Below are 56,883 nucleotides of genomic sequence, written 5' to 3' on the forward strand. Positions count from 1 at the left end.
CCCGCCGCCCCCGTGGCCTCCCCCTGGATCACCGGGGAGGGGCGCCTGATCCGCGACCGGGTGCGAGAACTGATCCCGCTGATCCGCTCCCGGGCCCGGGAGGGCGAACAGATCGGGGCCCTGACCCCCGAGGTGCTCCAGGCGATCGACGACGCCGGTGTGTTCCGTATGTCCATGCCGGTCGAGTGGGGCGGGTACGGGCTCGGGGCGCGGGACCTGGTCGAGGTGATCGCCGCGCTCAGCGAGGGCGACGGTTCCGCGGGATGGGCCGGGTTCGTCGGCGTCGGCGTCAAGAACGTGCTCGCGATGGACGAGCAGGTCGTCGACGAGGTGCGTGCCGAGACCGCGGACCGGGTCGGTCCGGCCGTCGTGGGCGCCTCCGTGTTCGCGACGAAGGTCGGCGCCGCCCGGCCCGTCGAGGGCGGCTGGATGGTCAAGGGCCAGTGGGCCTTCGGCAGTTGCTGCAAGCACGCGAACTGGTCGCTGGTCGGCGTCGAGTACGACCCCGAGGCCGGCGGCGGCAGCGGGCGCGGCATGGCCGCGCTCCGCCGCGAGCAGTACGAGATCCTCGACGACTGGCACGTCATGGGTCTTTCGGGATCGGCCAGCAACAGCCTGCGCGTGCGGGACGAGGTGTTCGTCCCGGCCCACCGCTTCATCGACCTGGGTGAGTTCCCGCCGCGGCTGCAGCGGATACGCGACCGCTACACGGGCTTCGGGTACGGGCAGCACGGTCTGGCGCTGCTGCTCTGCGCGACGCTCGCGAACCTCGCGATCACCCTGGGCATGGCGCGGGGAGCGCTCGACTGCTTCGCCGAACAGGCCACCCGGCGCAAGCCGTTCACGCTGCCCTACCCCACGATCGGCGACATGGCGTCCGCCCAGGTCGCGGCGGGCAAGGCGGTGGCGATGATCAACGTCGCCGCGGCGACCATCGAGGGCGCGGCCGACCAGATCGACGCCCGCACCGCGGAGGGACTCGACTTCACCCCGCAGGAGGAGTCCGAGATCAGCCTCTCCGTCGCGTACGCCGCCAACCTGTGCGAGGACGCGATCAACCTCCTCCAGAAGACGATCGGTTCGTCCACGGTCGCGCTGTCCAACCCGATCCAGCGGTTCGTCCGCGACGCCCGCGTGCTCACCTCGCACGGCGCGATCCGCATCGACCCGCTGGCGGAGCAGAACGGGCGCCGGGTCCTCGGCCTGCCCCCCTTCCCCATGATCGGCGGCGCCGTCCCCGAGCGCCGCGCCACCTCCGACCTTCCCAACGACAAGGAGTCCGTGCGCGCATGAACGACTTCAGCGTCATCGACGGTGTCGCCCGCATCCACGATCCCGAGCTCTACGGGACCTGGCTCGACCGGGAGGACTACAAGGCCGCCGTCGCGCAGGCCGACACCCCCGAACGGACCGCCGTGAAGCGTCTGTTGATCGACTTCGAGGCGGACCTCGCCCGCATGGTGCGCGACGGCACGGTCCAGGAGGACGTCGTCGACGTGCTGAAGCGGTACGTCGTCGAGGACTACGTCCAGCACGACCCGAACACGCCCGGCGACGGCCTGGACAACCTCATCGAACACTTCCGCCATGTCCCGACCGGCAACGGCACCCCGCCCCCGGTGGTGAACGTGACCCTGGACGGCGATCTGGCGTGCGTGATGATGAAGCAGCCGCTGCCGGATCCGGCGGCCCCCGAGGAGACGTACGACTGGTACATCCTCACGGTGTTCCGTGTGCGGGACGGCAAACTCGCCGAGCACTGGAGCGCGTTCCGCAAGATGTCCGCGCCGCTGCCCGGGGAGTGAGGACCATGACAACGCCATCCGTGCGCAGGTTCCCCGAGTCCCCCTATCTCACCGAGGAGGGACGGCGCATGCGGGACGCGGTGCGCGAGGCGGCGCCGGGCCTCGCCGAACGCGCCCGCGAGGGAGAGCTGTTGGGCACCCTCGCGCCCGAGACGGTCAAGGTGCTGCACGAGATCGGGGTGTTCCGCATCACCGTCCCGGTGGAGCTGGGCGGGTTCGCCTTCGGTGCCCGCGACACCATGGAACTGGTGCGTGAGCTCGGACGCGTGGACGGGTCGGCCGGCTGGACGGCCATCGTCTCCAGCGCGTCCCGCAGCGCGCTCGCCCTCGGCGACCGGGTGCGGGACGAGGTCTTCGCCGACGTCGGGACCTGGCAGGGGCCGATCATGTTCGGCGCCACCGTCTTCGCGCCGAAGGTCGGCGACGGACGCCGGGTCGAGGGCGGCTACCTGGTCAAGGGCCGCTGGGCGTTCGGCAGCAGCTGCAGGATCGCGAAGTGGGGCTCGGTCGGTTTCGAGTACGACGACGAAGCGACCGGCGAGCGGCGCCGCGCGATGGCCCTGCTGTCCCGGGACCAGTTCACGATCGTCGACGACTGGCAGGTCATGGGCATGAGCGCCACGTCGAGCAACAGCGTGCGGGCCGACGAGGAGGTGTTCGTCCCCGAGTACCGGGTCATCCACATGCAGGACATGATGATCCGGATGGAGGCCCTCCGAGGGACGTACCAGGGACTCGGATTCATGCACTCGGCGACGGGGACCATGGTCGCCACGACGACCGCCTTCGCGGCGCTCGCGCTGGGCATGACCGAGGGCGCGCTCACCGCCTTCGTCGAACAGGCCGCCAGGCGGCCGCCGTTCAACCTGCCGTATCCGACCATGGCCGACATGGCGTCGATCCAGGTCGTGGCGGGGAAGGCGCGGGCCGTCGTCAACACGGCCGCGGCGGTCGTCGAACGCCAGGCGGACGAGATCGACCGGCGCGCGCTGGCGGGCGAGGACTTCCACCCGTGGGACGAGCCGGAGATCACGATGGACCTCGTCCATCAGATCCACGCCTGCCTCCAGGTGATCGACGGGCTGCAACTGGCGCTCGGTTCCTCGACCGTGGGCCTGCACAACCCGATCCAGCGCTTCGTCCGGGACGTGCATGTGCTGGCGACCCACGGCGCGTTCCGGATCGACCCCATGGCCGAGATCAACGGCCGGGACCTCTTCGGCCGGGAGCCGCTCCCGGTGCTGGCCGCCCTCGGCGCGCCGCCCCCCGGCGGGACACCCCCCGCCGGGACGCCCCCGCCGCCGGCCCGGCCCCCGGCCGGTGCCGGCCTCCCCGTACCGGTGCCGCGACCCGCCTGACGGTCCGTGGTCCCACGCCCCGTCGGCCTCCTTCCCGAGCCGATCCGCCGACGGGGCGCCTCGGCAACACCTCTCGTCGCGCCGAAGGGGTCGCGACGTATCCGCAACGGAGGCTTTTCCATGACCACTTCCGTGCCGGCGGGCGACTTCGTCCCGCCTCCGTCCACGGCCGGCTGGCGGCCGTACCTCGTCGATCTCTGGAAGGCGCCGGCGAGGGCCAGGGCCGCGCTGGCGGGCAGTCTCCTCCTCATGCTGGTGAGCCCGTCCGGGCTCTCCGCCATGACGACGTACATCGTGCCGGCGTTCTCGAGGGACACCGGCACCCGGCCGGCCGACGGCATTCTCGTGTTCGTGACCCTTCCCCTGCTGGTCGGGCCCGTCGTCCTGCCCTTCGCGGGCCGCCTGACGGACCGGCTGGGCGCCCGCAGGGTCGCGGTCCCGGCGGGGGTCGCGTACGCCGCGACGACGGCCCTCGTCCCGCTGTGCGCCCCGAGCGTGCCACTGGTGGCGGTCATGCTGATCCTGGCGGCCGTCTGCGGCTTCATGGCGAGCCTCGGTGTCGTCTTCAAGGTGGTCTCCACCTGGCTGCCGCAGCACAAGGGGGTCGGATTCGCGCTCATCGGCGTCGTGTCCAGCCTCGGCGCCGCGGTGTTCTCGCCGGTGTTCCAGTGGCTGATCAGCGGCGGCGGGGGCCTCGGCTGGAAGGGGACCTACTTCGTCGCCGCCGGGCTGATCGCGGTCGTGGCGCTGCCGACCGCCCTGTTCCTCGTCTCGGAACCGGCGGTGCCGACGGCGGTGCCGACGAAAGCCCCGCCACCGCTTCCCGGAGTGGAGCTGCGCAAGGCGCTGTCGACCCGCGTCTGGATCTCGATCACGGTCGCCCTCGCCCTCGCGGCGGCCGGCACGATGACCATGCGGCAGATAGCGGTCGACTTCTTCGGCGAGCGCGGATTCTCCGAGGCGACGGTCTCCCTCGCGGTGTCCGGGCTGTTCACGGCGTCCGTCGTGGGACTGTTCGTCGGCGGCCTCGCGCTGGACCGGACCGACCGGCCCTGGGTGGTGGTCCCGATGCTCGCGGCGGTGCCGGCCGGACTCCTCGTCGGATTCCTCGACCACGGCTCGACGCCCCTGCTGTACGTCACCATGTTCCTTCTCGGCTTCGCGTACGGCGCCGAGTCGGCGCTGGGCCCGTTCCTGATCGCGCGGTACTTCGGACTCGCCGCGTTCGGGCAGTTGCAGGGCCTGACGCTGGCGATCGCCACCCTGTCGCTCGGCCTGGCGCCGTACCTGGTCAGCGCGGCGGAGGGCTGGACCGGAAGCTACACCGGACCCGTGCTCACCCTGCTCGTGCTGACGCTGGCGGCGGTCGTCCTCACCGCCCTGCTCCCGAAGTTCCCGCCCGCCTGGGACACCGGCCGCACCCCCGACCGGACCACCGAACGGACCACCGATCCGGTGTGACGAGGGCGCGGGGTCCCCGGAAACGACCGAGGGTGTGTGCCGGAATCCTCCGGCACACACCCTGACCTGTGACCTCACAAGTCGGGACGACAGGATTTGAACCTGCGACCCCTTGACCCCCAGTCAAGTGCGCTACCAAGCTGCGCCACGTCCCGGCCCGCTGCCACGCGGGGTTGCCCGCGTGATCGCGCAGGTCAACCCTACCGTACGCGGACCGGGACCTCGGGCGTTCCGGCCGCCACCGGGGTGCCGAGGCGGGTGGGGCGGCCGACCGGGACGAGGAGGGCGGCCAGGGCCGCGCCCGCGCACAGGACGGCGAGCAGGGTGAAGCCGTGGGTGTAGCCGGAGTCGTAGGGCAGGCCCGAGGGCTGGAGGCGGCCCGTGACCAGGACGCTGGTGACCGCGGCGCCGATGGAGCCGCCGATGGTGCGGATGTTGGCGTTCATGCCGGTCGCGGCTCCGGTCTGCTCCGGCGGTACGGCGCCCACGATCAGGTTGGCCATCGAGGCGAAGGCGAGGCCGATACCCAGGCCGAACACGCCCGCGACGGCGGCGATCTGCCACTGCGCGTCGTGCCACAGGGCGAGGAAGCCGAGGGCGACGGCGCCGAGCGCGGCCCCCGTGGTGAGCAGCGTCTTGGCGCCGAGGACCGGCTCCAGGCGGCCGCTCAGGACGCCCGAGAGGAACATCGCGAGCAGCATGGGCAGCATGAGCAGACCCGAGGCGGTGACGCTCGCGCCGAAGCCGTATCCGGCGCTCGACGGCGTCTGGACGAAGCCCGGCAGGAAGGACCAGATCGCGTACATGCCCGCGCCGAACAGCAGCGCGGCCGCGTTGGTGGTCCACACGGCGGGCAGCCGCAGCACGCGCAGGTCGATCAGCGGGGTGCGCGAGCGGGCCTCGCTGCGCAGCCACAGCGCGAACAGCGCGGCCGCGGCGGCGAACAGGCCGATCACCCGGGCCGAGCCCCAGCCCCACTGCCCGGCCTCGCTGAGCGGCAGCAGCAGCGCCACCAGCCAGGCGGAGAGGAGTACGGCGCCGCGCCAACTGACCTTGCCCTGGGCGCGGTTGGGTGACTCGGGGACGTAGCGCAGGGCGATGAGCACGGTGATCGCGACGATCCCGACGGGCAGCCAGAACAGCCAGCGGTAGTCCAGCGCGCTGACGATGGGTCCGGCGGCGACCATGCCGACGCCGCCGCCCGCCGCGATCACGGCGGACAGGTTGCTGATGGAGCCGCTCACCTCGGCGGCGGCGAACTCGTCGCGGATGATGCCGAAGGAGAGTGGGAAGAGGGCGCCGCCGACGCCCTGGACGACCCGGGCGACGATCAGCACGCCGATGTTCGGCGCGAGCGCGGCGACGAGACACCCGACGAGCACGGCCGCCAGTACCGCGACCAGGGTGCGCTTCTTGCCCATGAGGTCGCCGACCCGGCCGAGGATCGGGGTGAAGACCGAGGCGGACAGCAGGTAGGCCGTCATCACCCAGGTCGCGGTGGACTGTGACGTGTGCAGTGCGTGCTGGACGGTCGGCAGGGCCGGCGCTATCAGCGACTGGAGCATGGAGAACACGCCCGCGCCGGTCGCGAGGACCGCGAACGTCAGGCGGGTGGACTTGCGGGGCATGAAAAGGCCTCTCCGAACGGTTCGCGGCCGCGTCGGACGGTCCGACGGTCGCCGCGAGGGGAGGAGTGTGGGAGTGCGTGGGGGTACGAAGGGGGCGCGCGCGGCCCCGCCACTGTTAAAGTGGAGGTACCCCTCCACTGTAGCGGAGGTACCCCTCCGTTTCAACCCGTAGCGCCCCCTGGGAGGCAGCAGTGACGCCCCAGTCGTTCCCGGTCGGCGAGATCGTCGCGTCCCGGCGCCCGCACCGTAAGGACGCGGCCCGCAACTACGACGCCCTGATCGCGGCCGCGCGCGAGGCGTTCGCGCAGCACGGGGCGGAGGCGTCGCTGGAGGACGTCGCCCGGCGCGCTGGCGTCGGCATCGGCACGCTGTACCGGAACTTCCCCACCCGCCGCGACCTCTTCGAGTCCGTCTACGCGGACGAGGTGAACGCGCTGGTCCGGGCGGCCGCCGAGGTGGCGGACCGGGAACCGTGGGAGGCGCTGACGGCCTGGCTGAAGCGGTTCACCGAGTACATGGTGACCAAGCGGGCCGTACGGGAGGCGCTGGACGACGAGTCGGAGATCTTCCAGGCGTGCCGGGACTCGATGTACGCGGCGGGCGGCCCGCTCCTCGACCGGGCGCAGGCGGCGGGCCTGGCCCGCACCGACATGGACTTCTCCGACCTGCTGCGGCTGGTCGCGGGCGTCCTCGGCACCACCTTCGACGACGACGTCCAGCGCGACCGCGTGCTCGCGATCGCGCTGGACGGGGTGCGGACGGGAGGCTGACCTCCGAGAAGCCGGCCGGTCAGTTGGTCAGCGGGTTGTCCGGGGCCAGGGCCTGGGAGATGCGCTCGGCGATCGTGACCGCGGTGTTGTCGCTCGGGGCGTTCGGGCCGGTCGTCGTGGACACCGCGATCGCGAGCCGCTGTTCGGGCAGGTACGCCTGGATCGCCGCGTAGCCGGAGAACGACGGGTTCGACAGCACCCAGCCGTCCTTGTAGATCACGCCGAGCCCGAAGTGGGAGTCCGGCGTCTGCGGCAGGCAGATCGTCGCCGGGCAGTTCGCGGTCGGCTTGCCGAGGCCGACGGTGCCCGGGTCCAGCTGCGTCTTGTAGCCCTGCTCGGACAGCAGCTCGCCGGCGCCGATCCCCTCGGCCGACCGGGCCAGGTCGCAGATGTCCTGGGTCAGGACGGCGCCCGGCGCGGTGGTCCAGGACGGGTCCCAGTACGTGGACTCCTGGTTGATGTCGCCCACCACCTGGTAGGCGTGCAGCACGGGCGCGGGGATGGCGGGGGTGTAGCCGTTGCGGGTCTGGCGCAGATCCAGCGGGTCCATCACCCGCTCCTGGAGCAGGTGGTCGAGGCGGACGCCGGTGATCTTCTCCAGGGCGAGGCCCAGCAGCACGAAGTTGGCGTGCGAGTAGCTCCAGTTGGTGCCCGGCTCGTACCAGAGCGTGTGGCGGAAGGGGAAGGCGAGCAGTTCGCGCGGCGTCCAGTGCTTGAACGGGTGGGCGTTCAGCACCGCCAGGAACGCCGGGTCGGTGACGTAGTCGTGCAGCCCGGACGTGGAGGCGCCGAGCATCCGCAGGGTGATCTTCTTGCCGTGCGGCACCCACGGCAGCCAGCGGGAGACGGGGTCGTCCAGGCTCACCTTGCCCTCGTCGGCCAGCTGCGTCAGCACGGTGCCCATGTAGACGATGCCGACGGAGCCGGTGCGGAAGTGCATCGCCGGGGTGGCGGGCGCGCCGTACATCGACGTCCCGACGGCGTCCGTGACGACGTCCCGTCCGTCGATCGTGACCTTGACCAGGGCGGCCTTCAGGTCGAGGTCGCTCAGGGCGGCGCGGGTGATGCCGCGGACGGTGCGGGCCGCGCCGCCGGCGTGCTGCCCGGTGAGGACGCAGCCGCGCTCGGGGCGGGCGGCCGCGACGGCTCCGGTGGTCTGGAGGGTCACGGAGAGGAGGGCGACGGCGCAGAGCCACGCCGTACGAGTTCGGGCTCGGGTCATGGCCCACTATGGTCAGCGCGCGTCCCGCCCGACGGGCCCGACACTCCCCCGGGCACCCGGACGGCCGATCCACGTCAGGCGGCCGCGCACCGGGCCGCGGACGGGCCCGGGACGCCGCAACCGCGCCCTCCCGACGCTCACTTGATGAGGGCGTTCGCCACCACGACGACGACCCCGAGCAGCGCGTCACCCACGCCGATCGCCACGGCCGCCGGCCACTTGCGTGCCCCCGAGCGGGCGGTGACCAGGCCGAGGAGGAACAGGATGACGATGTTCAGCGCGAAGGCCGGGTACTCGACGTCCTTCGCGGGCCACCAGCCGAGCCCGGCGCCCACCAGCACCAGCACGGTCGGCAGCACCGCCACGACCAGCGGCCACTCCTCGCCGAGGATGCGCAGCACGTCCCAGCGGCGGTGCGGGGTGCGCTCGGCGATGTAGTGGGCGTAGCCGTGCGCGAGCGCCGAGGCGAAGGCGGTGACCAGGAGCCATGCGGCGTCGTAGCGGCGGCTGCTCTGCGTGGTGTGCCCGTAGTGGGTGAGCGCCGCGACCATCGAGCTGGCCAGCACGGAGCCGTAGACACCGCCGAAGAGCACGGCCTCACGGGTGTCGTGCCGGTGCGGCCGGTCCGGCCGCCGCGCGGTCGTCGCGGGGGTCGCCATGCCCTCAACGATCACCCGGGCCGCGCCAGGCCGCCATTCCGGCGGGCGCGGCGGTCCGGGCGACGATCTGTCCGCCCGTCCGCGCCGATACCCCACACAGTGTCGACGGCCGTCCGCCGTACGGCGTGGCTAGGGTCGGCGCATGACCCACAGCTTCGCTCTGCACGTGCCCGACGCCGTACTCGAACCCGAGCCCCTCGAACCGGAACAGATCGTCTCCGGTGAGCCGGTGGTGACCGGCACGGTGGTGTGGGAGTCGGACGACGGCCGCCAGGTGCGCGGGATCTGGCAGATCACCCCCGGGGTGGTCACCGACACGGAGGCGGACGAGGTGTTCGTCGTGCTGAGCGGTTCGGCCACCATCGAGGTCGAGGGCGGGCCCACGCTGCGGGTCGGACCCGGCGACATGGCGGTCCTGCGCGAGGGCGACCGTACGACGTGGACGGTGCACGAGACCCTGCGGAAGGTGTACGCCATCAATCTGTGACCGGGGCCGGCGGCCTCCCCGTCGTCCCCCTGACCCGCAGCGCCGGTGTCGAGAGCAGGACCCGGCCCGCTTCCCCGGGCCGGGCCAGCCGGTCGAGGAGGCAGCGCGCCGCCCGGCGGCCGACCTCGTGGCCCGCGGCGTCGACCGTGGTGAGCCAGACGTGCCGCAGCCGCGCGATGTTCGTGTCGTCGTAGCCCGTGACGGACAGGTCGCGCGGCACTTCGAGGCCCAGTTCGGCGGCGGCGGACAGCGCGCCGACCGCGGTGATGTCGTTGACCGCGCAGAGCGCGGTGGGCCGTTCGGCGCGGCCCAGCAGCCGTACGGTGGCGCGGTAGCCGCCCTCCTCCGTCATGTCGCCGGGCTCGACCAGCGCCGTGCCGTCGAGGCCGTGCGCCCGCATGGTGGCCTCGAAGCTGCGCCGGCGCAGCTCGCCGACGGCGCCGTAGCCCGCGATGTGCGCGATCCGGCGGTGGCCGAGGCCGATGAGGTGCTCGGTGACCAGACGGGCGCCGTGCTCGTCGTCGGCCGCGACCGTGTCGACACCCGGCGGCACCGCCTCGCGGGCGCCCGCGACGACGACCGGGATGCGGGCGGCGACCGGTCCGAGGGCGGCGGGATCGGGCAGCGTGCCGACCACGACCAGGCCGTCGGCCTGGAGGTCCAGGAAGGGTCCCGCGAGGTCGTGTCCGGCCCGGCGGCTGAGCCGGGCGTCGGCGAGCAGCATGTGCAGTCCGCTCGCGTGGAGCAGCGGGTTCAGGCCGTCGAGGAGGTCCACGTACCAGGGGTTGCGCAGGTCGTTCAGGAGCACGCCGACGGTGCGGGTGCGCTGCTCGCTGAGGCTGCGCGCGGCCGCGTTCGGCCGGTAGCCGAGCTCGCGCACGGCCCGCAGCACCGCCTCGCGCTTCTCCGGCCGCACCTGCTCGGAGCCGCGCAGCACGAGCGAGACCAGCGACTTCGACACCCCGGCCCGGTCGGCCACGTCGCGGATGGTCGGCGCTCTCATGGACGGACCGTTTCCTGCGGCATGGGTGGACCGTTCCATGAGGAGTGGCGCCCTGTCAAAGAGCTTGACACGTGCGGGAACCCGTCACAGTGTGGGTCGAAGAGGAAATGGACCGGTCCAAAGAAGTCGTGGGAAGGGCTGTCATGGTGGAGACACTCGGGGTGGCGGTCGTCGGGTTCGGCTGGATGGGCCGGGTGCACACCCGGGCGTACGCCCGCCTCCCGCACCATTTCCCCGGGCTCGGCCTGCGTCCGAAGCTGGTGACGGTGGCCGAGGAGGTCGCGGACCGGGCGGCGGAGGCGGCCGCGCACTACGGCTTCGAGTCGGCCACCCGCGACTGGCGGGAGGTGGCCGCCGATCCGCGGGTGGCGGCGGTGAGCATCACCGCGCCCAACTTCCTGCACCGCGAGATCGGTGTCGCCATGGCCGAGGCGGGCAAGCACATCTGGATCGAGAAGCCGGTGGGCCTGACCGCGGGGGACGCCCGCGCGGTCGCGGACGCGGTGGCGAAGGCGGGCGTGCGGGGCACGGTCGGCTTCAACTACCGCAACGCGCCCGCCGTCGAGGCCGCCCGGTCCTTGATCGCCTCCGGCGGGATCGGCACGGTCACCCATGTCCGCATCCGCCTGTTCAGCGACTACGCCGCCCATCCGGAGTCCGCGCTGACCTGGCGGTACGAGCGGGAACGCGGGGGCAGCGGGGTCCTCGGCGACCTGGCCTCGCACGGCGTGGACCTCGCCCGGTACCTGCTCGGCGACATCGCCGCACTGACCGCCGACACCGCGATCTTCGTGCCGGAGCGGGCCCGGCCGGCCGGCGCCACCGCCGGCCACACCCGGGCCGCGGGCGGCACGCTCGGCCCGGTCGAGAACGAGGACTACGTCGGCTGCCTGCTGCGCTTCGCCTCCGGCGCGCGGGGCGTGCTGGAGGCGAGCCGGATCTCCGTCGGCGAGCAGAACACCTACGGCTTCGAGGTGCACGGCACCACGGGCGCGGTCTTCTGGGACTTCCGCCGCATGGGCGAGCTGCGGGTCGGCACCGGCACGGGCTACCAGGACCAGCCCGTCAGCACGGTCCATGTCGGCCCGGGGGCGGGCGAGTTCGCCGCCTTCCAGCCCGGCGCGGCGAACGCGATGGGCTACGACGACCTCAAGGTGATCGAGGCCCACCGCTTCCTGCGCTCGATCGCCGAGGGCAGGCCGTACGGCGCCACGCCCGAGGACGCGGTGCGGGCCGCGGAGGTGCTGGACGCGATGGCGCGGTCCGCCGCGAGCGGGACCTGGGTGACGTTGGCGTAGGCCATGGGGGGCGGCGGACGAACCGCCGAACGCCAGGGGCTTGATGGGTTTTTGATGGCTTCCTGCCGATTGTCCGCAGGGTTTGTCATGACAAGAATGGCAACGCCGCGGTCGTCCGGACATCGGTCAAGAGACCCATCGATCAAGAGACTGGGGGCGGGACTTCATGGGACTTCTCGACGGCAAGGCCGTCCTCGTCAACGGCGGCACCCAGGGGATCGGCGCCGCCGTCGCGCGGGCCGCGGTCCGCGAGGGGGCCGTCGTCGCCGTCACCGGGCGGCGCCCCGGGCCGGGCGAGGCGCTGGTCGCCGAGCTGACCGAGGCGGGCGGCAAGGCGCGGTTCGTCCGCGCCGACCTCTCCGACGCGGAGCAGGCCAGGGCGTCCGTCCGGGAGACGGTCGAGACCTACGGCCGGATCGACTGCCTGGTGAACTCCGCCGGGCTGACCTCCCGCGGCACCCTGCTCGACACCACGCCCGACCTGTTCGACGCGCACATCGCGGTCAACCTCAAGGGACCGTTCTTCGCCATGCAGGCGGCGGTCGCGGACATGGTGGCCCGCAAGGCACCCGGCACGATCGTCAACATCATCACCTCCTCCGCGCACGGCGGGCAGCCGTTCCTCACGCCGTACGTCACCGCCAAGGCCGGGCTCATGGGCCTCACCCGCAACGCGGCGCACGCGCACCGCTGGGACCGCGTCCGGATCAACGGCCTGAACATCGGCTGGACCGCGACGGAGGGCGAGGACGCCACCCAGCGCGCCTTCCACGGCGCCGGGGACGACTGGCGCGAACAGGCCGCGGAGCGGCTGCCGCTCGGCAGGCTCGGCCGGCCCGACGAGATCGCCGACTTCGTCGTCCTGCTGCTGTCGGAGCGCTCGGGCGTCGTCACCGGATCGGTCATCGACTGGGACCAGAACGTCCTCGGCGGCCTCGACTGACTCTTCTCGCCCACACCCCACCCGCTCGACCTAGGAGCCGCACCCTCATGCGCATCGGAATCCTCGGCCTCGGCCGTATCGGCGCCTTCCACGCCGAGACCCTGTCCGGGCTGGACGCCGTCGAGTCGCTCGTCGTCGCCGATCCGTTCGCCGACGCGGCCAAGGCCGCCGCGGAGCGGTTCGGGGCCGAGGTCGCGGACTCGCCCGAGGCGATGCTGGCCGCCGGGGTGGACGGCATCGTGGTGGCGGCGGCCACCGACGCCCACCCCGGACTGATCCTCGCGGGCGTCGGCGCGGGCGTCCCGGTCTTCTGCGAGAAGCCCGTCGCCCGCACGACGGCGGAGGGCGTCGAGGTGCTGCGGGCCGTCCGGGACGGGGGCGTGCCGATCCAGATCGGCTACAACCGCCGCTTCGACGCCGGGTTCGCCGCCGCGCGGGCCGCGGTGCTCGGCGGGGAGCTGGGACCGCTGCACACCGTCCGCTCGACGACCCTCGACCCGGCCCCGCCGCCGGCCGCGTACATCGCCGCCTCCGGCGGCATCTTCCGCGACTGCTCGGTGCACGACTTCGACATCATCCGCTGGGTGACGGGTCGCGAGGTGCGCGAGGTGTACGCCGTCGGCGGCAACCGCGGCGCCGGGTACATCGCGGAGGCCGGCGACGCCGACACCACCGGCGCGCTCCTGACCCTCGACGACGGCACGATCGCGGTCGTCTCCAACTCCCGTCACAACGGCCTGGGTTACGACGTACGCATGGAGCTGCACGGCTTCCGGGACTCGATCGCGGTGGGCCTGGAGGACAAGCTCCCGCTGCGCTCGGTGGAGCCCGGGGTCGGCTTCCCGGCGGGCACCCCGCACGACTTCTTCATGGACCGCTTCGCCGACGCCTACCGCGCCGAACTCACCGCGTTCACCGAGGTCGTGGCCGGCACCCGGCCGTCCCCTTGCACGATCGAGGACGCGCTGGAGGCCGGCTGGATCGCGGAGGCCGCCACCCTGTCCCTCGCGGAGCACCGGCCGGTGACGGTTGCGGAGGTCCGCGAGGGCGCCTGACGTGCCGTCATGTTCCTTTCGCCGGTCAGGCGACTCCGCCGTTCGTGAACAGGACCTGCCCGTTGATCCAGCGGGCGGGTCCGGCGAGGAACGCCACCGTCTCCGCGATGTCCTCGGGGGTGCCGAGGCGCTCCAGCGGGGCCGCCTTCGCGAGGCCGTCGATCGCGGCCTGGTCCTTGCCGTCGAGGAACAGGGGCGTGGCGGTGGGGCCGGGCGCGACGGCGTTCACCGTGATGTCCCTGCCGCGCAGTTCGCGCGCGAGGACGAGGGTCATGCCCTCCACGGCGGCCTTGCTCGCCGCGTAGGCGCCGTAGGACGGGAACCGGAGGCGGGTGACGGAGGTCGAGAAGTTGACCAGCGCGCCGCCCGGCCGCAGCCGGCGGGCCGCCTGCTGGGACACCACGAACGTGCCGCGGATGTTGGTGCGGTGCATCCGGTCCAGGTCGTCGAGGTCCAGGGTGGCGATCGGCGAAAGGAGCATGATCCCGGCCGTGTTGACGACCACGTCAATGCCGCCGAACTCCCGTTCCACGGCGTCGAACGCCTCGCTCATGGCCCGCTCGTCGGCGACGTCGCCGCCGACGGCGACAGCCCGTCCGCCGGCCTCGGTGACGGCGGCGACCGTCTCGTCCGCGCGCGCCTTGTTGCCGGCGTAGTGGACGGCGACGGCGATGCCGTCCCGGGCCAGCCGCTCGACGACGGCCCGGCCGATGCCGCCGGAACCGCCGGTGACCAGGGCGACGCGGGCGGGCGCCTGCCGCGGGTGGATGTCGGTGTCGGTGTCGCTGCGGACATCCGTTCCGGCGGGGGTGTCGATGTCGGTCATGATGTCGTCCTGTCCTTCAAGTCTTCTGCGGGTGAGGGGCGTTCGGCCGGGTCGGCCGCGGGGATCCGGGTCAGCCACTCGCCGAACAGTGCGGACTCGGCCGCGGTGAAGGGTTCCGGGGTGAGGTCGCCGACCGAGGCGAGCAGGGTCGTCACGGCGGCGGCGCGCGCGTCCCCGGCCGGGTCGGCGGGGGTGGCGGGCCCGGCGAGGATCGCGGCGTGGATCGCGTCCCGGACGAGCGTCGACAGCGACGTGTCCGGGTACAGCCCGGGGCGGGTGATCAGTGAGAGGGACACGCCGGTGTTGGCCGACATGATCATGCGGGCGGCGGTCTCCGGCGCGACGCGCAGTCTGCCCTGGGCGGCGAGCCGGTCGAGGTCCTCGCGCAGGATGCGCATCGCCTCGGCGGCGGCCTCGGGGACGGCGCGCAGGCCGGGCGAGACCATCAGCGTGTAGGCGTGGGGGTGGGCCAGCGCGAACGCGGTGTGGCTGTCCCAGCCGGCGCGGATGTCCCGCAGCGGGTCCTCCGACTTGGCGGCGGCCCGCTTCATGCCGAGGTACTGGTCCCAGACGTGGTCGACGGTGGCCGCGAGCAGGCCGTCCTTGTCGCCGAACAGCCGGTACAGCACGGGTTGCTGCACACCGGCCGCCTCGCAGACGGCCCGGGTGGACACGTCCCCGGCGGGCGATTGCGCCAGCAGGGCGGCCGCGGCTTCGATTAGCGCTGCTCTCGTACTCACGTTATCGACGATAACAGTCGGGTGGAGCAACGACAACACCCCCGCGTTATCGTCGATAACACGGGGGTGTCACGCGGGCGCGTGAACGGCCCGCGGCGGCTTCCGGTCCTTCTCTAGGCGCCGCGCCAGACGTTCGCGAACGCCGCGTCCTCGATGGAGCGGCGGTGGCGGGCGCCGACGAGTTCGGTCACCGCGTCGTCCACCGCGGCGAGCACCGTGACCACGGGCTCGTCGGTGATCTCGCGCAGGTCCGCCGTGGGGCCGCCGCTCACGCCCGCCGCCGCCGCGAGCGCGACGAGCACCGGGTCCTCGGCGGCCCAGCGATGACCGGCCCGGGTCCGCGTCGTCGAGTCGACGAGCGCGATCCGGCCGGTCCAGGAGGGCAGCCAGCGGCGGTGCCGCAGGGCGAGCAGCCCCTCGGCCTCGAAGGCGTCCCGGTACACCCCGGCCAGGCCCCTGCCGCGGCGCCACAGCCAGTCCTCGACCCGCTCGTGGGGCACCTGGGGGCGCAGGGCGGCGGCGGCCAGGCCGAGCAGGGAGTCCTCCGGGGCCGGGCCGCCGGCGGGCGCGATCCGCTCCCCGTCCAGGGTGGCGGCGCCGGACCGCACGAGGTCGATCAGCTCGGCTCCGGCGAGGGCGAGCGCGAGGTCGCCGGGTTCCAGGGGGCGGCCCCGCGTCACGTCGAGAGCGACGACGAAGAGATCACGGGGTGTGGTCATCGAGGCTCCGCTCCGGACTGCGCGGGGCGCGTGCCCGCGTGAGGGGTGGTACGCCGCCGAGCGTAACGCGACGCTTCGCCTCCGGCGCGGACCGTGGCCCTGGCCGGGCTCGGCAGCGGGGGTGCGGGCCCCCGGACCCGACCCGCCACGTCGCGCGGTTTCCCGCGCCCCGGGTGGGGCCGTGTCCGGCTGCGTTTCGATCCGCGGGCCGGACGGGGCTTGTCGCGCAGTTCCCCGCGCCCCTACCGGGGCCGCCTTCAGGCGCGTACGAACCTGCGGGCCCGCTCGGGCTGAGCGCGCCGTTCCCCGCGCCCCTGACGGGGCACCCGTGCCCCTGACGGGGCCGCGTTCAGGTGCGGGCGGACCCGCGGGCCCCTGACGGGGCCGGGTCTCGGTCGTATGGACCCGCGGGTCCGATCGGGCTGAGCGCGCCGTTCCCCGCGCCCCTGACGGGGCACGCCAGAACGCCCCCTCAGGGGCGCGAGGAACTGCGCGACAAGCCACGTCGGACCCGCAAGCCGGCACACAACCCCAGGCGGCACGGCCAACCCCGCCAGGGGCGCGGGGAACTGCGCGCTCAGCCCGAGCGGACCCGCAGGTTCGTACGCGCCTGAAGGCGGCCCCGGCAGGGGCGCGAGCCGCGTCGGACCCGCAGGGCGGCACGCGGCCCCAGGCGGCCGGGCCAGGGGCGCGGCCCCGGGCGGCCGGGCCAGGGGCGCCGGGTGCAACCCGGCCAGTCCCCCGCCGACCCCCGCGGAGCGGATCACGCTCCGCAGGAGCGCAAGAACGCCCGCGTCCGTTCCGCGATCGGCCGCGGCCGGTCCGGTTCGCACGGGTACATGTCCTGTTCGACGATCGCGAACAGGTCCACGCCCAGCCGCTGCGCGGCCGCCAGCACCGGCCCCAGCTCCGGCACCCCGGTGGGCGGTTCGCACATCACCCCGCGCTGGACGGCGGGTCCGAACGGCACCCCGTCGCGCACCACCTCGGCCAGGACGTCCGGGTCGACCTGCTTGAGGTGCAGGTAGCCGACGCGCTCGCCGTAGGTCTCGATCAGCTTGACGCTGTCGCCGCCGCAGTAGGCGTAGTGGCCGGTGTCCAGGCAGAGGCCGACCAGACCGGGGTCGGTCCCGTCGAGGAAGCGCTCGACGTGCGCCTCGGTGTCGATGTGGGTGTCGGCGTGCGGGTGGACGACGATGTCCAGGCCGTACGTCTCCTTCACCTCGTGGCCGAGGCGCTCCATGCCCTTGGTGAGGTGCGCCCACTGCTCGGCGGTCAGCTCCGGCGGCTCCAGGATCTCGGCGGTCTTGTCGTCGCGCCAGAAGGAGGGGATGACGACGAGGTGCCGCGCGCCCATCGCCCGGGTGAGCGCGGCGACCTGGGCGACGTGCTCCCAGGTGGACTCCCAGACGGCGGGGCCGCGGTGCAGGCCGGTGAAGACCGTGCCCGCGGAGACCTTCAGCTCGCGCCGCGCCAGTTCGTCGGTCAGCCGGGCCGGGTCGGTGGGCAGGTAGCCGTAGGGGCCGAGTTCGATCCATGGGTAACCGGCCCCGGCGACCTCGTCGAGGAAGCGTTCCCAGGGCACCTGCGCGGGGTCGTCGGGGAACCAGACGCCCCACGAGTCGGGGGCCGAACCGACCCGGATGCGGTCCAGCGCAGCAGGCATGTCAGGGGTTCCCTTCGGAAGGCGGGGCCGCGGGCGCGGCGAGGGGTGCGGTGAGGTCCTTCTCCTCGGGGAGCAGATCGACGTCCACGCCGCCGACCTGGGCGAGTTCGTGCTTGAGGGCGGCGAGCTCGGCGCCGCCCGCCATGTGGTCGGTGAGCTGCGGGAGGCTGACGTCGGCGCGGTCGGCGGACAGTTCGAGGGTACCCAGGCGCAGCACGCTGAAGTGGTCTCCGACCAGGTAGGCGTGGTGCGGGTTGTGGGTGATGAAGATGACCCCGAGGCCTCGGTCGCGGGCGGCGGCGATGTACTTGAGGACCACGCCGGACTGCTTGACGCCGAGGGCGGCGGTGGGCTCGTCGAGGATGAGGACACGGGCGCCGAAGTGGACGGCGCGGGCGATGGCCACGCTCTGGCGCTGGCCGCCGGACAGCGTGCCGATGGGCTGTTCGAGGTCGTCCAGGACGATGCCCATGCGGCGCAGCTCCTGGTCGGCGGTCGCCTTCATGCGGGCGATGTCGAGACGGCGGACCGGCCACGGGCCCCGGGTCAGCTCGGAGCCGAGGAAGAAGTTGCGCCATACGGGCATCAGCGGGACCGTCGCGAGGTCCTGGTAGACGGTGGCGATGCCCCGGTCGAGCGCCTCGCGGGGGCTGGCGAAGCGGACCGGCGCGCCGTCCACGAGGAAGTCGCCCTCGGTGTGCCGGTGGAGCCCAGAGATGATCTTGATGAGGGTGGACTTGCCCGCGCCGTTGTCGCCGAGGACGCAGGTGACCTTCCCGGCGTGGACGGTGAGGTCGACGCCGTGCAGGGCGCGGATGTTGCCGTACGACTTGCCCGCGCCGCGCAGCTCGACCAGCGGGGCGGCGCCGTCACCGGCTGTCGGGGCGGGGGCGGGGGCCTCACCGGCAGTCGGGGCGGGGGTGTCGTGGTCGGTCATTCCGGTCACCTCCTGGTCGCGGTCCGCTGGACCCACAGATTGATCAGTACGGCGCCCAGCAGCATCACGCCGAGGAACGCCTTGAACCAGTCGGGGTTCCAGCCGGCGTAGACGATGCCCTGGTTGACCATGCCGAACATGAACGCGCCGAAGACCGGGCCGATCGCGGAGCCCTGGCCGCCGGTGAGCAGGCAGCCGCCGATGACGGCCGCGGAGATGTAGATGAGCTCCTGGCCGACGCCCTCGCCGGACTGCACGGTGTTGAAGGAGAACAGGTTGTGCATGCCGATGAACCAGGCGCCGAAGCCGACGGCCATGAACAGGGTGATCTTGGTGAAGGTCACCGGGACGCCGACCGCGCGGGCCGACTCCTTGTTGCCGCCGACCGCGAAGACCCAGTTGCCGTACTTGGTGCGCAGCAGGACCCAGGTGGCGAGGGCGGCGAGGACCAGCCACCACACGACGGTGATCTTCACCTGGACGCCGCCGACGTCGAAGGAGGACGCGAAGACCTTTCTGGCCTGGTCGAAGCCGTCCATGTCGCTGATGTCGTCGGTGGCGACATTGCCGGTGACCAGCTTGGTGACGGCGAGGTTCGCGCCCTGGAGGATCAGGAAGGTGCCCAGGGTGACCAGGAAGCTGGGCAGTCCGGTCCTGATCACCATCCAGCCGTTGAAGGCGCCGATCGCGAGGGAGAGGACCAGCGCGACGATCACGCCGGCCCACACGTTCAGGGTGAGCTGGTAGCTGAGCATGCTCGCGGTGAGCGCGGAGGTGACGACGGCGACCCCGGACGACAGGTCGAACTCGCCGCCGATCATCAGCAGCGCGACCGGCAGGGCCATGATGCCGATGGTGGAGGACTGGTAGAGCACCGTGGCCATCGAGCCGCCCTGGCGGACCGAGGGCGCGGCGATCAGGAAGAAGACCAGGACGGCCAGCGCGCCGAGGAGGACACCCACCTCGGGGCGGGCCAGCAGGCGCAGGAGCGGGGGCCGGGGCGCGGTCCGGCCGTCGGTCCCCCCGGGGCCGGGGGCCGGCGGTGTGGTCACCGCCGGCCCGGCGTGCTCGGTCATGCTCATCACCGGGTGCCCTTCGCGGCGTACTGCGCCACCGCGTCGACGTTGGTCTTGTCGACGAACGCCGGTCCGGTCAGCACCGGTTGCTCGCCGCCGCCCATGTAGTTGCCGTTGTTCTTGTACAACCACAGGGAGTCGACCGCGAGATAGCCCTGGAGCCAGGGCTGCTGGTCGACCGCGAACTGGATGGTGCCCTTCGAAATGGCGCCGGTGAGGTCCTTGTTGAGGTCGAAGGTGGCGACCTTGGCCTTGCTGCCGGCGTCCGCGACGGACTGCACGGCGGTCAGCGCGTAGGGGGCGCCGAGCGTGGCGACGTAGTCGATGGCGGTGTCCTGCTTGAGCTTGGCGGTGATGGTCGCCTTCACCGACGGCATGTCCGTGCCGTTGACGTAGAGCACCTCGGTGGTGCCGGAGAAGGCCTTCTTCAGGCCGTCGCAGCGCTGGGTCAGGCCGACGTTGCCCTGCTCCTGGACGACGCAGACGGTCTTCTTCGCGCCGAGCTCGTTCAGCTTCTTGCCGAACGCCTCGCCCGCGACCGTCTCGTCCTGGCCGAAGAACTCCATCAGCCCGAGCCTCTTCCAGTCGCTCACCCCGGAGTTGAGGCCGACGACGGGTATGTTCGCGGCCTTCGCCTTGGCGACGACGTCCTTCATGGCGTCGGGTTTGGCGAGGGTGATCGCGATGCCGTCGACCTTCTGGTCGATGGCGTTCTGCACGAAGTTGGCCTGGTTGCCGGCGTTGGGGTCGGCGGAGTAGACGAGCTTGACGTTGTCCTTGGCGGCGGCGGCCTCCGCGCCCTTGTGGACGATGTCCCAGAAGGTGTCGCCGGGCGCCTGGTGGGTGATGAGCGCGACGGTCATCCGGGGAGTGGTCGCCTTGCCCGCGGAGGCGCCCGACCCCTTCTCGTCGGCCTTCTTTCCGCCGGAGCTGCTGGAGCAGCCCGCGAGGGTCAGTGCCGCCGCAGCGGCCACGGCCACGAGGGGGGCGAATCTGCGGGAGCGAGAGAAGCGGTCCATCCAGCACCTCACTGTGCGAACAGGGGAACGGCCTGGGAAACGGGGAGCGGGATCGCGGGGATCCGGGGCCCGGTGGTCCTGCCGCGGAAGCGGCGACTGCGCTGGGACGGGATTCAAGTCCTTGGGACGCCCGCCGTCAATACTTTGTTAAGACATCATTTCAGATACAGGTCCGAATGTAAGTACAAACTATTGACACGGCCCGGTCCGGCGACCTACACCTGAGGGGGCCACCCCGGGAGCCGGTCACAGGGCTCGATCCCTACCCCCTCCGGACCGGCGTACCCCTGACGCAGATGGAGACCCCCGGCCGACCGCGCCACCCCGAACGGAGTCCCCCGGCTGACCGCGCCACCCCGAACGGAGTCCCCCCGTGAGCATCAGCATCTCCGGCCTCGCCTCGGTACGGGCCCGGCACCCCGAGGCCATCGCCGAGGCGGCCGCCCGCCGGGTGCGCCGGCCGCTGGTCGGTCCGAGCGGCCGCCTGCTGATCGTGGCCGCCGACCACCCCGCGCGCGGCGCGCTCGGGGTCGGCGACCGCACGCTGGCCATGGCCCACCGGGCCGACCTGCTGGAGCGGTTGTGCGTCGCGCTGTCCAGACCCGGTGTCGACGGCGTGCTCGCCACCGCGGACGTCCTGGAGGACCTGCTGCTGCTCGGCGTCCTCGACGACAGGGTGGTCATGGGGTCGATGAACCGCGGCGGGCTCGCCGGGGCCGCCTTCGAGCTGGACGACCGCTTCACCGGGCACCGCCCCGAGGACCTCGCCCGGCTCCGCTTCGACGCGGGCAAACTGCTGCTGCGCGTCGACTACGCCGATCCGGGCTCGCTGACCACCCTGGAGTCCGCGGCCCGCGCGATCGACGCGATGGCGCAGCGCCGACTGCCCCTGTTCGTCGAGCCGTTCCTCTCGCACCGGGTCGACGGGCGGGTCCGCAACGACCTGAGCGCCGAGGCCGTCACCCGCTCCGTCGCCATCGCCTCGGGCCTCGGCGGCACCTCCGCCTACACCTGGCTGAAACTCCCCGTCACCGACGACCCCGACGACATGGCGGGCGCGCTGGAGGCGTCGACCCTGCCGGCCGTGCTGCTCGGCGGCGACGTGGGCGGCGACCAGGAGGCGGCGTACGAACGCTGGCGCAAGGCGCTGCGGCTGCCCACCGTGCAGGGCATGGTCGTCGGCCGCTCCCTGCTCTACCCGGCCGAGGGCGGCGTCGAGCAGGCGGTCGACACGGCGGTGGGCCTGCTGTGAACCGGAGGAGGAGCGCGATGGACTGGCAGCCGCCCGCCCGGAAGAGGAGCGGCCCGAGAGGAGTGCAATGACCTGGCATCTGCCCGCCGGCACGTCCGCCGCCGGACCCTACGTCGTCGACGTCACACCCGAGGGGGCCGGCTGGGGCCACGCCGCCCTGCGCGTTCTCGAACTGCCGCCGGGCGGCGGCCACACCTTCGACACCGGCGACAGCGAGTGGATCGTGCTGCCGCTCGCCGGTGCCTGCACGGTCGCGAGCGCCGACGACTTCGGCCACGAGACCTTCGAACTGCACGGCCGCGACAGCGTGTTCGCGGCCGTCAGCGACTTCGCGTACGTCCCGAGGGACGCCCGCGCCACCGTCTCCTCCACCGCGGGCGGCCGGTTCGCGCTCACCGGCGCCCGCTGCACCCGGCGGCTGCCCGCCCGCCACGGACCGGCCTCAGCCGTGCCCGTGGAGCTGCGCGGCACCGGGAGCTGCTCGCGCCAGGTCAACAACTTCGGCGCGGCAGGGGTGTTCGAGTGCGACCGGCTGATCGCCGTCGAGGTGCTCACGCCGGGCGGCAACTGGTCGTCGTACCCGCCGCACAAGCACGACGAGCACCGCGCGGGCGAGGAGTCGGTCCTGGAGGAGATCTACTACTTCGAGTTCGCCGGACACGACGGCACCCCCGGCCTCGGCTACCAGCGGGTCTCCCCCTCCGGCCACGGCCGCGGCACGGACGTGCTCGCCGAGGTGCGGGGCGGGGACGTCGTGCTGATCCCCGACGGCTGGCACGGGCCCTCCGTCGCGGCGCCCGGCCACGCCATGTACTACCTCAACGTCATGGCGGGCCCCGACCCCGAGCGGGCCTGGCTGATCAGCGACCACCCGGACCACGCCTGGATCCGCGGCACCTGGCCCGGACAGCCCGTCGACCCCCGCCTGCCCCTGTACACCGCCCCGACCCCGACCCAGTCCCCGTCCCAGTCCCCGTCCTCTTCCGCCTCTTCCGAGTGAGGTCCCCGAGATGAGCCCTTCCACGAGCCGGCTGACCGTCGCCCAGGCGCTGGTGCGGTTCCTGGCCGCGCAGTACACCGAGCGCGACGGCGTACGGCACCGGCTGATCGCCGGCACCTGGGGCATCTTCGGCCACGGCAACGTCGCCGGGATCGGCCAGGCCCTGCTGGAGTACGGCGACGTCATGCCGTACCACCAAGGACGCAACGAACAGGCCATGGTGCACGCGGCGGTGGGCCATGCCCGCCAGCTCGACCGGCTCTCCGCGCAGGCGGTGACCACCTCCATCGGGCCCGGCGCGACCAACCTGGTCACGGGCGCCGCGCTGGCCACGGTCAACCGCGTCCCGGTGCTGCTGCTGCCCGGCGACTACTTCGCCGGCCACGCGGCCGACCCGCTGCTCCAGCAGCTGGAGCACCCGGTGGAGGCGGACGTCTCGGTCAACGACACCATGCGCCCGGTCTCCCGGTACTTCGACCGCGTCACCCGGCCCGAACAGCTGATCCCCACCGCCCTGCACGCGATGCGGGTGCTCGCCGACCCGGCCGAGACCGGCGCGGTCACCCTTGCGCTGCCGCAGGACGTACAGGCGGAGGCGTACGACTGGCCCGAGGAGTTCTTCGCCGACCGGATCTGGCGGGTACGGCGCCCGGCCCCCGACGCCGAGGAGCTGGCGGACGCGGCGCGCGCGGTCCGGGCCGCGCGGCGCCCGCTGATCGTCGCGGGCGGCGGCGTCCATCACAGCGCCGCCGAGGACGCGCTCGCGGCCCTCGTCGACGCCACCGGCATCCCGGTCGCCTCCACCCAGGCGGGCAAGGGCTCGCTGCGCCACGACCACCCCGCGGACGTGGGCGGCGTCGGGCACACCGGCACGGCGGTCGCCGACGACCTGGCGCGCACCGCCGACCTGGTGATCGGCGTCGGCACCCGGTACACGGACTTCACGACCGCCTCCGGCACGCTCTTCCAGCGCGCCGGCGTGCGCTTCGTGAACCTCAACATCGCCGCCTTCGACGCGCACAAGCTGGCCGCCGCCACCCTGGTCTGCGACGCCCGCACCGGGCTCGCGGCCCTGACGGACGCGCTCGCCGGGCACCGCGTGGAGGCGTCGTACGAGACGGAGTACCGCGCCGGGAAGCAGCGCTGGGAGCAGGTCGTCGAGGCGGCGTTCCGCGCCGGGGACGAGCACGCCGTGCCCACCCAGACCCAGGTGCTGGGCGCGCTGGACGCGGTCGTCGGCGACGACGACGTGGTGATCAACGCGGCCGGCTCGCTCCCCGGCGACCTGCACAAGCTGTGGCGCGCCCGCTCCCGGCGCCAGTACCACCTGGAGTACGGCTACTCCTGCATGGGCTACGAGATCCCGGCCGCCATCGGCGTGCAGCAGGCCGCGCCGGACGTCGCCGTGTGGGCGCTGGTGGGCGACGGCACGTATCTGATGAACCCGACGGAGATCGTCACCGCGGTCCAGGACGGCCTGCCGGTCAACCTGGTGCTGGTCCAGAACCACGGGTACGCCTCCATCGGCGGGCTCTCCGAGGAGACCGGCGGCGAGCGGTTCGGCACGGCCTACCGCTTCCGGGCCGCGGACGGCACGTTCACCGGCGCCCCGCTGCCGGTGGACCTCGCGGCCAACGCGGCCAGCCTCGGCATGGACGTGCTGCGCGCGAAGACCGTCGGCGAGCTGCGCGGGGCGCTGGCCGCCGCCCGCGCCTCGGACCGGCCGACCTGCGTGTACGTCGAGACGGACCCGGCGCCGAGCGCCCCGCCCGCCGAGGCGTGGTGGGACGTGCCGGTGGCCGAGGTGGCCTCCCGCGAGGCCGCCGTCGCCGCCCGCACCCGCTACGACCGGCAGGTCACCGGCCGCCGCCGGTATCTCTGAGCCGCCTACCATCACTGATCATCCGAAGTCCGATCATCCGAAGACCGAAAGACGGAAGTGGGTGCCGCTGGTGGCGACGAGAGGTGGCCGGTCCCGTGCCGCGGTCTCCGCACTGGACCCCGTGCCGTTCGCGCTGGACCGCACCAGTCCCGTGCCGCTGTACTACCAGCTCGCGCAGCAGCTGGAGGCGGCGATCGAGCAGGGCGCCCTCGCCCCGGGCGACCTGCTGGGCAACGAGGTCGACCTGTCCACCCGGCTCGGGCTGTCCCGGCCGACGGTGCGGCAGGCGATCCAGTCGCTGGTCGACAAGGGGCTGCTGGTGCGCCGCCGCGGGGTGGGCACGCAGGTCGTGCACAGCCAGGTCAGGCGGCCGCTGGAGCTCAGCAGTCTCTACGACGACCTGGAGGCGGCCGGGCAGGGTCCGGCCACGCAGGTCGTGCGCAACGAACGGGTCCCGGCGCCCGCGGACGTGGCCGCCGCGCTCGGGGTCCCGGAGGGCGCCGAGGTGGTCCGCCTGGAGCGGCTGCGCTCCACGCACGGTCAGCCGGTGGCGCTGCTGTGCAACTACCTGCCGGCCGGGCTGCTCGAACTCGACAGCGCCCGGCTGGAGTCGACGGGCCTGTACCAGCTGCTGCGCGCGTCCGGCATCACCCTGCACAGCGCCCGGCAGACGGTCGGCGCGCGCTGCGCGGACGCCGCCGAGGCGGCCCGGCTGGAGGAGCGGGAGGGCGCCGCGCTCCTGACCATGCGGCGGACGGCGTACGACGACACCGGACGGCCGGTGGAGTACGGGACGCACGTCTACCGCGCGTCCCGGTACTCCTTCGACTTCCAGCTGCTGGTCAGGCCCTGAGACCGGGGCGGACCGCCGGGTCCCGGGGACGCGGCGGCCCGTGGAGGGACCGGCCGGGGATCAGCGGGGCGCCATCCGCAGGGCGCCGTCCATGCGGATGGTCTCGCCGTTGAGGTAGTCGTGGTCGACGATCGCCAGGGCCAGCTTGGCGTACTCCTCCGGCCGCGCCAGGCGCTGCGGGAAGGGCACCCCGGCCGCGAGGGAGGCGCGGAACTCCTCGGAGACCGTGGCGAGCATCGGCGTCTCGACGATGCCCGGGGCGATCGTGCACACGCGGATGCCGTGCTGCGCGAGGTCGCGGGCGGCGGGCAGGGTCAGGCCGACGATGCCGCCCTTGGAGGAGGAGTAGGCGGCCTGTCCGATCTGCCCGTCGAACGCGGCGATGGACGCGGTGTTGATGATCACGCCGCGCTGTCCGTGCTCGTCGGCCTCGGTCCGCGCGATGGCCTCGGCGGCGAGCGCGAGCACGTTGAAGGAGCCGATCAGGTTGATCTGCACGACCTTGGCGTACAGCGCGAGGTCGTGCACGCCGCGCTTGCCGAGGATGCGCGCCGAGGGCCCGATCCCGGCGCAGTTGACGACGGTGCGCAGCGGCACCCCGGCGCCCGCGGCCTCCTCCACGGCGGCGCGCACCTGGCCGGGGTCGGTGACGTCGGCGGCGACGTACCGTACGCCCTCGACCTCGGGTGCCTGGTCGATGCCGTTCTTGAGGTCGACGGCGAAGACCGTCGCGCCCTGTTCGGCCAGGGCCTTGGCGGTGGCCGCGCCGAGGCCGGACGCACCGCCGGTGACGAGGGCGGCGGTGTTGTCGAGCTGCATCCTCACTCCTTGCCGAGGACGGTGAGCACACCGCCCTCGTTACGGTCCAGCGCGCGGGAGATGACCAGGCGCTGGATCTGGTTGGTCCCTTCGAAGATCTGCATGACCTTGGCCTCGCGCATGTAGCGCTCGACGGGGAAGTCGCGGGTGTATCCGTACCCGCCGAGGACCTGCACCGCGTCGGTGGTCACCTTCATGGCGTTGTCGGTGGCGACCAGCTTGGCGATGGACGCCTCCCGGGTGAAGGGCAGGTTCCGGTCCTTCAGCCGGGCGGCGGCCAGCGCGGTCGCGCGGGCCGACTCGATGGCGGCGCCCATGTCGGCGAGGACGAACGCGAGGCCCTGGTGCTCGATGATCGGCTTGCCGAAGGTCTCCCGCTCGCGGGCGTAGCGCACCGCGTGGTCGAGGGCGCCCTGGGCGAGGCCGGTGGCGACGGCGGCGATGCCGAGGCGGCCGCAGTCCAGGGAGGCCAGCGCGATCGACAGGCCCTGGCCCTCCTCGCCGATCCGGCGCTCGACGGGCACCCGCACGTTCTCCAGGCGCATGGTGGCGGTCGCCGAGCCGGTCAGGCCCATCTTGCGCTCCGGCGGGTCGGCGCTCAGGCCCTCGGTGCCGGCGGGCACGAGGAAGCAGGAGATGCCGTGCGAGCGGTCGTCCGAGGTGCGGGCCATCACGGTGTAGAAGTCGGCGTAGCCGCCGTGCGTGGTCCAGGCCTTGGTGCCGTTGATGACGTAGTGGTCGCCGTCGCGGACCGCGCGGGTGCGCATGGCGGCCGGGTCGGAGCCGGCGTGCGGCTCGGAGAGGCAGTAGGCGCCGAGCAGCTCTCCGGCGAGCATGTCCGGCAGCCACGTGGCGCGCTGCTCGGCGGTGCCGAAGCGGGCGAGCGGGAAGCAGGACAGGGCGTGCACGGAGACGCCGACGGCCACGCTGGACCAGACGGCGGCGATCTCTTCCAGCACCTGGAGGTAGACCTCGTACGGCTGGCCCGCGCCGCCGTCCTCCTCGGCGAACGGCAGGCCGAGCAGCCCGCTGCGCCCGAGGGTGGTGAAGACGTCCCGGGGGAAGGTGCCGTCGGCCTCCGCGTCGGCGACTCGGGGTGCGAGTTCCTTGGCGGCGAGCGTCCGGGTCAGCGCGATCAGGTCGACGGCTTCCTCGGTCGGCAGCATGCGGGTGGCAGGCATGGTGACCTCCACGAAAATGATACTGGAAGGTGTACGTGCGTATCATTCAGCGTACGCCCGTCGAGTGCAACGGGCCACGGGTCACGCTCTGGTGAAGTTCCGGTTCCCCGCGCTCACGCTCCGTCCATGCCTGCACACGGATTCCCTGTGCTCACGCTCCGTCGACACCTCGCACACGGATTCCCTGCGCGCGGGGGCGGTTCACGGAGCCCGGAAGGCGCTCAGGACGACACGGCGTGCACGATCAGCGACGCGAGCTGCTCGTACGCCTCCGCGTCGGACAGCCCGGTGCGGGCGCCCAGCTCGCCCTGCTGGATCTGGCGCATGGTGGCGGCCGCGACCTCGCCGACGAAGGCGGCGTGCACCTCCCGGAAGGCACCGCCGGAGACGCCCTCGGAGATCAGCCGGCGCACCCGCTCGGCCGCCATGCGGGTGTTGGCCTCGTAGACCTCGCGGGCGGGCGGGAAGTCGGCGACGTCGTCCAGGAACCGCCGCGACAGCGGCCGCAGCTGCTCGGCCACCGCGGTCAGATAGGCGCGCACCCGGTCCGAGGGCTCGGCGGTCTCCGCGACCCGCTTCTCCACGGCCTCGGTCGCGCCGCGGAAGTAGTGCTTGACGGCCTCCACCACCAGGCCCTGCTTGCTGCGCGCGAGCTGGTAGAGGGTGGTCTTGGAGCAGCGCAGGCGCTCGGCGAGGCCGTCCAGGGTCAGATCGGCGAATCCTTCCGCCACCAGCAGGGAGACCAGGCGCTCCAGCAGGTCGGACTGGCGGGCGGTGCGGCGGACGGACGGCATGATCCAAGCCTATCGGCGCCCCGCCCGAACGGGGGCGACCGGGCGTCGCGGACGCTCACGGGCCGGCCCCTCGGGGGCCGTGACGGCACCTCGCCCGCCCTCCCGGAGGGCGGCCCTCCCGCCCCGAGGAGATGCGCCCGCTCCCCCACCATGCCTATGATCGTTGGGCGAAACACCCAGGTGAACGCGGCACAGCCGCTCCCTGCGCCCTCGGTCCCGAGGAGGCGCCCGTCCGTGTCGCTGACCCATCGACTGATGGTCTTCTACCTCACCGCGGTCGGGATCGTCACTGTCGTCTACCTGACCGTGCCCGATCTGCTGACCCCGCTGTGGGCGCTGTTCGGGCTCGGCGGCGCGGGCGCGGTACTCACCGGGGTGCGGCTGCACCGGCCCGACCACCGCTGGCCCTGGTTCCTGCTGGCGGCCGGCCTGCTCGCGTTCTCCGCGGGCGACACCTACTACAACGCCCAGGAGGCGTACTTCCACGCCTCCAACCCGTTCCCCTCCCCCGCGGACGCCTGCTACCTGGTCGTCTACCCGCTGTTCGCCGTCGGCCTGTTCGGCCTGGTCCGCTACCGCTGGGTCGACCGCGACCTGCCCAGCCTGCTGGACGCGCTGATCATCACCGCCGGTCTGGCCCTGCCGGTCTGGGTCTACCTCGTCCGGCCGCTCGCCACCGCCGAGGGCCTGACCTGGGAGCAGCGCGCGATCAGCATGGCGTACCCGCTGGGCGACGTCCTCGTGCTGGCCATGCTGGTACGGCTGCTGGCCCCCAGCTCCGTCTACGGCATCAACCGCTCGGTCCAGCTGCTGTTCCTCGGCACCGCCACCCTGCTCGTCTTCGACATCACCTACGGCATCCTGCAGCTGAACGGCACCTGGCAGGCCGGCACCGCGCTGGACTCGGGCTGGATCATCTTCTACACGGCCTGGGGCCTGGCCGCCCTGCACCCCTCCATGGCCCTGCTGACCCGGCCGGAGCCACGGCCGCCGTCCCTGCTGCCGCCCTTCCGCCGGCTCGTGCTGCTGACCTGCGCGACCCTCATCGCGCCCGCCGTGCTGCTCTTCGAGGAGCGGACCGGAACGGTGCACGACGCGACGGTGCTCGCGGCCTTCTCCACCCTGCTGTTCCTGCTGGTGATCCTGCGCCTGGGCGGCATGGTCGTGGCCCACCGCAAGGCCGTGGCCCGTGAGCAGACGCTGCGCACCGCCACCGCCTCCCTGGTCGCGGCGACCCGCACCGCCGAGGTCGCCCGGTGCTGCGAGACCGCCGTCGACACGCTGTTCGGCCCGGAGGACGCGCACCACACGCTGCTATTGACCTCGGAGCAGGCGGAGAGCCTCTACACCCACCTGGCCGGGCCGCACCGCACGGCGCAGCACCGCACGGTCCTGGTGCCGGTCCGCCGGCTCAGCCCCGACATCGCCGGGCGGCTCGGCTCCGCGCCCACCGCGCTGGTGTGCCCGATGGTCCGGCCCGACCGGCTGGACGGCGGCCGGCTCGCCGGGGTCCTGCTGGCGGGCGGCCCCGAGCGCCGGCTCAGCGAGATGAGCGACTCGCTGGACATCCTCGCCTCGCAGGCCGGGCTCGCCAGTGAACGCATCGCGCTGCGCCAGGAGATCATCCGCCGGGAGAACGAGGCGTACTTCCGCACCCTCGTGCACAACGCCTCCGACGTGATCCTGATCGTCGGCGACGACGGCGACGTCCGCTACGCCAGCCCGTCCGCCGCGGCCGTCTTCGGCAGCTCCGACATCACCGGCACACCGCTGCGTGCCCTGATCCACCCGCGCGACCGGGAGCGGGTGGACCGCACCCTCGCCACCCTGGGCCGGCTCGGCCGCACCGAGACCCACGACCACTGGTGGGTGCTCCGGGAGAACACGCGTCTGGAGGTCGAGGCGCGCTGCCGCGACCTGCGCCACGACGAGACGGTGGACGGGCTGGTGGTGACCCTGCGGGACGTCACCGAGCAGCGCAAGCTGGAGCACGAGCTGACCGAGCGGGCCTTCCACGACTCGCTGACCGGGCTGCCCAACCGCACCCTGCTCCTGGAACGGACCGGGCGCGCCCTGCTGCGGGGCCGGCGCGAGCCGGTGCTCACCTGCCTGCTCTTCATCGACCTGGACGACTTCAAGATCGTCAACGACACCCTGGGGCACGCCGTGGGCGACCGGCTGCTGAAGTCCGTCGGCCGGCGCCTGTCGCAGACCCTGCGCCGCACGGACACCGCGGCCCGGCTGGGCGGCGACGAGTTCGCCGTGCTGATGGAGGACGCCCATCAGCCGGTCGACGCCGAGATGCTGGCCGGGCAGGTGATCCGCAGTCTCGACCGGCCCTTCCAACTGGACGGCACCCATGTCAGCGTCAGCGCGAGCGTCGGCGTGGCGACCGCGCAGGACAGCACCGACGCCGAGGAGCTGCTCGCGCTCGCCGACCTCGCCCTGTACGCGGCGAAGGGCGACGGGAAGTGCCAGTGGCGCCGCTACCGGCCGCAGCTGCGGGTGCGGATGGCCGAACGGCACGACATGCGGGCCCGCCTGGACGAGGCCATCGCCCGGGAGGAGTTCACGGTCCGCTACCAGCCGGTCGTGGACATCGAGCGGGGCGACGTCGTCGGCTTCGAGGCGCTGGCCCGCTGGCCGCACGTGCGGCGCGCCCCGGTCCCGCCCAAGCAGTTCATCCCGCTGGCCGAGGAGACCGGCCACATCACCCCGCTGGGCGCGTGGGTGCTGCGCAGCGCGGCCGCCGACATGGCCCGGCTCCAGCACACCTCCCACCTCGCCGAGGGGGGTTCCGCGCCACCGTACGTCAGTGTCAACGTCTCCGGCCGGCAGTGGCGCGACGCGGGCTTCCTGGACGAGGTGTGCCACGCCCTGGACACGCCGGGTCTGGAGCCGGGCTCGCTCCAGCTGGAGCTGACCGAGTCGGTGCTGATGCAGCAGGACGAGGAGCTGGACGGGCTGATCCGGCAGCTGAAGGACCTCGGGGTGCGGATCGCGGTGGACGACTTCGGCACCGGGTACTCGTCGCTGCGCTATCTGCGGGAGTTCCCGCTCGACGTACTGAAGATCGACAAGACGTTCATCGACGACATCCCCCGTGACCCGCAGCAGGCCGCCCTGGTCGAGGGCATCGTGCGGATCGCGGACACCCTGGGCCTGCAGGTGATCGCCGAGGGCATCGAGGAGCCGGCCCAGCGCGATCTGCTGAGCGACATCGGCTGCCGCTACGGGCAGGGCTTCCTGTTCGCCCCGCCGATGACGCTGGAACAGGGCGCCCGCGCCCTGCGCGGGAACGTCCTCGAGCGGGTCGCCGTGCCGGGCCGGATGCGCGACGACACAGGGGGCCGAGGGACCGACGACGAAGGGCACACCGTCATGCGCAGCGCCACCGCAGAACGTCCGCGGGGCCGTCCGGGCCGGGGCGGCTCGGGTCTGGACTCCCTGCTCGACAGCAGTCCGATGAGCGACGCGGTCCTGGACGAGGTGTGCGGGCGGCACATCCGGTGCGGCGACCACTGGCTGGTCGACTTCGCCTCGTGCAACTACCTGGGCCTGGACTGGGACCCCGAGGTCATCGACGCGGTGGAACCGGCCGTGCGCCGCTGGGGCACCCATCCGAGCTGGTCGCGGCTGCTCGGCAGCCCGCGCCTGTACCCGGACATCGAGGAGCGGCTGGCGTCCCTGCTCGGCGCCGAGGACACGCTGCTGCTGCCCACGATCACCCTGATCCACGCCGCCGTCATCCCGGTGCTCGCCGGCACCGGTCATGTCTTCGTCGACGCGACCGCGCACCGGACCGTCTACGACGGCTGTGTCTCGGCCCGCGGCCGGGGAGCGACCCTGCACCGCTTCCGCTCCGACCGGCCGGACCAGCTGGACGCCCTGTTGAAGGCGGTGCCGGCGGCGGACGGGCCACGGCTGGTCTGCCTGGACGGCGTGGACAGCATGACCGGCGACATCCCCGACCTGCCCGCCCTGGCCGCGATCTGCCGCGACCACGGCGCGACGCTGTACGTCGACGACGCGCACGGCTTCGGCGTGATCGGCCAGCGCGCGGCGGACGAGCCCTGCCCGTACGGCATCCGCGGCAACAGCGTGGTGCGGCACACCGACGAGAGCTACGACGGCATCGTGCTGGTCGGCGGGTTCTCCAAGGCGTACTCGTCGCTGCTGGCGTTTCTCGCACTGCCGACCGCGCTGAAGAACCGGCTCAAGACCGAGGCCGGCCCCTATCTCTACTCCGGCCCCTCCCCCGTCGCCTCCCTCGCCACCGCGCAGGCCGGTCTGGAGGTCAACGACCGGCGCGGCGACGCGCTCCGGGCCGACCTGTACCGCAAGACCGTGCGGGTCCTCGACCACACGCAGTCCCTCGACCTGGACACGCCCGGCCGGGGCGAGCTGCCGATCGTCGAGATACCGCTGGCCGACGCGGACGAACTGGACGGGGTCGGCACGACGCTGTGGGAGCGGGGCGTCTATGTCACGCTCGCCGCCTACCCGCTGGTCCCCCGCGACCGGGTCGGCTTCCGCGTCCAGGTCACCGCGCTCAACTCGGACGAGGACATCGACCGGCTGTGCGGGGCGCTCACCGAGCTCGACCGGCGCGGCGCGCTGCGGCACCGGACGTGAGGGGCCCGCTTCGTGTGCACCCACAACGACGACGTGGACTGGGACCACTGGCCGGTGCAGGACTACCTCGCCGAGAACTACCGCGAGCTGCACCCGGCGGACACCGCGGTGATGTCCCACCACGCGGCCTACTACCGGCGCCTGGAGCCGGACAGCGTCGCCCGCTCCCTGGAGTTCGGCGCCGGGCCCAACCTGTATCCGCTGATGCTGGCCGCCACGGTGAGCCGGCGCATCGACGCCGTGGAGGCGGGCGCCGCGAACGTGGCGTATCTGCGGCGGCAGCTTGCCCTGGGTCCCGATCCCAGCTGGGCGCGGTTCCACGCCCTGGGCCGGCGGCTCGACCCGCGGCTGCCCGCGACGCCACGGGCCGCGCTGGAGCGGGTGCGGATCGTGCACGGGGACGTACGGGCCCTGCCGCCCGGCGGCTACGGGCTGGTGTCGATGCACTTCGTGGCGGAGGGCGCCACCGAGGACCTCGAGGAGTTCACCGAGTTCTGCCGGCTGTTCGCGCGCTGCGCGGCGCCCGGCGGGCACCTGGTGGCGGCGTTCATGGAGAACATGCCGACCTATCGCATCGGCCCGCACTCGCGCTGGCCGGGCTGCCCGGTGGGCGTCGAGCGGGTGCGGGAGGTGTTCACGCCGCTGACCGAGGAGCTGGAGGTGACCCGCATCGACACCGACCCGACCCTGCCGGACTACGGCGACTCGGGGATGGTCCTGCTGACGGGCCGCACGCGCTGAGGGGGCCGGGTCAAGGCCGAGGGGGCCGGGTCAGGGCCGGCCCACGGGCGACCGGTCCGGCCGCCGTACCGCGTCCGGGTGCCGTGCCGTGTCCGGGTGCCGTGACCCGTCCGGGTGCCGTACCGCGTCGCCGGGGTGGGCGGCGAACCAGGCCACCGTGCGGCCGAGTCCCGTCTCCAGGGGGATGCGCGGCCGCCAGCCGAGCCGTTCCCGGGCGAGGGTGATGTCGGGGCGGCGGCGCACGGGGTCGTCGTCGGGCAGCGGCAGACACCGCAGCCCGCTCGCCGAGCCGGTGATCCGCAGCACCAGCTCGGCCAGCTCCCGCACGGTCCGCTCGACCGGGTTGCCCAGGTTGACCGGGCCGGGCAGCCGGGCGTCGACCATCGCGATCAGGCCCCGGACCAGGTCGTCGACGTAGCAGAAACTGCGGGTCTGGCCGCCGTCGCCGAACAGGGTCAGCGGCTCGCCGTCCAGCGCCTGCCGGACGAAGGTGGACACCACCCGTCCGTCGTGGGCGCGCATCCGGGGGCCGTACGTGTTGAAGATCCGTACGATCCCGACGTCCGCGCCCTCGGCGCGCCGGTAGGCGGTGGACAGTGCCTCGGCGAACCGCTTGGCCTCGTCGTAGACACTGCGCGGGCCGACCGGGTTGACGTGCCCCCAGTAGTCCTCGCGCTGCGGGTGCACCTCGGGGTCGCCGTAGACCTCGCTGGTGGAGGCGAGGACGAACCGGGCGCGGTGCCGGACCGCCAGCCGCAGCAGGTTCTCCGTGCCCCGGCTGCCCGCCGCGAGCGTCTGCAACGGGCGGCGGGCGTAGTCGAACGGCGAGGCGGCGCTGGCGAGATGGACGACGGCGTCCACCGGCCCGGTGACCGGCACCGACTCGGTGACGTCGCAGCGGACGCACGCGAAGCCGGGCGTGTGCCGCAGGTGGGCCACGTTCTGCGCCCGGCCCGAGGAGAAGTCGTCCAGGCAGCGGACCTCGTCGCCCCTGGCGAGCAGCGCCTCGGCGAGGTGTGAGCCGAGAAAGCCGCTTCCGCCCGATATCACGACACGCATGGGTTCCTCCCGCCGGTCAGCCGAGCCGCGGGCGCCCCGGCGCGCGCACGGTCCAGCCCGCCGCGTGCCAGGGTGCCGGGTCGAGGGTGTTGCGCCCGTCGACCAGCGCCGGGGTGTGCACCACGGCGGCGAGGGCGGTGGGGTCGAGCTCGCGGTACTGGGGCCACTCGGTGAGGTGCAGGACCACGTCGGCCCGCTCGCACGCCTTGGTCGCGTCCAGGGCGTACTGGAGGTCGGGGCGCACCGCGCGGGCGTTGTCCACGGCCTCCGGGTCGTGCACTCTGACCTGCGCGCCCTCGCGGCGCACGGCCTCGGCGACGGCCAGGGCGGGCGAGTCGCGCACGTCGTCGCTGCCCGGTTTGAAGGCGGCGCCGAGGACCGCGACGCTGCGCCCGGCGAACGCGCCTCCGGCGAGGTCGCGGGCGAGGTCGACGGTGCGGTCGCGCTGCCGGGTGTTGATCGCGTCGACCTGGTGCAGGAACTCCGTCGACGCGCCGAGGCCCAGCTCCTGCGCGCGGGCCGCGAACGCCCGGATGTCCTTGGGCAGGCAGCTGCCGCCGAAGCCGAGTCCGGGGGCGAGGAAGCGCGTCCCGATCCGGGAGTCGGCGCCCATCGCCTCGGCGAGGGTGAGCACGTCGGCACCGGTGGCGTCGCAGATCTCCGCCATGGCGTTGATGAAGGAGATCTTGGTGGCGAGGAAGGAGTTGGAGGCGACCTTGACCAGTTCGGCGGTCGCGGTGTCGGTCGCGAGGAAGGGCACTCCGGCGGCGAGCAGGGGCGCGTAGATCTCGCGCAGCCGGGCCTCGGCGCGGGCCGAGCCGACGCCCGCGACGATCCGTTCCGGCCGCAGGGTGTCCTGGACGGCGCTGCCCTCGCGCAGGAACTCCGGGTTCCAGGCGACGTCGGCGTGGGCGCCGGCCGCCGCGAGCCGGGCCGTGAGCCGCTCGGCGGTGCCGACGGGCACGGTGGACTTGCCGATCACCACGGTCTCGGGGTGACGGGCGTCCGCCCGCAGGGCGGGCGCGAGGGCGTCGACGGCGGCCTCGACATACCGCAGGTCGGCGGCGCCGTCACCGGGCCGCTGCGGGGTGCCGACGCAGATGAAGTGCGTGTCGGCGAAGGCTCCGGCCAGCCGCGGCGAGGTGGTGAAGGTCAGCCGGCCGGCGTCCATGACGCGGCGGAGCATGGCGGACAGTCCGGGTTCGTGGAACGGCGGCCGGCCCGCCGCGAGCGCGGCGGTCCGTTCGGTGTCGACGTCCACCCCGAGGACCTGATGGCCGAGGTCCGCCATGCAGGCGGCATGGACGGCGCCGACGTATCCGGTGCCGATGACGGTCATGCGCATGACGTTCTCCGTGGTCGGAGGGGTGGTGCGGCCGGGGCGGCGCGAAAGTCCGGTGCCGGCCGCGAGACGCGGGATCCGCCGATGTCACGCCCGGCGCCCGCCGGGGTTGTACGTGTCGGACCCGACTCGTGCAAATGGCGTATATTTACGACGTATACATACACCTTGCGCCACCCGCTGCGTAGAGTCAACAAGAGCGAGCGGCCCGATGACAGGGCCGACTTCGGGAGGCAAGGCATGGCCGAGCAGGCCGGAGGCAGAAGGAAGGGCCAGCAGCCCGCCGCGGGCCCCGCGCGCCGCGCCAGCGATCGCGGACGCTACGGGCGGCTCAGCCGCGAGCGCGTCCTCACCTGCGCCCTGGAACTGGTGGACCGCGAGGGCCTCTCCGCGCTGAGCATGCGTCACCTGGGCGCGGAACTGGGCGTCGAGGCGATGGCCCTGTACCGGTACGCGGAGGGCAAGGACGCGCTGCTCGACGGCCTGGTGGAGGCGCTCTACCTGGAGTTGGAGGAACGGCTGTCGGGCGAGCCGGAACGGGGCGGCTCCGACGCCGGCCGGGACTGGCGGGCCGAGCTGCACCGGTTCGCCCTCGCGGCGTACGACGTCTGCCTGTCGCACCCGCACGTGGTGCCGCTGATCGCCACCCGGATGCTGGCCGTGCCGCTCGCCCGGCGGCCGCTCGCGGTACTGCGCGACCACGAGCGGGTCCTGGTGCTGCTGCGGGAGGCCGGGCTCGACGACGCGGCGGCCTCGGCGGCCTTCCGCGCCTGCACCGCCTGGCTGCTGGGGTACATCACCGTCGAGCTGCGGCCCATGGTCGACAACCCCGAGGAGTCCGACCCCGCCTTCCGGCTCGGCCTGCACCGGATGCCGGCCCAGGAGCTGCCGGTGCTGCGCGGGACCGCCGCCGCCCTGGCGGAACGCGGCGGCCCCGAGGCGCTGCTGGCCGGCCTGGACGTGCTGCTCGACCGGTTCGCCCGGCCGTCGTAGGAGAACCGCCCGGATGATGCGCGGCGCGCACACCGGGAGCACGGGCGGACGCCTACGCCTGGAGCACGGGCGGACCCCTACACCGGGAGCACGGGCGGCCCTTACGCCGAGGGCGCGAACGGCCCGTCCAGCGCCGCCCATTGGAGCAGCATGATGGTCTTCGCGTCGGCGATCTCCCCGGTGCGGATCATGCCGAGGGCCCTGCGGAAGGGCAGTTCGAGGATCTCGATGTCCTCGCCCTCCTCGTCGAGGCCGCCGCCCTCGTGGGTGCGGGTCGAGGCGCCGTAGGAGGCCGCGTAGAAGCTGACCCGCTCGGTGACGGAGCCGGGGCTCATGTAGACGTCGAAGACGTGCTGGACCTCGCCGACGGTGTGCCCGGTCTCCTCCACCGCCTCGCGGCGCACGGCCGCCTCCGGGTGCTCGTCCTCGTCGTCGAGGAGTCCGCCGGGCGTCTCGACCAACATGCCGTCGGGGTGCCCGTTGACGTACACGGGGAAGCGGAACTGCCGCGTGAGCAGCACGGTTTCCCGTTCGGCGTCGTAGAGCAGGAGGGTGGCGCCGTTGCCGCGGTCGTGCGTCTCGCGCTCCTGGGTGCGCCAGACTCCGTCGGCGTGCCGGTAGTCGAAGACGGTGGTGCGCTCGACGTACCAGTGGCTGGACAGCAGTGTCACCTCGCGCACCTTGACGCGCGGGTTGCCGTGCAGGTCGAGTCCGGTGCGGTGGAGTCCGGTACGGCCACGGCCGTCGGGGACGTCGGCGCCGGCGGTCATCGGGCGCCACCGCCCTGGCGCGGCGGGAGCGGGCGGCGGGTGCGGATCAAGGTGGGCATGGCCCCTTCCTACCACCGCGCCGTCACGGTCGCGCGGCCCCGCCCGACCCGCCCTGGGGTGCGGCCGGCGCTTCCCGGACGACGGCGAAGAGCGCCCGGTCCGTGGGCAGGCCGTCGGCGTCGAAGGCGCGGTGCCGGCCGAGGTGCTCGACCCGCCCGTCGGCGCAGTTCTTCCCCAGATACTCCGCGAGCCAGACGTCGGCCGTCGGCACCATGCGCGGCAGCCCGAACGACTCCGGCATCTCGTCCTCCCCGCTGTCGAAGAACATCACCTTGCCGGTCCTGGACCAGAGTCCGCGCAGCAGGTCGGTGGCGGTGCCGAAGCCCATCTCCCGCACCAGGTGGTGCCAGAGGGACAGCAGGAGGGTGCAGTCGGTCGCCGGCAGCAGGCCGAGCGTGTCGGGGCGGAACTCCAGGCTCGTGACCGCCACGTTGTCCAGCCGGTTGCGGCGCACGGCCGTCATCGCCGTCCGCACGCATTTCGGATCGGCCTCCAGCGCGACGGAGGCGATCCCGCGCTGCGCGAGCCTGATCGGGAAGTACCCGACGTTCGCGCCCACGTCCAGCGCGGTCTCCACCTTCAGACGCTCGACGACCGGCGCCATCGCCGCCCATCGCGAGCCGGTACCGACGGACCGTTTCGCCTTGCGCACGCGGATGCCCGGGACCGGCTGGTAGATGCCGTCGGGCAACGCGTCGAGCCTGAGGCGTACTTCATCGATCGCGTCGTCGACGACGCGGCGCGCACCGCTCATCAGCCGGTGCGAAGGGAACCTCTGGTGGAGGCGCACCATGCACGTGGGAGTCTGCGTCCGATCCGCCTGTTCCACGGGTACCTCGATCGACTCGCGATGTGCAGGTCACTCGTATCGCCCTTGTCCGACACTACCGTTCGGGTCGGCGTTCGCAACGGGACGAAGACGCCCCCGGCCGTCTTCCCGGCACGCTCGCCGGGAGCGCGCGACCGACGTGCGCCCGGATGGGCGGCAGAGCATGCTGGAGGGAGCGAAGGTTCAACACGCCTGCCGTTCGCGACGCGTAAGGAAGTGGCGTCATGCGTTGGTCGGACCCTCCGTTGTCGTCGTCGCGGAATCACTTCGCCGTGACGAGTCCGGCCCCGCGCGAGACCTGGCAGCGACTGGCCGACGGGAACGACGGGACCCTGATCACCCAGACCCCGGCCTGGTCCGACTGCGTCTGCGCGACCGACCCCCTCGAAGACGTCAGCCGCCTCTACGAGTTCGGCGACGGATGTGCCGTCGTGGTGCCGCTGGCCCGTCGGCGCGGATGGCCCGCCCGTCTGATCGCCCACGACTCCTGGCCCTCGGAGTGGGGCATCGGCGCCCCCGTCACCGCCGGGACGCCCGGCCCGGGACAGGTCCGCGCCGTCTTCGGGGACCTGGCCCGCCTCCGCGCCAATCGTGTGTCGGTGCGGTTCGGGCCGGGCGTGGCCCCCGTATGGCTCTCGGCGGCGCCGTCCTGCTTCACGGCGCTGCCGCACACGACGTACGTCCTGGACCTCGACGGCGGCTTCGGCGAGGTCTGGCAGCGGCGGTTCAAGGGACCGGTCAGAACCGCCGTGCGCAAGGGCGAGAAGGCCGGGGTCGACGTCGAGGTCGACCGCACGGGGCGTCTGGTACCGGACTTCTACGCGCTCTACCAGCACTCGGTCGCACGGTGGGCGCAGCAGCAGCACGAGCCGCTGGCGCTCGCCCGCTGGCGCAGGCGCAGGATCGACCCGCTGCGCAAGTTCCAGACCGTCGCCGAGACGCTCGCCGATTCCTGCGCGGTGTGGCTGGCCTCGTACCAGGGCCGGCCCGCGGCGGCCATCATGGTGCTCCGGCACGGGCCGCACGCGAAGTACTGGCGCGCGGGCATGGTCAAGGAACTGGCGCACCCGAGCCGGGCCACCACGCTGCTGCACAAACTCGCCATCGAGGACGCCTGCGCCGCCGGTTGCCGCTTCTACCACATGGGCGACTCGCCCCCCGACTCCTCCGTCAGCGTCTTCAAGGAACGGCTCGGCGCCCGCGGCCTGCCCTCCTTCGGCTACCGCAGGGAGGTGCTTCCCCTGACCGCCGTCGACCGGATGGGGCGGACCGCGGCGAAGCGCCTGATCGGGTTCAAGGACGAGTGACGGCCCCCGTGCCACCGGCATCCCCGGACCGCACGCCCCGCCATGTGCCACCGGCTTCCCCGGACCGCACGCCCCCGCCCCCGTGCCACCGGCCTTCCCGGACCGCACGCCCCCGCCCCCTCAGGAAATGCCCGGCCGACACGCCCCGCCTAGCATCGGACGTGGGGCGCGCGCGTCGTCGTTGCGCGATCCGCGTCCTCTCGGGGCCCATACATCCGGCGGGAGAGGCCCGTGAACGCACCTGCTGAGCTCCTGGTCGACACCGCGGCCGGCCCCGCGCACATCACGACACCGGCTCCCCGTGACATCTGGTGGGAGTTGGCGGGCGAGGACCCCGGCACCCACCCCAGCCAGACCCCGCCGTGGCTGGACTGCCTGTGCGCCACCGGGCCCTACCGGGACACGAGCCGCCTCTACGAGTTCGAGGGGGGCCGTCGGCTCGTGCTCCCGCTCGTCGGCAGCAGTCGCCCGCGGATCCTGGACACCGAGGAGTCCTGGCCGGCCCGGTGGGGCATCGGGGGGCCGGTGTGTCCGGCGGAGGCGAGTCCGGCGGAGGCGCGCGCGGTCTTCGCCGATCTCGCGGGGCTGCGCGCGCTGCGGGTCGGTGTGCGGCTGCGGCCTGCGGACCGGGACGTGTGGGCGGACTCCGCGCTCGGTTACCGCCTCGAACCCCACATGACGCAGATGGTGGACCTCGACGGCGGCTTCGACGCCGTCTGGCAGGGCCGGTTCCGGCGTCATGTGCGGCGGGAGGTCCGCCATGCCGAGCGCTCGGACGTCGACGTCGAGGTCGACCGCACCGGCCGGCTCGTCGGCGCCTTCTACCGCCTGTACTGCACGTCGATGGTGCGCTGGGCCGAACAGCAGCACGAGCCGCTGGCGTTGGCGCGCCGGCGCAGGACGCGGGAGTTCCCCGTGCGGCGGCTGGAGGAGGTGGCGGCCCGGTTCGGTGAGCGGTGCGCGATCTGGGTGGCCTGGCGCGCCGGGGAGCCCGCCGCCGCGTGCGTCGTGCTGCGCCACGCCGGCCACGCCAAGCTGTGGCGCAGCGCCATGGACCGTGAACTGGCCCATCCGGTGCACGCCGTGCCCCTGTTGTACCGGCTGGCGATCGAGGACGCGTGCGCGGCCGGCTGCCGGACCTTCGACATGGGGGAATCGGCCCCGGGTTCGTCCCTGGCCGCCTTCAAGGCGGGGTTCGGCGCGCGGAGCTTCTCCTCCCCGCGCTGTCTGAAGGAGCGGGTCCCCCTCTCGGCCGCCGAGCACCGCCTGCGGGCGGCCGTGAAACGGCTGATCCGCTTTCAGGACCCGTGAGGATGGACTGGCGTCAGACGCTGACCAACGGGCGGGACGCGGCCACGGCGGGCGCCGTGCCGCGGCAGCCCGGTTCCCCGGCCGGGGCGAGGCGTCTCCCCCACTGGACCGCGGCCCGCCGATGGACGGCGCGCTGCGCCCTTCCCGCCGCCCTCGCCCTGTGGCTGCTGTCCCTGCGCCCCGTGCACCTGGGCGGGATGCGCGACTACGGCCTGCTGCAGGTGCTGCCGGTGCTGTTCTGGGTCGCCCTCGGCCTGCTCACCCTCGGCTTCTGCCTCGCCCTCGCCGACCGGCGCACCGCCGGCGGATGGTTCGCGGGCTACGTCCTCGGGCTGGTCGCGGTCATCCACGCGACGCCCACCCTGCTCTACCCGGAACTGCGCTACAGCTGGGCGTGGAAACACGTCGCGGTCGTCGACGCGGTCATCCGCCACCACGGCCATGTGCCCCGCGCCGGCCAGCTCGCCCTCTACGACCAGTGGCCCGGGTTCTTCGACCTGAACGCCTTCTTCCTCCAGGCCACCGGCCTGCACTCGGCGCTCGGGTACGCGACCTGGACCCCGCCCGTCTTCAACGCCGTCCTGCTCGCCCCGCTGCTGCTGCTGTACCGGACGGTGACGCGGGACCGCCGGCTGCTGTGGGGGGCGGCGTGGGTCTTCTACTCGTGCTCCTGGGTGGGGCAGGACTACTTCGCCCCGCAGGCCTTCGCGTTCCTGCTCTTCGTGACGGCGATCGCCCTCGTCATGGGGCAGCTGCCCACCTCGGTGCTGTACGGCCCGGCCGGCCCGCCGGGCCGGTGGCCGGTCGGCCGGTTCGTGCTGGTCATGGTGGTCTCGGCGGTCATCATCACCTCGCACCCGCTGACTCCGCTGATGCTGATCAGCGCCCTGGTGGTGCTGTCGCTCCCGCGGCGCAACCGGCGGGTCGTGGTGCCCGTCCTGGCCGGCACGGCGGCGATGACCGTCCTGTGGGACGCCACCGTCGCCCGCCCCTATCTGTCGGAGAACCTCGGCGACTTCCTGGGCTCGCTGCTGAAGCCCGACGCCAACGTGTCCTCCGGTCTGGCCGCCCTCGGCACCGCGGCCCCCGGCCAGGTGGTGGTGTCCTGGGTCGACCGGGGCCTGTCCGCGGCGGTCTTCGTGCTGGCGGCGACCGCCTTCCTCGCCCACCCCTGGGTCCGCCGTACCGGCCTGCCGCTGCTCGTCGTGGCCCCGCTGCCGATCCTGACGGCGAACGCCTACGGCGGAGAGATGATCTTCCGCGCCTATCTCTTCGCGCTGCCCGCCGCGTCCTTCCTGATCGCGGCCCTCCTCTTCCAGCGCGAGAACCGGCCGCGCTTCCACCCGGCGGTCGTCTACCCGTTGCTGCTCGCCCTGCTCGGGGGCCTGGTGTTCGGCTACTACGGCAAGGAGTCGGCGAACTACTTCACGAAGGACGAGGTGGCGGCCGGACGCTTCGTCGCGGCGACCTCGCCTCCGGGGTCCACGATCGTCTCCGTCACGTCGGCCGTGCCCGCCCTGTACACGAGGTACGACGAGAAGACCGAACTCCAGCTGGACGAGCAGGACCTCGCCGACCGGCGGCGCCTGGCGAAGGATCCGGTGCGGGGGCTGGAGGGGTTCGTCCAGCACGCCACCCCCCGGCAGCCCGCCTACATCATCCTGAGCCGGGCCCAGGAGGCCGACGTGTACCAGCGGGGGGTCCTGCCCGACGGGACCATCGAGCGCATGGACAGGGCGCTGTCCGAGGCGCCGGGCTACGTGCCCGTCTACCGCAACAAGGACGCGGTGGTCTACCGGTACGAGGGCACGCAGGGCGGAGCGGGGTCGTGAGCCGCCCGCGCTGGGCCCTCGCGCTCTCCGGCTGGGTGGCGCTGGCCGCGGTCCTCCTGCTGCCCGACGCCTCGGCGCCACGCGTCGCGGTGACGACGGCGTTCCTGCTGGTCTGCCCCGGGCTGGCCGCCTCCCGGTGGGCCCGGCCGACCGCGGTACGCGCCTCGGACCGCGCGGCACTCCTGGAGACGGGGGTGCTGGCCGTGGTGGTCAGCGTGTCGATGACGGTGCTCGTGGTGGAGCCGCTGTTCCTCGGCGGCGTCTTCACGGTGGCCTGGGCCCTGCTCGTGCTCGCCGCCGCCACCACCGCGCTCGCCGTGCTGCCCGGCCCGGGCGAGCGCCGGCTGCGGCCCCCGCGAGCCGTCCCCGGCTCGGCCGCACGCCCGGCCGACGCGGGCCGGCACAAGCGGCCGCCGGCCTCGCACTGACCCGCCCCGCCGCACGGCCGGGGTCCCTCCGCTCGCTTGACGTCGCTCCCGAATCGTACGAATGTGTATATATACGCTGTAAACGTATGACGTAGGGCACGCATCGGAGAGCCATGGTCATGTACAACGTCGAACCGATCATCGATAGCGAACGAGAAGCCGGGGCGCACGGCAGCGTCAGCCTGGTCGTCCCCGCCCTCAACGAGGCGCGGAACATCGCGTGGGTCTTCGAGCAGATCCCTGAGTGCGTCGACGAGGTCATCCTCGTCGACGGCGACTCCACCGACGCCACGATCCCCATGGCCCAGCACTGCCTGCCCACCGTGCGCAACGTGCGGCAGAACGGACCCGGCAAGGGCAACGCGCTGCGCACCGGATTCCTGGAGGCGAAGGGCGACTTCGTGGTGATGATGGACGCCGACGGCAGCATGTCGCCGGCCGAGATCCCGCACTTCGTGCACTTCCTGGAACACGGCTACGACTTCGTCAAGGGTTCGCGGTTCGTCGCCGGCGGCGGCTCGCTCGACATCACCCTCATCCGCAGGATGGGCAACCAGGTCCTGCTGAGGGCCGCCAACCGCCTCTACCACGCCCGGCTGACCGACCTGTGCTACGGCTTCTGCGCGTTCCGGCGCAGCTTCCTCGACCAACTGGACCTGCACGCGGTCGGGTTCGAGATCGAGGCGGAGATGATCGTGCACGCGCTCCGCTCCGGTCTGCGCATCGCCGAGGTCCCCAGCCTGGAGCTGCCCCGGCGCAGCGGCTGCTCGAACCTCCATGCCATCTCCGACGGGCGCCGGGTGCTGCGCACCCTGCTCTCGGAACGGCCGGGGGCCCGGTCCGCCGCCCCCCGGCCCGTGAGAAGCGCGTCGTGAACTCCGCCCCGGCGTCCGCCACCCGGATCCGGCCGCCGGTGCCGGTGGTCGACATCGACCTGGAGCGTCCGGGCGAGTTCCGGCTCCCCGGCGACCGGGGACCGGTCCGCCCACAGGGGCGGGCGCTGGCACTCGTACGTCTGCACGGCCGCCCCCTGGGCATGGTCGGCGCCGCCGACGCCAGCGGACCCGACGGGCTGTGGCAGGCGCTGGCCGACACGGCCCGCGTGGAACTGGCCGACGAACTGACCGCCGAACTCGCCCGGCACCGCGCCGCGCCGGCGGACCGCGCCCCATGCCGTCCCGCGCCCCGGGCGCCGCTCGTCAGCGTGGTGGTGGCCACCCGTGACCGGCCGGAGAAACTGCGCGACTGCCTGCACGCGCTGCTGCGCTCGCGGTACCCCGAGTTCGAGATCGTCGTGGTCGACAACGCCCCGGCCGACGCGAGGACCGAGGCCCTCGTCCGCTCGGAGTTCGCCGGGCGGGTCCAGTACGTGCGCGAGCCCGTCGCCGGGCTGGCCCGCGCCCACAACCGGGGGCTCGCCCGGGTGCGCGGGCCCGTCGTGGCCTTCACGGACGACGACACCCTCGTGGACCCGGGCTGGCTGGCGGCGCTGGCCGGGCCCTTCGCCCGCGACTCCCGGACCGGCTGCGTCACCGGGCTGATCGTCCCCGCCGAGCTGGAGACCGCGGCGCAGCAGGCGCTCGAACGGCAGGGCGGTTTCGCGAAGGGGTACCTGCCACGCACCTGGTCGCTGTCCGATCCGCCGGCGGATCCGCTGTTCCCGTTCACCGCCGGCCGCTTCGGCTCCGGCGCCAACATGGCGTTCCGCACCGGGACGCTCCGCGCCCTGGGCGGCTTCGACACCGCGACCGGCGCCGGGACCCCGGGCCGGGGCGGTGACGACCTGCTGGCCTTCTTCCGGGTCCTGACGGCGGGTCACACGCTGGCCTACCAGCCGAGCGCCATCGTCTGGCACCGCCATCGCCGCACCGGCGACGCCGTGGCCGCGCAGGCGTTCGGGTACGGCGCGGGCCTCGGCGCCTATCTCACCGGCGCGCTGCTGCACGACCCCCGCCGGCTGCCGGCCCTGCTGCGGCGGCTGCCCGGCGGCATCCGCCACGCGGTGACCCGGTCCCGGGACCGCGCCGCCGACCCCGAGGCCGGCTGGTCCCGGCATCTGGCACTCCTGGAGGCGCGGGGCATGGTCTACGGCCCCTGCGGCTATCTGCGGGGGCGTCTGACCGGCGCCGGAAACTGATCCGAGGTGAACGGCTTGGACACCCCTCCGGTGGCCGACCCGGCCGCACGAGACGCCGGTCGGCGGCGCGGCCCGCGGGAGATGCTGCGCGCCGGTGTCGCCTCGGTGCTCCCGGGCGAGCCCGTCCTGCGCACCGGACACGTGCTCGCGGTCAGCTCCCTCGTCAACGCCGGACTCGGCTTCTTCTTCTGGACGTTCGCGACGCACTGGTACGACGAGCGGACCGTGGGCCTGAGTTATTCGGCGCTCTCGGCGGCGCTGCTGCTCACGGGCATCGGGCAGCTCAACCTCAACGACTTCCTGGTGCGGTTCGTGCCGACCGCGGGCCGCCGCAGCCGCCGCATGGTCCTCACCTGCTACGCGGCGAGCATCTCCTTCAGCGTCGTCGTGGCCCTGCTGTTCCTCGCGTTGGTGCCGGTGGTCGCCCCGCGGCTCGGGTTCCTGCTGTCCCCGGTGGCCGCCGTCAGCTTCGTGGTGGCCGTCGCCGGATACGCCGTCTTCGTGCTGCAGGACGGCGCGCTCACGGCGGTCCGTATGCCGGGCTGGGTGGTGGGCGAGAACCTGATCTTCGCCTTCGTGAAGATCCTGCTGCTCGCCCTGGGCGCCGCCCTGGCCCTCTCCTCCGGGATCCTGCTGTCGTGGGCGGGCGCCCTCGTGGTCTCGCTGCTCGTGGCCAACTCCGTCCTGATGGGCCGCGGCATCCCCCGCCACGAGCGGGAGACGAGGACCGCGCCGCCCCCGCCCCGCATGCTCAAGTACGCCACGGCCGACTGGTTCGGTTCCTTGTTCCGGACCGCCGGGTACACCGTGGTCCCGCTGATCGTGCTGAACAACTGCGGCGCCGAACAGAGCGCGTTCTACTCGGTGGCCTGGAACATCGCCTACGTGCCCTACCTGATCGCCCGCAACATGGGGACCTCGCTGCTCGCGGAGTCCGTGCGCGGACCCGAACGACTCGTGGCGCACTCGCTGCGCGTCCTGCGCCACTCGGGACTGCTCCTGGGCGCCGTCACCGTCGTCCTGATCGCCGCGGCACCGGAGATCCTGTCGATCTTCGGTGCCTCCTACGCCGCCCAGGGGACCACCCTGCTGCGGCTGCTGGCCCTGTCCGCGCTGCCGAACCTGCTGCTGAGCGTGGCCATCGACGTGGCCCGGGCGCGACGGCACCTGAACTGGGCCGTCGGCCTTCAGGTGGCGATGTGCGTCCTGGTCCTGGGCCTCACCCACGTGCTGCTGCCGCACTTCGGGGTCGCGGGCGCGGGGCTCGCGTGGCTGGCCACCCAGTGCGTGATCGCCCTCTTCCTGATCGCCTCCAGGTCCCGCTGGCTCGTCCCCGTCACCGAAGGATCGTCATGAACAGCGCACTGCCCGCCACCCGCACCGTCCCCACCCTGTCGGTCGTCGTCTGTGCCTACACCCTGGACCGCTGGGAGGACCTGCGGGCCGCGATCGGGTCGGTACTGGTCCAGGACCCGCCCGCCGACGAGGTCGTCCTGGTCGTCGACCACAACGAGGCGCTCCTCGAACGGGCCCGGCGGGAGCTGCACGGCGTGCTGGTGGTGCCCAACCAGAGGCGCCGCGGTCTGTCCGGGGGCCGCAACACGGGCGTGGCGGTCTCCCGCGCCGACGTGGTGGCCTTCCTCGACGACGACGCCACCGCGGAACCGGGGTGGACGGACCGCCTGCTCGCGCCCTACGCCGACCCCCGCGTGGTGGGCGTCGGCGGGTTCGTGCGGCCGTGGTGGGCGACCGGGCGCCCGGTCTGGTTCCCGCCGGAGTTCGACTGGGTGGTGGGCTGCTCCTACCGGGGACAGCCCGGCCGGGCCGCCCGGGTGCGCAACTTCATCGGCGCCAACATGTCCTTCCGCAGAAGCGAACTGGTCGCCGTCGGCGGCTTTCTCGACGCCCTGGGACGCGTGGGCAGCCGTCCGGTGGCGAGCTGCGACGAGACGGACCTGTGTCTGCGGATCGCCGCCCGCGACCCGCGGGCCGTCCTGCTGTACGAGCCGGCCGCCGAGATACGGCACCGGGTCCCCGACTCCCGTACCGACTGGGCCTACTTCCGCAACCGCTGCTACATCGAGGGGCTGTCCAAGGCGCTGGTGGCCCGGCGCTGCGGCAGCGGGCCCGCGCTCGCCACCGAGCGCGTGTACATGCGGTCGGTCATCCCGCGGGCCCTCGCCCGCAACGTGACCGGGATCCGGCGCCCCGGCGCGCTGCGCACGATCGGGGCGCTGTCGGGGGGCGTGTGCGCGACCGTCGCCGGTTATCTCGTCGGCACGGTGAGGCCGTTGGGTTCCCGGCGCACCTCACGGCTTCCCTTCCGCCATCCCGTCCGGCGTCCGCGCAGGTCCGCGAACCCACCGGCGACGGCCCGGACATGAACGTCGTACCCGTCTTCCTGTATCACGCGGTGAGTGACGAATCCCCTTCGTGGCTCGCGGAGTTCACGGTCAGTCCGCGCACGTTCGCGACGCACCTGGACCTGATCGCCGACCGCGGACTGCGGGTGGTGCCCCTGCGCCGCCTGGTCGACGCCCTGCTCGGCGGCCCACCGGTGCCGCCCCGGTCCGCGGTGCTGACCTTCGACGACGGGTACGCCGACTTCGCCTCCACCGTGGCCCCCCTCCTGGCGGCACGGGGACTGCCCGCGACGCTGTACGTCACCACCGGCGCCCTGGGCACGCCCGGACGGCGCCCGGGCGGCGGGCCGTTCCCGTCCGTGGCGACCCTGACCTGGGCCCAGGTCAGGGAGTTGGACGCCGCCGGGGTGGAGATCGGCGGGCACACCGAGACCCATCCGCAGCTGGACACGCTGACCCGGGCGTCGGTGCGGGCGGAGGTGGCCGGCTGCAAGCAGCGGATCGAGGACGAACTCGGCCACCGTGTCGACTCGTTCGCCTATCCGCACGGCTACTCCAGCCGCACCGTGCGCGCGGTGGTGCGGGAGGCCGGATGGACCTCGGCCGCCGCCATCCGGGCGTCGTCGGCGTTCAGTTCGGAGCGGGACGACCCGCTGCGGTTCGCCCGGCTCATGGTCCGTGCCGACACCGGCAGGGACCGCTTCACGCTCTGGACCCGCGGCGCGGGGGCGCCGGTGGCTCCGTTCGCCGAGGGGCTGCGCACCCGGGGCTGGCGGGCCTATCGCAGGGCACGGGCGGTGGCCGGGCGGCCGTACCGGGCGATCCCCGCCTGACGGCCGGCCGCGGACCCGGCGGCCGTCAGGGCTGCCAGACCCTTACCCAGTCCACGCGCATACGGGCCGAACCGACGTCCGCGGGCGGGGTGGTGGGCAGGCCGACGGCCAGGTTGAGGATGAGTTCCATCGGCACGTGGGAAATGCGCTCGGGGTCGGTCACCCGGAACCGTTCGACCCCGTCGACGTACCAGACGAGTCTGTCCTTCTCCCAGAGCAGCGCGAAGACGTGGTAGCCGTCGGGGAAGCCGGCCGAGTCGAAGGTCCCGCGCTGCTTGCGGTCCGCGCCGTCGGCGTTGCGCCAGTGCGTGAACATCGTGAGCTGCCGCGTGGTGCCGAGGAACTCCATGATGTCGATCTCGGGCGGGGTGTAGCGGCTCGCGGGCATCAGCCAGAACTCGGAGGCCATGCCGGCCTGCGGCGGGATGCGCACCGCCGCCTCGAAGTAGCCGTAGGTGAAGGTCTCCCGGGGCCGGGCGTACCAGTCGTCCCGGCCGGTGGAGACCATGCCGGAGACCCACGGGTAGAGCTTCCCGTCGCTCCCCCGGGTGGCCCGGCGCTGGGCGGTGAGGGTCAGCACTCCCCCGCCCACGGTGGCCTGACCGGGCTGGTACCACTCCAGTTCGTTGTTGGTGGCGATGGTGCAGCCGCGCTCGTTCCAGTCGTAGCACGTGGTCCAGCGGTGGGTGTCGAGACGCGAGCCGTCGAACTCGTCGTGGAAGACCATCCGCCAGCCCGCGGGCGCCGAGACCCGGGACACCGCGGGCCCCCGCGCGGATCCGCCGACGTCCCCCGCCACCAGCACGATCACGAGCACCGCGAAGACCGCGCCCCAGAACGCCAGATGCCGGTGCGGGCGCCGGTGCCGGCCGTGCGGGTGCGGGCCGTGCGGATGCGGGCCGCCCGGCGCGCGGCGCGGCCGGAGCCTCACCGTGTTCTCCCGCGGCGGTGCTCGCGCGGCGCCGAGGCGGTCACGCCCGGGCCCCGGCCCAACGGTCGCATTCGTGCAGCACGGGCGCCACCGTGTGCGCGAGCCACCCGTGACTGCGGCCGAAACGGGGGGACTTGCGGACGTTGTTGGTCACGTGCCAGAGCCAGCTCAGCAGGGGGACCGCCACCGGGTCGGCGACGCCGTGGTCCGGGTCGAGACCGGCCAGCGCCAGCAGCGGGCGGTCGGCGTCCGGGATGCGGCCGACGCGCAGCGTCTCGGCGACCAGGCCCCCCAGCGGGCGGCCGGTGAGCGTGGAGCGCAGGGCGACCACGAAGGAGTAGGCGTCGATCTCGCACGGTCCGCGGGCGCGACCGCTGCCCCAGTCGAAGACGCCGGTCACCTGGAGGGGCACGCCGTCGAGGAGCACGTTGCCGGGGTGGTAGTCGCCGTGGGTCCAGCCCTCGGTCAGCACGGCGCCGGCCAGGGCCGCCTCCAGCCGCCGGCCGAGGGCCCGGAACTCGGCAGCCCGGCGGCCGGAGCGGTACCGGGGCGTTCCGGCGGCGAGATCCGTCAGCTGCGCGGCGCACCAGGCAGGCGCCCGGTCGGCCGCCGCCCTGGGCCGCCCGGTGGCGGCCCGCAGATCCGCCAACAGCCGCATCGCGGGCGCCACCACGGCGTACGGGTCGTCGCCGGCGTGCCGGAGCAGGGTGTCCGCCGGGACGCCCTGGAGCCTGCTCTGGGCGAAGGTCCCCGCGGGGCCGGGCGAACCGACGGCTCGCGGCAGCAGCGCACGCCAGGGGTCGAGCCTGCCGTCGGCCCCCAGTTCCTGCAGTACCTCCCGCTCGCGCACGGTGACGGCGGCCCCGGCCTCGTTCCTGGGGTGCTTGACCACCAGGCTTCCCGCGTCGCCGCGCAGCTCGAACATGAGCAGGCCCGCTTCGGGCAGGGACGGGCGCCGCACCACCGTGACGTCCCCGGGACCCGCGCCGCGTACCAGCCAGTGCGCACGGAGGCGGTCGTCCAGGCCGGCCAGCGCGCGCGGGAAGTACAGGGGCAGCAGACCGGACAGCGAGGACAGCTTGGCGGGTGTCTTCATACCAGACCTTGCCATATGCGCATACACCGTAAACATACGATATTTCAGGCAGACTCCGGCCGCCACCAGACGGCCGGACCGGCCCCCTCCACCACCGCCCGGAAACCGCCCTGGAAAGCGGCCTTGGAAGGCGGCCCTGGGAAACCGCCCGGAGAAGCCGCCCGGAAATGCCGAGAGGCCGTTTCAGATTTCTCTGAAACGGCCTCTGGCCTGCGACTTCGTAAAGTCGGGACGACAGGATTTGAACCTGCGACCCCTTGACCCCCAGTCAAGTGCGCTACCAAGCTGCGCCACGTCCCGGCGATGTCACACGGTGTCCCCGCGTGATCGCGCTGACAGCACTTTACCGCACCGCGCGGGCCGATCCGACGGGGGGCGCCGCCGACGGCCACCGGCCCGGGCGCGGGACAATCGGCGCATGGACGGTCGAGGCGCCGGGCAGCCGGAGGACACACGGGACCGGGACGGGCAGGGGCGGGCGCGCAACGCGCGGCCCCGGGACGGGCTCGGACGGCCCCTGCCGTACGGCGCCGACGGCGTGGCCCGGCAGCCCGAGGGCGTGGTGCGCACCCCGCCGCAGACCGTCGCGCAGGCGCAGGCGCTGCTTGACGACGGCAGGCCGTTCCACGCGCACGAGGTCTTCGAGGACGCGTGGAAGACGGGGCCGCAGGGCGAGCGCGCGCTGTGGCGTTCGCTGGCCCAGCTGGCGGTCGGCCTCACGCATGCCGCGCGCGGCAACGCCACGGGCGGGGCCCGGCTGCTGCGCCGGGGCGCGGACGGGGTCGAGGAGTGGTCGGCGGGCGGCCCGGCGACGCCGTACGGCATGGATCTCGCGGGGGTCGTCCGCTGGGCGCGGGAACTGGCGGGGCGGGTGGAGCGCGGCGAGCCGGTCGACGCGGGGGCGGCCGCGCCGCGGCTCCGCGGGGACGGGACGCCGTAGCGGACCGGGACGGGACCGGGGCCGGACCGGTGCGGGGGCGTGGCGGCGCATGGGGCAGACTCGACGCCGTGCGAAGGATTCATGTGATCGGCATCGGGGCGGGCGACCCCGACCAGCTGACCCTCCAGGCGGTCCGCGCCCTGCGCGACACCGACGTGTTCTTCATCCTCGACAAGGGCGAGGTGAAGAGCGACCTCACCCAGCTGCGCCGGGACCTGCTCCGGACGCATGTGCCGGAGGGGACCTACCGGCTGGTCGAGGCGCGCGACCCCGAGCGGGACCGTGCCGCGGGCGGGGACGCGTACTCGCCGGCCGTCGGGGACTGGCGCAGCGCCCGCGCCGCCATCTACGAACGGCTGATCCGCGAGGAGCTGGCGGACGGGGAGCGCGGGGCGTTCCTCGTGTGGGGCGACCCCGCGCTGTACGACAGCACGCTGGCCATCCTCCAGGAGGTGCTGGACGGGGGCACGGTGGCGTTCGAGTACGACGTCGTGCCGGGCATCAGCAGCGTCTCGGCGCTGGTGGCGCGCCACCGCACGGGACTGAACCGGGTGGCCCGCCCGGTGCAGATCACCACGGGGCGGCGGCTGGCCGAGGGCTTTCCGCGGGACGTGGACGACGTGGTCGTGATGCTCGACGCGCGGCAGGCCTTCCGGCGGTTCGCGGACGAGGACATCGACATGGACATCTACTGGGGCGCGTACATCGGCACGCCCGACGAGATCCTCATCTCGGGCCCCGTCCGCGAGGCGGCGCCCCGGATCGAGGAGGCGCGGGCGGAGGCGCGGGAACGCAAAGGCTGGATCATGGACACGTACTTGCTGCGCAGGCATCGGCAGGGGGACTGACCGGCCCTGACCCCGTCCGCGGCCCGGTGGGGCCCCTTCGCGCAGTTCCCCGCGCCCCTGAAAAGCGGCGGCTTGCGCCGGATGAGATGGCGCCGCGGGCCGGTGGGGGCTTGGCGCGCCGTTCCCCGCGCCCCTGACGGGGCCCGTCGGCCCACGCCCTCACGCCCTGAAGGGGCGCGGGGAACTGCGCGCCAAGCCACGGCGCACCCGCACGGTTCCGCACAGGGGGTGCGGCCCCGGGCACCCGGGTGGGTGTAACCCACATGCGGGCCCGTCACGGCAGTGTGATCGTGGGGGGCGTGACCGTCACCGAGGATTCCGCCGGCCAGGCGCCCGTGCCGGAGGGACAGCCACCCGTCCTGGAGGGCCGCCGGCGCAACGTCGTCTTCGCCACCATCGTGCTGGGCATCCTGCTCGCCGCGCTCGACCAGACGATCGTCGGCACCGCCCTCCCGACCATCGTGTCGGACCTGGGCGGCGCCGCGCACATGTCGTGGGTCGTCACGTCGTACCTCCTCGCGGAGACCGTCTCGACCGTGCTGGTCGGCAAGTTCGGCGACCTGTTCGGCCGCAAGGTGGTCTTCCAGGTGTCGGCGATCGTGTTCATCACGGGCTCGTTCCTGTGCGGCCTCGCCACGAACATGTCGCTGCTGATCTCCTGGCGGGCACTCCAGGGCGTCGGCGCGGGCGGCCTGATGGTGACCGCGATGGCGCTCATCGCGGACGTCATCCCGCTGCGCGAACGCGGCAAGTACCAGGGCGCGATCGGCGCCGTGTTCGGGGTCGCCACCGTCATCGGGCCGCTGCTCGGCGGGCTGTTCACGGACCATCTGACCTGGCGCTGGGCGTTCTACATCAACGTGCCGATCGCGATCGCCGTCGTCATCGCGGCCGCCCGCACCATTCCGGTGGTCAAGTCCGCCACCCGGCCCGTCATCGACTACCTCGGCATCGCCCTGGTGGCGGTCGGCGCGAGCGCCCTGATCCTCGCGACGAGTTGGGGCGGCAACGAGTACGCGTGGAACTCCGGCGTCATCATCGGCCTGTTCGCGGGCGGCGCGATCGCGCTCGCGCTGTTCTGCTGGGTGGAGACCCGGGCGCAGGAACCGATGCTGCCCATGCGGCTGTTCGGGAACCCGGTGTTCGCGGTCTGCTCGGTGCTCAGCTTCATCGTCGGGTTCGCGATGCTCGGCGCGATGACGTATCTGCCGAGCTATCTCCAGTACGTCGACGGCGATTCGGCGACCATCTCCGGCGTCCGCACCCTCCCCCTGGTGATCGGACTGCTCATCGCGTCCGTCTTCTCCGGCAACGTGGTCAGCAAGACCGGCCGCTACCGCGTCTTCCCGATCGTCGGCTCACTGGTGATGGGCCTCGGGCTGTATCTGATGTCCCGCATGGGCCCCGGCACCGGGGCGTGGCTGGAGTCCCTGTACATGTTCGTGCTGGGCGTCGGCATCGGCCTGAGCATGCAGGTGCTGACCATCGCCGTGCAGAACACCGTCGAGTACTCCGACCTCGGCACCGCCACCTCCGGTGTCACCTTCTTCCGGACGCTGGGCAGTTCGTTCGGCACGGCCGTGTTCGGCACCATCTACACCAACACCCTGAAGCCGAACCTCAGCGACGGCGTCGCCGAGGCGGCCGGCCTCGGGGTGCTCTCCCCCGCCGCCATCGCCAAGGCGGCGACCAGCCCGGAGGGGGTGCACCGGCTGCCCGCGCCGGTCGCCGCGCCGATCATCGACGCCTACGCCGACACCATCCACACCGTGTTCCTGTGGACCGTTCCGGTGGCGGCGGTCGGCTTCGTGGTCGCCCTGTTCCTCAAGGAGGTCCCGCTGCGCGACAGCGCGCGGATGGGCTCCACCGACATGGGCGAGGGCTTCGCCTCCCCGCACGGCGCGGACTCCCAGCGGCTCCTGGAGGCGTCCGTCGGGAAGATCATCGGCCGGACCGACCTCGACACCGCCCGCCGCATCATCCAGCAGTCCGACAGCCGGCTCGACGTGGCGGGCGCGTGGGCGGTCATGCAGGTGGAGCTGTACACACGGCTGGTCGGCCACGCGAGTCTCGGGCTGATCGCGGGCCGCCGCCGGCTTCCGCCGGAGGTGCTGATGCCGGTGTTCGACCGGATGGTCGAGGAGGGCTGCCTGACCCGGCACGGTCTCTTCCTCGCCCACACCGAGGCGGGCGAGCGGGAGGCGGAGGCGCTCAGCCGGGCGTGGGGCAGGTGGCTGTCGGACCGGGTCGAGGAGGACATCGGCCGCCCGACCGGCCTGGACCTGCGCGCCGCCGTCGACGCGATCGCCAAGCGGCTGCTGGTGGAGGACCTCAGCGGAGGTCTGCCGCAGCGCCCGGAGGAACCGGCGACGGACGGCACCCGCTGACCGTCCGGCGACCCGCCGCGACTGGACCCACCGCCCTCCCGCCGACCGTCCGGCGACCCGTCACGGCCGGACCCACCGCAGCCCCGCCGAGCATCCGGCGGCCCGTCGCGGCCGGACTCACCGCAGTCGCGGCTCCAGTTCGGCCAGGGCGGCCGGTACGTCGGCCACCGCCGTCACGCCCTCGGGCAGCGGCGGGCGTCGTACGAGCACGACGGGCACGCCGAGTTCGCGGGCGGCGGTGAGCTTCGCGGAGGTCGCCGTACCGCCGCTGTCCTTGGTGACCACGACGTCGATGCGGTGTGCGCGCAGCAGCGCGCTCTCGTCGGCGACCGTGAACGGGCCGCGCGCGAGCAGCACTTCGGTGTGCGGCGGCATGGGCGGCTCGGGCGGCTCCACGGACCGTACGACGAAGTGGAGTCCGGCCAGGTGGGCGAAGGCGGCGAGGCCCAGCCGGCCCGTGGTCAGCAGCACGCGGCCGCCGAGCTCCGGCAGCAGGGCGGCCGCCTCGGGCAGCGAGGAGACGGAGTGCCAGCGGTCCCCCAGGCCCGGCCGCCAGCCGGGCCGGCGCAGCACGACCAGCGGGAGCCCGGTCGCGGCGGCGGCGCGGGCCGCGTTCGCGGTGATGGCGGCGGCGAACGGGTGGGTGGCGTCGACCAGTACGTCCACCCGCTCCGCGCGCAGCCACGCGGCGAGCCCCTCGGCGCCGCCGAACCCGCCCACGCGCAGCTCCCCTTCGAGGGCGCCGGGCCGGGACACGCGTCCGGCGAGCGATGTGGTCACCCGGGCCCCGGGGTGGGCCACGAGGGCGGCGGCCAGTTCGCGGGCCTCGGTCGTGCCGCCGAGGATCAGCAGGTGCGCGGGCATGGCACCGAGCGTACGGGGCGGCTCGACGGGGAGGTGAACACGGTTCAGCGCAGCAGCAGTTGCAGCGCGCCCAGCACGGTGGCGGCGATGACGAGCTGCTCGAACAGCCGCTGGTCGATCTTGTGCACGGCCCATTTGCCGAGGAGCGCCCCGCCGACCACGAACCCCGCGAGGGCCGCGTCGAGCAGCAGCGAGCGGCCGTCGATCAGGCCGAGCCCCGCGCTGAAGGGCACCTTGGTCAGGTTCACGATGAGGTAGAAGAAGGCGGAGGTGCCGAGGAAGCCGAGCTTGCGGAAGCCCGCGGAGAGCAGGTACAGCGACATCACGGGGCCGCCCGCGTTGGCGACCATGGTGGTGAAGCCGCCGAGGACGCCGTAGGAACGGGCCCTGGCCCGGCCCGCCCTGGTGGTGACCGCGCCCGGTTCGGCGGCCCGCTCGCCGGTGCGGCGGCGCCACACCGTGATGCCCGCCATCAGCAGCAGGATCGCGCCGATCGAGGTGCGCACCATGCCGTCGTCCGCCCACAGCAGGAACAGCGTGCCGGCCACCACGCCCGCGGCCGCCGCGGGGAAGAGCCGCCACAGCGTGGGCCAGTGGGCGTGCCGCCGGTAGGTGGCGACGGCCAGCACGTCGCCGCAGAGCAGCAGCGGCAGCAGTACGCCGGTGGAGGCGCGGGCGGGCAGCACGGCCGCGAAGACGGCGAGGCTGACCGTGTTGGCACCGT

At 73.3% G+C, this 56,883-nt stretch carries 50 protein-coding genes and 2 tRNA genes (1 of these 52 only partly in view); 28 read left to right on the top strand and 24 right to left on the bottom strand.

The annotated features are described in order from the left end of the window. The 4 genes from WN71_RS11160 to WN71_RS11175 all read left to right on the top strand — a co-directional run. Positions 1–1,293, top strand: a 1,293-nt coding sequence (locus WN71_RS11160; RefSeq protein ID WP_420856491.1) for an acyl-CoA dehydrogenase family protein, incomplete at its 5' end; no start/stop codon positions are given. Next, complete coding sequence (locus tag WN71_RS11165; RefSeq protein WP_046588348.1) at positions 1,290–1,805, top strand: nuclear transport factor 2 family protein; 516 nt, start codon at positions 1,290–1,292, stop codon at positions 1,803–1,805. The genes WN71_RS11160 and WN71_RS11165, both read left to right, overlap by 4 nt. Positions 1,806–1,810: 5 nt before the next feature. Further along, complete coding sequence (locus tag WN71_RS11170; protein ID WP_079177806.1) at positions 1,811–3,163, top strand: acyl-CoA dehydrogenase family protein; 1,353 nt, start codon at positions 1,811–1,813, stop codon at positions 3,161–3,163. Positions 3,164–3,283: 120 nt separating this feature from the next. After that, complete coding sequence (locus WN71_RS11175) at positions 3,284–4,624, top strand: MFS transporter (protein WP_046588352.1); 1,341 nt, start codon at positions 3,284–3,286, stop codon at positions 4,622–4,624. An 81-nt stretch (positions 4,625–4,705) separates the two neighbouring features. Here the strand turns inward: WN71_RS11175 and WN71_RS11180 are convergent. Both WN71_RS11180 and WN71_RS11185 read right to left on the bottom strand, forming a co-directional pair. Next, positions 4,706–4,779, bottom strand: a tRNA-Pro gene (locus WN71_RS11180). Between the two features lie 45 nt (positions 4,780–4,824). Then, positions 4,825–6,252, bottom strand: coding sequence for an MFS transporter (locus WN71_RS11185; protein ID WP_046588355.1), 1,428 nt, complete (start codon positions 6,250–6,252; stop codon positions 4,825–4,827). 191 nt (positions 6,253–6,443) lie between these two features. On the opposite strand from WN71_RS11185, the gene WN71_RS11190 reads away from it, so the two are divergent. Next, a complete protein-coding gene (locus WN71_RS11190) occupies positions 6,444–7,022 on the top strand; it encodes a TetR/AcrR family transcriptional regulator (protein ID WP_046588357.1) in 579 nt (192 codons plus the stop codon). A gap of 19 nt (positions 7,023–7,041) precedes the next feature. Here the strand turns inward: WN71_RS11190 and WN71_RS11195 are convergent, their stop codons facing one another. Beyond that, on the bottom strand, positions 7,042–8,244 hold the full coding sequence (locus WN71_RS11195) for a serine hydrolase domain-containing protein (RefSeq protein WP_046588359.1): 1,203 nt from the start codon (positions 8,242–8,244) through the stop codon (positions 7,042–7,044). Between the two features lie 137 nt (positions 8,245–8,381). Continuing rightward, positions 8,382–8,903 (bottom strand): hypothetical protein, encoded by a 522-nt coding sequence (locus tag WN71_RS11200; RefSeq protein ID WP_046588360.1) that lies wholly within the window; start codon positions 8,901–8,903, stop codon positions 8,382–8,384. A gap of 142 nt (positions 8,904–9,045) precedes the next feature. On the opposite strand from WN71_RS11200, the gene WN71_RS11205 reads away from it, so the two are divergent. Then, entirely contained in the window at positions 9,046–9,390 is a 345-nt protein-coding gene (locus tag WN71_RS11205; protein ID WP_046588364.1) for a cupin domain-containing protein, read from the top strand. Here the strand turns inward: WN71_RS11205 and WN71_RS11210 are convergent. Beyond that, positions 9,380–10,393 carry a LacI family DNA-binding transcriptional regulator gene (locus WN71_RS11210; protein WP_046588366.1) on the bottom strand — a complete coding sequence of 338 codons (1,014 nt, stop codon included), beginning with the start codon at positions 10,391–10,393 and terminating at the stop codon, positions 9,380–9,382. The genes WN71_RS11205 and WN71_RS11210 overlap by 11 nt on opposite strands. 143 nt (positions 10,394–10,536) lie before the next feature. Between WN71_RS11210 and WN71_RS11215 the strand changes: the two genes are divergently transcribed. From WN71_RS11215 to WN71_RS11225, 3 genes are all read left to right on the top strand, one after another. After that, positions 10,537–11,691, top strand: coding sequence for a Gfo/Idh/MocA family protein (locus tag WN71_RS11215; RefSeq protein ID WP_046588368.1), 1,155 nt, complete (start codon positions 10,537–10,539; stop codon positions 11,689–11,691). 166 nt (positions 11,692–11,857) lie between these two features. Beyond that, on the top strand, positions 11,858–12,634 hold the full coding sequence (locus WN71_RS11220) for an SDR family oxidoreductase (RefSeq protein ID WP_046588370.1): 777 nt from the start codon (positions 11,858–11,860) through the stop codon (positions 12,632–12,634). Positions 12,635–12,681: 47 nt separating this feature from the next. Further along, positions 12,682–13,689, top strand: a complete 1,008-nt coding sequence (locus WN71_RS11225) for a Gfo/Idh/MocA family protein (protein WP_046588372.1) — start codon at positions 12,682–12,684, stop codon at positions 13,687–13,689. 25 nt (positions 13,690–13,714) lie between these two features. Here WN71_RS11225 and WN71_RS11230 read toward each other — a convergent pair whose 3' ends face one another. From WN71_RS11230 to WN71_RS11260, 7 genes are all read right to left on the bottom strand, one after another. Then, a complete protein-coding gene (locus WN71_RS11230) occupies positions 13,715–14,515 on the bottom strand; it encodes an SDR family oxidoreductase (protein WP_079177807.1) in 801 nt (266 codons plus the stop codon). Further along, positions 14,512–15,255 (bottom strand): TetR/AcrR family transcriptional regulator, encoded by a 744-nt coding sequence (locus tag WN71_RS11235; RefSeq protein ID WP_046588375.1) that lies wholly within the window; start codon positions 15,253–15,255, stop codon positions 14,512–14,514. The genes WN71_RS11230 and WN71_RS11235 overlap by 4 nt, the downstream gene beginning before the upstream one ends. A gap of 113 nt (positions 15,256–15,368) precedes the next feature. Beyond that, complete coding sequence (locus tag WN71_RS11240; RefSeq protein ID WP_046588376.1) at positions 15,369–15,974, bottom strand: GPP34 family phosphoprotein; 606 nt, start codon at positions 15,972–15,974, stop codon at positions 15,369–15,371. A gap of 763 nt (positions 15,975–16,737) precedes the next feature. Next, positions 16,738–17,640 carry a sugar phosphate isomerase/epimerase family protein gene (locus tag WN71_RS11245; protein ID WP_046588378.1) on the bottom strand — a complete coding sequence of 301 codons (903 nt, stop codon included), beginning with the start codon at positions 17,638–17,640 and terminating at the stop codon, positions 16,738–16,740. A 1-nt stretch (position 17,641) separates the two neighbouring features. Beyond that, a complete protein-coding gene (locus tag WN71_RS11250) occupies positions 17,642–18,577 on the bottom strand; it encodes an ATP-binding cassette domain-containing protein (protein ID WP_046588380.1) in 936 nt (311 codons plus the stop codon). Positions 18,578–18,582: 5 nt separating this feature from the next. Beyond that, the gene (locus WN71_RS11255; protein WP_046588383.1) at positions 18,583–19,659 is read right to left on the bottom strand and encodes an ABC transporter permease; all 1,077 of its coding nucleotides are present in this window, start codon (positions 19,657–19,659) and stop codon (positions 18,583–18,585) included. Beyond that, entirely contained in the window at positions 19,659–20,672 is a 1,014-nt protein-coding gene (locus WN71_RS11260; protein WP_046588384.1) for a sugar ABC transporter substrate-binding protein, read from the bottom strand. Before WN71_RS11260 ends, WN71_RS11255 begins: the two co-directional genes overlap by 1 nt. Before the next feature lie 373 nt (positions 20,673–21,045). On the opposite strand from WN71_RS11260, the gene WN71_RS11265 reads away from it, so the two are divergent. From WN71_RS11265 to WN71_RS11280, 4 genes are all read left to right on the top strand, one after another. Beyond that, positions 21,046–21,924 carry a Cgl0159 family (beta/alpha)8-fold protein gene (locus tag WN71_RS11265; protein ID WP_046588386.1) on the top strand — a complete coding sequence of 293 codons (879 nt, stop codon included), beginning with the start codon at positions 21,046–21,048 and terminating at the stop codon, positions 21,922–21,924. Positions 21,925–21,991: 67 nt separating this feature from the next. Then, positions 21,992–22,924, top strand: coding sequence for a 5-deoxy-glucuronate isomerase (iolB, locus tag WN71_RS11270; RefSeq protein WP_046588388.1), 933 nt, complete (start codon positions 21,992–21,994; stop codon positions 22,922–22,924). A gap of 10 nt (positions 22,925–22,934) precedes the next feature. After that, on the top strand, positions 22,935–24,806 hold the full coding sequence (gene iolD / locus WN71_RS11275; protein WP_046588390.1) for a 3D-(3,5/4)-trihydroxycyclohexane-1,2-dione acylhydrolase (decyclizing): 1,872 nt from the start codon (positions 22,935–22,937) through the stop codon (positions 24,804–24,806). Positions 24,807–24,876: 70 nt separating this feature from the next. Then, on the top strand, positions 24,877–25,659 hold the full coding sequence (locus WN71_RS11280) for a GntR family transcriptional regulator (protein WP_046588479.1): 783 nt from the start codon (positions 24,877–24,879) through the stop codon (positions 25,657–25,659). Between the two features lie 60 nt (positions 25,660–25,719). Here the strand turns inward: WN71_RS11280 and WN71_RS11285 are convergent, their stop codons facing one another. The 3 genes from WN71_RS11285 to WN71_RS11295 form a co-directional block, all read right to left on the bottom strand. After that, positions 25,720–26,478, bottom strand: a complete 759-nt coding sequence (locus WN71_RS11285) for an SDR family NAD(P)-dependent oxidoreductase (RefSeq protein WP_046588392.1) — start codon at positions 26,476–26,478, stop codon at positions 25,720–25,722. A gap of 2 nt (positions 26,479–26,480) precedes the next feature. Next, positions 26,481–27,659, bottom strand: coding sequence for an acyl-CoA dehydrogenase family protein (locus WN71_RS11290; RefSeq protein WP_046588481.1), 1,179 nt, complete (start codon positions 27,657–27,659; stop codon positions 26,481–26,483). Positions 27,660–27,880: 221 nt separating this feature from the next. Further along, a complete protein-coding gene (locus tag WN71_RS11295) occupies positions 27,881–28,453 on the bottom strand; it encodes a TetR/AcrR family transcriptional regulator (protein ID WP_046588394.1) in 573 nt (190 codons plus the stop codon). Positions 28,454–28,708: 255 nt separating this feature from the next. Here WN71_RS11295 and WN71_RS11300 point away from each other — a divergent pair, with 255 nt between their 5' ends. Together WN71_RS11300 and WN71_RS11305 are read left to right on the top strand one after the other, a co-directional pair. Then, positions 28,709–33,088: an aminotransferase class I/II-fold pyridoxal phosphate-dependent enzyme gene (locus tag WN71_RS11300; protein WP_046588397.1), complete on the top strand. Its 4,380-nt coding sequence runs from the start codon at positions 28,709–28,711 to the stop codon at positions 33,086–33,088. 12 nt (positions 33,089–33,100) lie between these two features. Further along, a complete protein-coding gene (locus WN71_RS11305) occupies positions 33,101–33,829 on the top strand; it encodes a class I SAM-dependent methyltransferase (RefSeq protein WP_046588399.1) in 729 nt (242 codons plus the stop codon). Between the two features lie 30 nt (positions 33,830–33,859). Here WN71_RS11305 and WN71_RS11310 read toward each other — a convergent pair whose 3' ends face one another. Both WN71_RS11310 and WN71_RS11315 read right to left on the bottom strand, forming a co-directional pair. Beyond that, positions 33,860–34,888 (bottom strand): UDP-glucuronic acid decarboxylase family protein, encoded by a 1,029-nt coding sequence (locus WN71_RS11310; RefSeq protein WP_052743112.1) that lies wholly within the window; start codon positions 34,886–34,888, stop codon positions 33,860–33,862. 16 nt (positions 34,889–34,904) lie between these two features. Next, complete coding sequence (locus WN71_RS11315) at positions 34,905–36,233, bottom strand: UDP-glucose dehydrogenase family protein (protein WP_046588401.1); 1,329 nt, start codon at positions 36,231–36,233, stop codon at positions 34,905–34,907. 237 nt (positions 36,234–36,470) lie between these two features. Between WN71_RS11315 and WN71_RS11320 the strand changes: the two genes are divergently transcribed. Then, positions 36,471–37,223 carry a TetR/AcrR family transcriptional regulator gene (locus tag WN71_RS11320; RefSeq protein ID WP_046588403.1) on the top strand — a complete coding sequence of 251 codons (753 nt, stop codon included), beginning with the start codon at positions 36,471–36,473 and terminating at the stop codon, positions 37,221–37,223. A gap of 101 nt (positions 37,224–37,324) precedes the next feature. Here WN71_RS11320 and WN71_RS11325 read toward each other — a convergent pair whose 3' ends face one another. Beyond that, the gene (locus tag WN71_RS11325) at positions 37,325–37,993 is read right to left on the bottom strand and encodes an NUDIX domain-containing protein (protein ID WP_046588406.1); all 669 of its coding nucleotides are present in this window, start codon (positions 37,991–37,993) and stop codon (positions 37,325–37,327) included. Between the two features lie 82 nt (positions 37,994–38,075). After that, positions 38,076–38,807 (bottom strand): class I SAM-dependent methyltransferase, encoded by a 732-nt coding sequence (locus WN71_RS11330; RefSeq protein WP_143074830.1) that lies wholly within the window; start codon positions 38,805–38,807, stop codon positions 38,076–38,078. A gap of 347 nt (positions 38,808–39,154) precedes the next feature. On the opposite strand from WN71_RS11330, the gene WN71_RS11335 reads away from it, so the two are divergent. From WN71_RS11335 to WN71_RS11375, 9 genes are all read left to right on the top strand, one after another. Next, positions 39,155–40,189 (top strand): GNAT family N-acetyltransferase, encoded by a 1,035-nt coding sequence (locus WN71_RS11335; protein WP_046588410.1) that lies wholly within the window; start codon positions 39,155–39,157, stop codon positions 40,187–40,189. A 231-nt stretch (positions 40,190–40,420) separates the two neighbouring features. Then, entirely contained in the window at positions 40,421–41,500 is a 1,080-nt protein-coding gene (locus WN71_RS11340; RefSeq protein WP_046588412.1) for a GNAT family N-acetyltransferase, read from the top strand. A 2-nt stretch (positions 41,501–41,502) separates the two neighbouring features. Continuing rightward, entirely contained in the window at positions 41,503–43,332 is a 1,830-nt protein-coding gene (locus tag WN71_RS11345; RefSeq protein ID WP_071369822.1) for a glycosyltransferase, read from the top strand. Further along, on the top strand, positions 43,329–43,760 hold the full coding sequence (locus tag WN71_RS11350; RefSeq protein ID WP_046588416.1) for a hypothetical protein: 432 nt from the start codon (positions 43,329–43,331) through the stop codon (positions 43,758–43,760). Before WN71_RS11345 ends, WN71_RS11350 begins: the two co-directional genes overlap by 4 nt. Before the next feature lie 119 nt (positions 43,761–43,879). Then, complete coding sequence (locus WN71_RS11355; RefSeq protein WP_240529632.1) at positions 43,880–44,635, top strand: glycosyltransferase family 2 protein; 756 nt, start codon at positions 43,880–43,882, stop codon at positions 44,633–44,635. After that, entirely contained in the window at positions 44,632–45,897 is a 1,266-nt protein-coding gene (locus tag WN71_RS11360) for a glycosyltransferase family 2 protein (protein WP_046588422.1), read from the top strand. Before WN71_RS11355 ends, WN71_RS11360 begins: the two co-directional genes overlap by 4 nt. 15 nt (positions 45,898–45,912) lie before the next feature. Further along, positions 45,913–47,253 carry a lipopolysaccharide biosynthesis protein gene (locus WN71_RS11365; protein WP_143074831.1) on the top strand — a complete coding sequence of 447 codons (1,341 nt, stop codon included), beginning with the start codon at positions 45,913–45,915 and terminating at the stop codon, positions 47,251–47,253. After that, on the top strand, positions 47,250–48,281 hold the full coding sequence (locus tag WN71_RS11370) for a glycosyltransferase family 2 protein (protein WP_046588427.1): 1,032 nt from the start codon (positions 47,250–47,252) through the stop codon (positions 48,279–48,281). Before WN71_RS11365 ends, WN71_RS11370 begins: the two co-directional genes overlap by 4 nt. Further along, positions 48,278–49,093 (top strand): polysaccharide deacetylase family protein, encoded by an 816-nt coding sequence (locus WN71_RS11375; protein ID WP_046588429.1) that lies wholly within the window; start codon positions 48,278–48,280, stop codon positions 49,091–49,093. The genes WN71_RS11370 and WN71_RS11375 overlap by 4 nt, the downstream gene beginning before the upstream one ends. A 25-nt stretch (positions 49,094–49,118) precedes the next feature. Here the strand turns inward: WN71_RS11375 and WN71_RS11380 are convergent, their stop codons facing one another. The 3 genes from WN71_RS11380 to WN71_RS11390 form a co-directional block, all read right to left on the bottom strand. Then, on the bottom strand, positions 49,119–50,024 hold the full coding sequence (locus WN71_RS11380) for a glycoside hydrolase family 16 protein (protein WP_046588431.1): 906 nt from the start codon (positions 50,022–50,024) through the stop codon (positions 49,119–49,121). A 40-nt stretch (positions 50,025–50,064) separates the two neighbouring features. Then, entirely contained in the window at positions 50,065–51,120 is a 1,056-nt protein-coding gene (locus WN71_RS11385; protein WP_046588433.1) for an aminoglycoside phosphotransferase family protein, read from the bottom strand. A gap of 226 nt (positions 51,121–51,346) precedes the next feature. Further along, a tRNA-Pro gene (locus WN71_RS11390) sits at positions 51,347–51,420 on the bottom strand. 118 nt (positions 51,421–51,538) lie between these two features. Here WN71_RS11390 and WN71_RS11395 point away from each other — a divergent pair. The 3 genes from WN71_RS11395 to WN71_RS11405 all read left to right on the top strand — a co-directional run bounded on the left by WN71_RS11395 (position 51,539) and on the right by WN71_RS11405 (position 55,295). After that, a complete protein-coding gene (locus WN71_RS11395; protein WP_046588435.1) occupies positions 51,539–52,060 on the top strand; it encodes a DUF309 domain-containing protein in 522 nt (173 codons plus the stop codon). 68 nt (positions 52,061–52,128) lie between these two features. Then, entirely contained in the window at positions 52,129–52,908 is a 780-nt protein-coding gene (cobF, locus tag WN71_RS11400) for a precorrin-6A synthase (deacetylating) (protein WP_046588437.1), read from the top strand. A gap of 299 nt (positions 52,909–53,207) precedes the next feature. Continuing rightward, on the top strand, positions 53,208–55,295 hold the full coding sequence (locus WN71_RS11405; protein WP_046588485.1) for an MDR family MFS transporter: 2,088 nt from the start codon (positions 53,208–53,210) through the stop codon (positions 55,293–55,295). 117 nt (positions 55,296–55,412) lie between these two features. Here the strand turns inward: WN71_RS11405 and WN71_RS11410 are convergent, their stop codons facing one another. Then, positions 55,413–56,159 carry a cobalt-precorrin-6A reductase gene (locus WN71_RS11410; RefSeq protein ID WP_046588439.1) on the bottom strand — a complete coding sequence of 249 codons (747 nt, stop codon included), beginning with the start codon at positions 56,157–56,159 and terminating at the stop codon, positions 55,413–55,415. 44 nt (positions 56,160–56,203) lie between these two features. Then, positions 56,204–56,883: the 3' portion of a sulfite exporter TauE/SafE family protein gene (locus WN71_RS11415; RefSeq protein ID WP_046588441.1), read on the bottom strand. 94 nt of this gene lie beyond the right edge of the window; only the last 680 of its 774 coding nucleotides appear in the window; its start codon lies off the right edge, out of view — the gene reads right to left on this strand; the stop codon is at positions 56,204–56,206.

Source organism: Streptomyces mangrovisoli, assembly GCF_000974985.2.
In the GTDB taxonomy this organism is placed as follows: Bacteria; Actinomycetota; Actinomycetes; order Streptomycetales; family Streptomycetaceae; genus Streptomyces; species Streptomyces mangrovisoli.

Bases quoted from the DNA above. Each gene is read 5' to 3' on its own strand.
- WN71_RS11165 (WP_046588348.1), top strand. From the start codon at position 1,290: ATGAACGACTTCAGCGTCATCGACGGTGTCGCCCGCATCCACGATCCC.
- WN71_RS11170 (WP_079177806.1), top strand. From the start codon at position 1,811: ATGACAACGCCATCCGTGCGCAGGTTCCCCGAGTCCCCCTATCTCACC.
- WN71_RS11175 (WP_046588352.1), top strand. From the start codon at position 3,284: ATGACCACTTCCGTGCCGGCGGGCGACTTCGTCCCGCCTCCGTCCACG.
- WN71_RS11185 (WP_046588355.1), bottom strand. From the start codon at position 6,252: ATGCCCCGCAAGTCCACCCGCCTGACGTTCGCGGTCCTCGCGACCGGC.
- WN71_RS11195 (WP_046588359.1), bottom strand. From the start codon at position 8,244: ATGACCCGAGCCCGAACTCGTACGGCGTGGCTCTGCGCCGTCGCCCTC.
- WN71_RS11200 (WP_046588360.1), bottom strand. From the start codon at position 8,903: ATGGCGACCCCCGCGACGACCGCGCGGCGGCCGGACCGGCCGCACCGG.
- WN71_RS11205 (WP_046588364.1), top strand. From the start codon at position 9,046: ATGACCCACAGCTTCGCTCTGCACGTGCCCGACGCCGTACTCGAACCC.
- WN71_RS11210 (WP_046588366.1), bottom strand. From the start codon at position 10,393: ATGAGAGCGCCGACCATCCGCGACGTGGCCGACCGGGCCGGGGTGTCG.
- WN71_RS11215 (WP_046588368.1), top strand. From the start codon at position 10,537: ATGGTGGAGACACTCGGGGTGGCGGTCGTCGGGTTCGGCTGGATGGGC.
- WN71_RS11220 (WP_046588370.1), top strand. From the start codon at position 11,858: ATGGGACTTCTCGACGGCAAGGCCGTCCTCGTCAACGGCGGCACCCAG.
- WN71_RS11225 (WP_046588372.1), top strand. From the start codon at position 12,682: ATGCGCATCGGAATCCTCGGCCTCGGCCGTATCGGCGCCTTCCACGCC.
- WN71_RS11230 (WP_079177807.1), bottom strand. From the start codon at position 14,515: ATGACCGACATCGACACCCCCGCCGGAACGGATGTCCGCAGCGACACC.
- WN71_RS11240 (WP_046588376.1), bottom strand. From the start codon at position 15,974: ATGACCACACCCCGTGATCTCTTCGTCGTCGCTCTCGACGTGACGCGG.
- WN71_RS11245 (WP_046588378.1), bottom strand. From the start codon at position 17,640: ATGCCTGCTGCGCTGGACCGCATCCGGGTCGGTTCGGCCCCCGACTCG.
- WN71_RS11250 (WP_046588380.1), bottom strand. From the start codon at position 18,577: ATGACCGACCACGACACCCCCGCCCCGACTGCCGGTGAGGCCCCCGCC.
- WN71_RS11255 (WP_046588383.1), bottom strand. From the start codon at position 19,659: ATGAGCATGACCGAGCACGCCGGGCCGGCGGTGACCACACCGCCGGCC.
- WN71_RS11260 (WP_046588384.1), bottom strand. From the start codon at position 20,672: ATGGACCGCTTCTCTCGCTCCCGCAGATTCGCCCCCCTCGTGGCCGTG.
- iolB (WP_046588388.1), top strand. From the start codon at position 21,992: ATGACCTGGCATCTGCCCGCCGGCACGTCCGCCGCCGGACCCTACGTC.
- iolD (WP_046588390.1), top strand. From the start codon at position 22,935: ATGAGCCCTTCCACGAGCCGGCTGACCGTCGCCCAGGCGCTGGTGCGG.
- WN71_RS11285 (WP_046588392.1), bottom strand. From the start codon at position 26,478: ATGCAGCTCGACAACACCGCCGCCCTCGTCACCGGCGGTGCGTCCGGC.
- WN71_RS11290 (WP_046588481.1), bottom strand. From the start codon at position 27,659: ATGCCTGCCACCCGCATGCTGCCGACCGAGGAAGCCGTCGACCTGATC.
- WN71_RS11295 (WP_046588394.1), bottom strand. From the start codon at position 28,453: ATGCCGTCCGTCCGCCGCACCGCCCGCCAGTCCGACCTGCTGGAGCGC.
- WN71_RS11300 (WP_046588397.1), top strand. From the start codon at position 28,709: ATGGTCTTCTACCTCACCGCGGTCGGGATCGTCACTGTCGTCTACCTG.
- WN71_RS11310 (WP_052743112.1), bottom strand. From the start codon at position 34,888: ATGCGTGTCGTGATATCGGGCGGAAGCGGCTTTCTCGGCTCACACCTC.
- WN71_RS11315 (WP_046588401.1), bottom strand. From the start codon at position 36,233: ATGCGCATGACCGTCATCGGCACCGGATACGTCGGCGCCGTCCATGCC.
- WN71_RS11320 (WP_046588403.1), top strand. From the start codon at position 36,471: ATGGCCGAGCAGGCCGGAGGCAGAAGGAAGGGCCAGCAGCCCGCCGCG.
- WN71_RS11325 (WP_046588406.1), bottom strand. From the start codon at position 37,993: ATGACCGCCGGCGCCGACGTCCCCGACGGCCGTGGCCGTACCGGACTC.
- WN71_RS11330 (WP_143074830.1), bottom strand. From the start codon at position 38,807: ATGAGCGGTGCGCGCCGCGTCGTCGACGACGCGATCGATGAAGTACGC.
- WN71_RS11345 (WP_071369822.1), top strand. From the start codon at position 41,503: ATGGACTGGCGTCAGACGCTGACCAACGGGCGGGACGCGGCCACGGCG.
- WN71_RS11355 (WP_240529632.1), top strand. From the start codon at position 43,880: ATGTACAACGTCGAACCGATCATCGATAGCGAACGAGAAGCCGGGGCG.
- WN71_RS11370 (WP_046588427.1), top strand. From the start codon at position 47,250: ATGAACAGCGCACTGCCCGCCACCCGCACCGTCCCCACCCTGTCGGTC.
- WN71_RS11375 (WP_046588429.1), top strand. From the start codon at position 48,278: ATGAACGTCGTACCCGTCTTCCTGTATCACGCGGTGAGTGACGAATCC.
- WN71_RS11385 (WP_046588433.1), bottom strand. From the start codon at position 51,120: ATGAAGACACCCGCCAAGCTGTCCTCGCTGTCCGGTCTGCTGCCCCTG.
- WN71_RS11395 (WP_046588435.1), top strand. From the start codon at position 51,539: ATGGACGGTCGAGGCGCCGGGCAGCCGGAGGACACACGGGACCGGGAC.
- WN71_RS11410 (WP_046588439.1), bottom strand. From the start codon at position 56,159: ATGCCCGCGCACCTGCTGATCCTCGGCGGCACGACCGAGGCCCGCGAA.